At 72.1% G+C, this 46,537-nt stretch carries 44 protein-coding genes, 1 tRNA gene and 2 pseudogenes (1 of these 47 running past the window's edge); 26 read left to right on the forward strand and 21 right to left on the reverse strand.

What is annotated here, in order from left to right:
* The 4 genes in view from iolD to ADK41_RS17205 are tightly spaced (at most 28 nt apart) and all read right to left on the reverse strand, a layout consistent with a single transcriptional unit that may run on beyond the window.
* On the reverse strand, nt 1-409 hold the 5' portion of the coding sequence (iolD, locus tag ADK41_RS17190) for a 3D-(3,5/4)-trihydroxycyclohexane-1,2-dione acylhydrolase (decyclizing) (RefSeq protein ID WP_030831139.1). Its footprint begins 1,463 nt before the window's first position; the window shows 409 of its 1,872 coding nt (coding positions 1-409); it begins with the start codon at nt 407-409; its stop codon lies beyond the left edge, outside the window.
* Nucleotides 406-1,299, reverse strand: coding sequence for a 5-deoxy-glucuronate isomerase (gene iolB, locus ADK41_RS17195; RefSeq protein WP_030831142.1), 894 nt, complete (start codon nt 1,297-1,299; stop codon nt 406-408). The genes iolD and iolB overlap by 4 nt, the downstream gene beginning before the upstream one ends.
* Before the next feature lie 28 nt (nt 1,300-1,327).
* Complete coding sequence (locus tag ADK41_RS17200; RefSeq protein ID WP_030831144.1) at nt 1,328-2,206, reverse strand: Cgl0159 family (beta/alpha)8-fold protein; 879 nt, start codon at nt 2,204-2,206, stop codon at nt 1,328-1,330.
* Between the two features lie 13 nt (nt 2,207-2,219).
* Nucleotides 2,220-3,212, reverse strand: coding sequence for a PfkB family carbohydrate kinase (locus ADK41_RS17205; protein ID WP_030831146.1), 993 nt, complete (start codon nt 3,210-3,212; stop codon nt 2,220-2,222).
* A 309-nt stretch (nt 3,213-3,521) separates the two neighbouring features.
* Between ADK41_RS17205 and ADK41_RS17210 the strand changes: the two genes are divergently transcribed.
* From ADK41_RS17210 to ADK41_RS17230, 5 genes are read left to right on the forward strand one after another with little or no spacing between them, the layout of a single operon-like run.
* On the forward strand, nt 3,522-4,541 hold the full coding sequence (locus ADK41_RS17210; protein WP_030831149.1) for a sugar ABC transporter substrate-binding protein: 1,020 nt from the start codon (nt 3,522-3,524) through the stop codon (nt 4,539-4,541).
* Nucleotides 4,541-5,617 carry an ABC transporter permease gene (locus tag ADK41_RS17215; RefSeq protein ID WP_030831152.1) on the forward strand — a complete coding sequence of 359 codons (1,077 nt, stop codon included), beginning with the start codon at nt 4,541-4,543 and terminating at the stop codon, nt 5,615-5,617. The genes ADK41_RS17210 and ADK41_RS17215 overlap by 1 nt, the downstream gene beginning before the upstream one ends.
* Before the next feature lie 5 nt (nt 5,618-5,622).
* Complete coding sequence (locus ADK41_RS17220) at nt 5,623-6,534, forward strand: ATP-binding cassette domain-containing protein (protein WP_030831155.1); 912 nt, start codon at nt 5,623-5,625, stop codon at nt 6,532-6,534.
* A gap of 1 nt (nt 6,535) precedes the next feature.
* Entirely contained in the window at nt 6,536-7,438 is a 903-nt protein-coding gene (locus ADK41_RS17225) for a sugar phosphate isomerase/epimerase family protein (protein WP_030831158.1), read from the forward strand.
* Between the two features lie 22 nt (nt 7,439-7,460).
* On the forward strand, nt 7,461-8,480 hold the full coding sequence (locus ADK41_RS17230; RefSeq protein WP_030831161.1) for a Gfo/Idh/MocA family protein: 1,020 nt from the start codon (nt 7,461-7,463) through the stop codon (nt 8,478-8,480).
* A 60-nt stretch (nt 8,481-8,540) separates the two neighbouring features.
* Here ADK41_RS17230 and ADK41_RS17235 read toward each other — a convergent pair whose 3' ends face one another.
* The 4 genes from ADK41_RS17235 to ADK41_RS17250 all read right to left on the reverse strand — a co-directional run bounded on the left by ADK41_RS17235 (nt 8,541) and on the right by ADK41_RS17250 (nt 12,607).
* Complete coding sequence (locus tag ADK41_RS17235; protein ID WP_030831163.1) at nt 8,541-9,563, reverse strand: Gfo/Idh/MocA family protein; 1,023 nt, start codon at nt 9,561-9,563, stop codon at nt 8,541-8,543.
* Nucleotides 9,560-10,564, reverse strand: a complete 1,005-nt coding sequence (locus ADK41_RS17240; protein ID WP_030831165.1) for a Gfo/Idh/MocA family protein — start codon at nt 10,562-10,564, stop codon at nt 9,560-9,562. Before ADK41_RS17240 ends, ADK41_RS17235 begins: the two co-directional genes overlap by 4 nt.
* Before the next feature lie 71 nt (nt 10,565-10,635).
* Nucleotides 10,636-11,412, reverse strand: a complete 777-nt coding sequence (locus ADK41_RS17245; RefSeq protein WP_030831167.1) for an SDR family oxidoreductase — start codon at nt 11,410-11,412, stop codon at nt 10,636-10,638.
* Nucleotides 11,413-11,431: 19 nt separating this feature from the next.
* Nucleotides 11,432-12,607: a phytanoyl-CoA dioxygenase family protein gene (locus ADK41_RS17250; protein ID WP_030831169.1), complete on the reverse strand. Its 1,176-nt coding sequence runs from the start codon at nt 12,605-12,607 to the stop codon at nt 11,432-11,434.
* Nucleotides 12,608-12,714: 107 nt separating this feature from the next.
* On the opposite strand from ADK41_RS17250, the gene ADK41_RS17255 reads away from it, so the two are divergent.
* Both ADK41_RS17255 and ADK41_RS17260 read left to right on the forward strand, forming a co-directional pair.
* On the forward strand, nt 12,715-13,749 hold the full coding sequence (locus ADK41_RS17255; protein WP_030831172.1) for a LacI family DNA-binding transcriptional regulator: 1,035 nt from the start codon (nt 12,715-12,717) through the stop codon (nt 13,747-13,749).
* Nucleotides 13,750-13,802: 53 nt separating this feature from the next.
* Nucleotides 13,803-14,411, forward strand: a complete 609-nt coding sequence (locus tag ADK41_RS17260) for a TMEM175 family protein (RefSeq protein WP_234318937.1) — start codon at nt 13,803-13,805, stop codon at nt 14,409-14,411.
* Nucleotides 14,412-14,615: 204 nt separating this feature from the next.
* Here the strand turns inward: ADK41_RS17260 and ADK41_RS17265 are convergent, their stop codons facing one another.
* Nucleotides 14,616-15,767 (reverse strand): Gfo/Idh/MocA family protein, encoded by a 1,152-nt coding sequence (locus tag ADK41_RS17265; protein ID WP_030831177.1) that lies wholly within the window; start codon nt 15,765-15,767, stop codon nt 14,616-14,618.
* Between the two features lie 189 nt (nt 15,768-15,956).
* Between ADK41_RS17265 and ADK41_RS17270 the strand changes: the two are divergent.
* Both ADK41_RS17270 and ADK41_RS17275 read left to right on the forward strand, forming a co-directional pair.
* Nucleotides 15,957-16,244, forward strand: a pseudogene (locus ADK41_RS17270) (GntR family transcriptional regulator); the annotation flags it as partial.
* Between the two features lie 183 nt (nt 16,245-16,427).
* Nucleotides 16,428-16,501, forward strand: a tRNA-Pro gene (locus ADK41_RS17275).
* Nucleotides 16,502-16,628: 127 nt separating this feature from the next.
* On the opposite strand, the gene ADK41_RS17280 is transcribed toward ADK41_RS17275, so the two are convergent.
* Entirely contained in the window at nt 16,629-16,889 is a 261-nt protein-coding gene (locus ADK41_RS17280; RefSeq protein ID WP_030831183.1) for a hypothetical protein, read from the reverse strand.
* Nucleotides 16,890-17,112: 223 nt separating this feature from the next.
* The gene (locus ADK41_RS17285) at nt 17,113-17,910 is read right to left on the reverse strand and encodes an N-formylglutamate amidohydrolase (RefSeq protein WP_030831186.1); all 798 of its coding nucleotides are present in this window, start codon (nt 17,908-17,910) and stop codon (nt 17,113-17,115) included.
* A 95-nt stretch (nt 17,911-18,005) separates the two neighbouring features.
* Between ADK41_RS17285 and ADK41_RS17290 the strand changes: the two genes are divergently transcribed.
* Nucleotides 18,006-18,347 (forward strand): DUF5713 family protein, encoded by a 342-nt coding sequence (locus tag ADK41_RS17290; RefSeq protein ID WP_030831188.1) that lies wholly within the window; start codon nt 18,006-18,008, stop codon nt 18,345-18,347.
* A gap of 79 nt (nt 18,348-18,426) precedes the next feature.
* Here the strand turns inward: ADK41_RS17290 and ADK41_RS17295 are convergent, their stop codons facing one another.
* A complete protein-coding gene (locus ADK41_RS17295) occupies nt 18,427-20,646 on the reverse strand; it encodes an NADP-dependent isocitrate dehydrogenase (protein ID WP_030831189.1) in 2,220 nt (739 codons plus the stop codon).
* Between the two features lie 399 nt (nt 20,647-21,045).
* A complete protein-coding gene (locus tag ADK41_RS17300; RefSeq protein ID WP_030831192.1) occupies nt 21,046-22,143 on the reverse strand; it encodes a mechanosensitive ion channel family protein in 1,098 nt (365 codons plus the stop codon).
* Between the two features lie 379 nt (nt 22,144-22,522).
* On the opposite strand from ADK41_RS17300, the gene ADK41_RS17310 reads away from it, so the two are divergent.
* On the forward strand, nt 22,523-24,406 hold the full coding sequence (locus ADK41_RS17310; RefSeq protein ID WP_030831197.1) for an ABC transporter ATP-binding protein: 1,884 nt from the start codon (nt 22,523-22,525) through the stop codon (nt 24,404-24,406).
* A 71-nt stretch (nt 24,407-24,477) separates the two neighbouring features.
* On the opposite strand, the gene secD is transcribed toward ADK41_RS17310, so the two are convergent.
* The 4 genes from secD to ADK41_RS17330 are packed head-to-tail and all read right to left on the reverse strand — an operon-like array spanning nt 24,478 to nt 28,896.
* On the reverse strand, nt 24,478-26,793 hold the full coding sequence (secD, locus tag ADK41_RS17315; protein ID WP_051843365.1) for a protein translocase subunit SecD: 2,316 nt from the start codon (nt 26,791-26,793) through the stop codon (nt 24,478-24,480).
* A gap of 44 nt (nt 26,794-26,837) precedes the next feature.
* Nucleotides 26,838-27,236, reverse strand: coding sequence for a hypothetical protein (locus ADK41_RS17320; protein WP_030831203.1), 399 nt, complete (start codon nt 27,234-27,236; stop codon nt 26,838-26,840).
* Nucleotides 27,233-27,919: a response regulator gene (locus ADK41_RS17325; protein WP_030831206.1), complete on the reverse strand. Its 687-nt coding sequence runs from the start codon at nt 27,917-27,919 to the stop codon at nt 27,233-27,235. Before ADK41_RS17325 ends, ADK41_RS17320 begins: the two co-directional genes overlap by 4 nt.
* On the reverse strand, nt 27,916-28,896 hold the full coding sequence (locus ADK41_RS17330; protein WP_030831209.1) for a HAMP domain-containing sensor histidine kinase: 981 nt from the start codon (nt 28,894-28,896) through the stop codon (nt 27,916-27,918). Before ADK41_RS17330 ends, ADK41_RS17325 begins: the two co-directional genes overlap by 4 nt.
* Before the next feature lie 271 nt (nt 28,897-29,167).
* Between ADK41_RS17330 and ADK41_RS17335 the strand changes: the two genes are divergently transcribed.
* From ADK41_RS17335 to ADK41_RS17360, 6 genes are all read left to right on the forward strand, one after another.
* Nucleotides 29,168-29,491 carry a TraR/DksA C4-type zinc finger protein gene (locus ADK41_RS17335; RefSeq protein WP_030831212.1) on the forward strand — a complete coding sequence of 108 codons (324 nt, stop codon included), beginning with the start codon at nt 29,168-29,170 and terminating at the stop codon, nt 29,489-29,491.
* A gap of 43 nt (nt 29,492-29,534) precedes the next feature.
* Nucleotides 29,535-29,903, forward strand: a complete 369-nt coding sequence (locus tag ADK41_RS17340) for a TraR/DksA family transcriptional regulator (protein WP_199821883.1) — start codon at nt 29,535-29,537, stop codon at nt 29,901-29,903.
* Nucleotides 29,900-30,703, forward strand: coding sequence for a rod shape-determining protein (locus tag ADK41_RS17345; RefSeq protein WP_030831217.1), 804 nt, complete (start codon nt 29,900-29,902; stop codon nt 30,701-30,703). Before ADK41_RS17340 ends, ADK41_RS17345 begins: the two co-directional genes overlap by 4 nt.
* Nucleotides 30,704-30,745: 42 nt before the next feature.
* Nucleotides 30,746-31,369 (forward strand): Rv1733c family protein, encoded by a 624-nt coding sequence (locus tag ADK41_RS17350; protein WP_030831220.1) that lies wholly within the window; start codon nt 30,746-30,748, stop codon nt 31,367-31,369.
* 301 nt (nt 31,370-31,670) lie between these two features.
* Nucleotides 31,671-32,690 carry a glycoside hydrolase family 11 protein gene (locus tag ADK41_RS17355; RefSeq protein WP_030831223.1) on the forward strand — a complete coding sequence of 340 codons (1,020 nt, stop codon included), beginning with the start codon at nt 31,671-31,673 and terminating at the stop codon, nt 32,688-32,690.
* 27 nt (nt 32,691-32,717) lie between these two features.
* On the forward strand, nt 32,718-33,722 hold the full coding sequence (locus ADK41_RS17360; protein ID WP_030831226.1) for a polysaccharide deacetylase family protein: 1,005 nt from the start codon (nt 32,718-32,720) through the stop codon (nt 33,720-33,722).
* 154 nt (nt 33,723-33,876) lie between these two features.
* Here ADK41_RS17360 and ADK41_RS17365 read toward each other — a convergent pair whose 3' ends face one another.
* Nucleotides 33,877-34,269, reverse strand: a complete 393-nt coding sequence (locus ADK41_RS17365; RefSeq protein WP_030831229.1) for a DUF2267 domain-containing protein — start codon at nt 34,267-34,269, stop codon at nt 33,877-33,879.
* A 146-nt stretch (nt 34,270-34,415) separates the two neighbouring features.
* Here ADK41_RS17365 and ADK41_RS17370 point away from each other — a divergent pair, with 146 nt between their 5' ends.
* Nucleotides 34,416-34,751 (forward strand): DUF6343 family protein, encoded by a 336-nt coding sequence (locus ADK41_RS17370; protein WP_030831232.1) that lies wholly within the window; start codon nt 34,416-34,418, stop codon nt 34,749-34,751.
* A gap of 167 nt (nt 34,752-34,918) precedes the next feature.
* On the opposite strand, the gene ADK41_RS17375 is transcribed toward ADK41_RS17370, so the two are convergent.
* Both ADK41_RS17375 and ADK41_RS17380 read right to left on the reverse strand, forming a co-directional pair.
* Nucleotides 34,919-35,239 (reverse strand): DUF2795 domain-containing protein, encoded by a 321-nt coding sequence (locus ADK41_RS17375; RefSeq protein WP_030831235.1) that lies wholly within the window; start codon nt 35,237-35,239, stop codon nt 34,919-34,921.
* Between the two features lie 80 nt (nt 35,240-35,319).
* Complete coding sequence (locus ADK41_RS17380) at nt 35,320-36,333, reverse strand: LacI family DNA-binding transcriptional regulator (RefSeq protein WP_030831239.1); 1,014 nt, start codon at nt 36,331-36,333, stop codon at nt 35,320-35,322.
* Between the two features lie 302 nt (nt 36,334-36,635).
* Between ADK41_RS17380 and ADK41_RS17385 the strand changes: the two genes are divergently transcribed.
* The 4 genes from ADK41_RS17385 to ADK41_RS17400 all read left to right on the forward strand — a co-directional run bounded on the left by ADK41_RS17385 (nt 36,636) and on the right by ADK41_RS17400 (nt 41,490).
* Nucleotides 36,636-37,943: an ABC transporter substrate-binding protein gene (locus ADK41_RS17385; protein ID WP_030831242.1), complete on the forward strand. Its 1,308-nt coding sequence runs from the start codon at nt 36,636-36,638 to the stop codon at nt 37,941-37,943.
* A 93-nt stretch (nt 37,944-38,036) separates the two neighbouring features.
* Nucleotides 38,037-39,032 carry a carbohydrate ABC transporter permease gene (locus ADK41_RS17390; RefSeq protein ID WP_030831244.1) on the forward strand — a complete coding sequence of 332 codons (996 nt, stop codon included), beginning with the start codon at nt 38,037-38,039 and terminating at the stop codon, nt 39,030-39,032.
* A gap of 12 nt (nt 39,033-39,044) precedes the next feature.
* On the forward strand, nt 39,045-39,965 hold the full coding sequence (locus ADK41_RS17395; protein WP_030831246.1) for a carbohydrate ABC transporter permease: 921 nt from the start codon (nt 39,045-39,047) through the stop codon (nt 39,963-39,965).
* A gap of 88 nt (nt 39,966-40,053) precedes the next feature.
* The gene (locus tag ADK41_RS17400) at nt 40,054-41,490 is read left to right on the forward strand and encodes a GH1 family beta-glucosidase (RefSeq protein ID WP_030831248.1); all 1,437 of its coding nucleotides are present in this window, start codon (nt 40,054-40,056) and stop codon (nt 41,488-41,490) included.
* A gap of 355 nt (nt 41,491-41,845) precedes the next feature.
* Here the strand turns inward: ADK41_RS17400 and ADK41_RS17405 are convergent, their stop codons facing one another.
* On the reverse strand, nt 41,846-42,799 hold the full coding sequence (locus ADK41_RS17405; RefSeq protein ID WP_051843369.1) for a LacI family DNA-binding transcriptional regulator: 954 nt from the start codon (nt 42,797-42,799) through the stop codon (nt 41,846-41,848).
* Between the two features lie 207 nt (nt 42,800-43,006).
* Here ADK41_RS17405 and ADK41_RS17410 point away from each other — a divergent pair, with 207 nt between their 5' ends.
* The 4 genes and pseudogenes from ADK41_RS17410 to ADK41_RS17425 all read left to right on the forward strand — a co-directional run.
* Entirely contained in the window at nt 43,007-44,311 is a 1,305-nt protein-coding gene (locus ADK41_RS17410; RefSeq protein ID WP_030831252.1) for an ABC transporter substrate-binding protein, read from the forward strand.
* A 10-nt stretch (nt 44,312-44,321) separates the two neighbouring features.
* The gene (locus tag ADK41_RS17415; protein ID WP_030831261.1) at nt 44,322-45,278 is read left to right on the forward strand and encodes a carbohydrate ABC transporter permease; all 957 of its coding nucleotides are present in this window, start codon (nt 44,322-44,324) and stop codon (nt 45,276-45,278) included.
* Nucleotides 45,275-46,093 carry a carbohydrate ABC transporter permease gene (locus ADK41_RS17420; protein WP_030831263.1) on the forward strand — a complete coding sequence of 273 codons (819 nt, stop codon included), beginning with the start codon at nt 45,275-45,277 and terminating at the stop codon, nt 46,091-46,093. Before ADK41_RS17415 ends, ADK41_RS17420 begins: the two co-directional genes overlap by 4 nt.
* Nucleotides 46,090-46,537, forward strand: a pseudogene (locus ADK41_RS17425) (glycoside hydrolase family 3 N-terminal domain-containing protein); the annotation flags it as partial. The gene ADK41_RS17420 and the pseudogene ADK41_RS17425, both read left to right, overlap by 4 nt.

The following is a 46,537-nucleotide window of genomic DNA, read 5'->3' on the forward strand; positions in this document are numbered from 1 at the left end:
GGTGCTCCAGCTGCTGGAGCAGCGGGTCGGCGACGCGCGAGGCGAAGTAGTCGCCGGGCAGCAGGAGCACCGGCAGCCGGTTGACGGTGGCGAGGGCGGCGCCGGTGACGAGGTTCGTGGCGCCGGGGCCGATGGAGGTCGTCACCGCCTGCGCCGACAGCCGGTTCAGCTGACGGGCGTACCCGACGGCGGCGTGCACCATCGCCTGCTCGTTGCGGCCCTGGTGGTACGGCATGACCTCGGCGTACTCGACGAGCGCCTGCCCGATCCCGGCCACGTTGCCGTGGCCGAAGATGCCCCAGGTGCCCGCGATGAGCCGGCGGCGCACGCCGTCGCGTTCGGTGTACTGGGCGGACAGGAACCGCACCAGCGCCTGGGCGGTCGTCAGTCGGCGGGTGGCGGCGCTCATACGGACCTCTCCGGTGCGGTGTAGAGGGGGAGTCGGGGGTCGACGGCCTGGTCCGGCCAGGTGTCGCGGACCCAGGCGTGGTCGGGGTGGTCGCAGATCAGCCAGGCGCGTTCGGCCTCGGGCCCCGCCATGACGTTGAGGTAGTACATGTGGTGGCCGGGCACGGCCATGGACGGGCCGTGCCAGCCGTCCGGGATGAGGACGACGTCGCCGTCGCGCACCTCGGCCAGCACGTCCGTCCCGCGGCCCGGACCGGACGGGGAGACCCGCTGGTAGCCGAGGCCGGGGGTGCCGTCGTGGCCGGCGAACTCGAAGTAGTAGATCTCCTCCAGCACGGACTCCTCGCCGGGCCGGTGCTCGTCGTGCTTGTGCGGCGGGAAGGACGACCAGTTGCCGCCCGGGGTGAGCACCTCGACCGCGATGAGCTTGTCGCACTCGAACACGCCTGCCGCGCCGAAGTTGTTGACCTGCCGTGAGCAGTTCCCGGTGCCGCGCAGCTCCACGGGCACGTCGGAGGCCGGTCCGTAACGGGCGGGCAGTCGGCGGGTGCAGCGGGCGCCGGTGAGCGCGAACCGTCCGCCATCCGTCGAGGCGACGGTCGCGCGGGCGTCGCGCGGGACGTAGGCGAAGTCGGTGACGCCGTCGAACACACTGGCGCGGCCGGTGAGTTCGAAGGTGTCATGGCCGAAGTCGTCGTCGGCGGCGACCGTGCAGCCGCCGCTCAGCGGCAGCACGATCCACTCGCTGTCACCGGTGTCGAAGGTGTGCGAGCCACCGGGCGGCAGCTGAAGGACGCGCAGGCTGGAGTACCCCCAGCCGGCGGTCTTCGGGCTCACGTCGACGGCGTAGGGGCCGGCGGGGGCCTCGCCCGCGGGAAGGTGATGTGTCATGCCGTGCCTCCGTCTTCGAACGGGTTCCTCACAACAGGCCGACGGCCGTGTCGACCGCCGTCTCCACACTGCCCTCGGCCGGGTAGAGCAGCGAGCGGCCGACGACCATCCCCATCACGGTGGGCAGCCGCAGCGCCTTGCCCCACCGTTCGTAGGCCGCCTCCTGGTCGCCGACCTCGCCGCCGAGCAGGACGACGGGCAGCGTGGAGGCCTCCAGCACCTCCGGCATGGCGTCGACGTCGTCGGTGACCGGGAGCTTCAGCCAGGTGTAGGCGGAGGTGCCGCCCAGGCCGGAGGCGATGGCGATGGAGCGGGTGACCGCCTCGGCGGACAGGTCGTTGCGGACCCGGCCGTCCCCGTCCCGGCGCGAGATGAACGGCTCCACGAACACCGGCAGCCGGCGTTCGGCCATGGCGTCCACGGCGCGGGCGGCGGACTCCAGGGTGGCCAGCGAGCCCGGGTCGTCGTAGTCGATGCGGACCAGCAGTTTGCCCGCGTCGAAGCCCAGCCGGGCGATGTCCTGCGCGCGGTGGCCGGTGAAGCGGTCGTCCATCTCGAAGGAGGCGCCGGCCAGACCGCCCCGGTTCATCGAGCCCATGACGACCTTGTCCTCCAGCACCCCGAGGAGCAGCAGGTCCTCCAGGATGTCGGCGGTGGCCAGCACCCCGTCGACGCCCGGCCGGGACAGCGCGGTGCAGAGACGTTCCAGCAGGTCGGCGCGGTTCGCCATGGCCAGTCGGCGGTCGCCGATGCCGAGCGCGCCCCGGGCGGGATGGTCGGCGGCCACGATCATCAGCCGGCCGCTGTCGCCGATCAGCGGGCGCCGTGCCCGGCGGGCGGCGGCCTCGGCGACGGCCTCCGGGTTGCGGGCCCGGACCGTGGTGAGGTCGGGGATGCTGAGGTTCAAGGAAGGGCTCCGTTCAGGACTGGCTCGGCAGGCCCGCCGCGTCCGGCGAGGCGGCCCGCGCGAGGAGGTCCGCGACCTCCGGCTCGGTCGGCGTGGCGGACGAACAGGCGGGGCGGGAGGCGACGACGGCTCCCGCGGCGTCGGCGTGGCGCATGGCCGGCTCCAGGTCCCGGCCGGAGAGCGGACCGTGGCGGGGCGAGCCGCCGAAGGCGTCGCCCGCGCCGAGGCCGTGGACCACCTCGACCGGTGCCGGGGGCGCCTCGGCCCGGGTGCCGTCGCGGTGCACGGCGAGCACGCCCTTCGGTCCCTGCGCGGCCACGGCCGGTTCCGCCCCGGCCGCCGGCGGTGCCTCGGCGCGGGCCCCGGGCCCGCGCCCCCCGGTGGCGGCCTCGCACGCGTCGAGGTCGCCGACGGCGACCGCGGCGTGCCGCAGCGCCTCGCGGTGGTACGGGCGGGCCTGGCCCGGGTCCCGCCGGAACACCGGGCGCCGGTCCGGGGCGAGGACGGTGGTGGTGCGGCGGCCGTGGGCCTCCGGCGCGGCGAGGGCGGCCGAGCGGCCGGGTTCCTCGCTCGTGCCGGTGCCGGTGGTCCAGGAGGTCCCGGCCGCGCGTACGGCGGTCGGGTCCGGCTCGTCGGCACGGATCTCCAGGTCGGGGGCCTTGGGGCGGCGGGAGGAGTACGGCGGGAAGTCGTGCTGCGGGAAGATCCCGCAGCACGTGAGCGGGGTGGGGCGCGCGGGGACCGGTGCGACCCGGCGGTCGTCCACGCCGAAATCCTTCGGCGCCCCGTGCGGAAAGGCGTCGAAAGGGTCCTCGCCGGTGCGGGTGACGACCGCCGCGGAACGGCCCGTCCGGGCGGTGGCCCCCGCGACATTCGCGGCCGATCCGCCCGGGAATTTCCCGAACGTCTCCACGCGCGCCAACGGAACGCCGGTCTCCAGTGGATAAAGATCGACCCCGGTGCGACCCGTGGTGATCAGGTCGAAATACTGTGGTGGGACGGCCATTGAGCGACGCTCCTCGAACTGCTGGGGATGCGGGTCCAGGGGCGCCCTGCCACGGTGGGGGCGTGGATTCCAGGGACCTGCCGCCTCACAGGTGTAGGTCTCGGAGGGCGGCGATGTCAATAGTTTGTACTTACATTCGGACTAGTTAGTGAAATGATGTCTTAACAAAGTATTGACAGCGGACGGTTCTGGGGATTGGATCGCGTCCCAGCATGACCGCCGTGTTCCATGGCACACCCCGGACTTCCGAGGCACCGGATCCTCGGACTCCCGCCCTTTCCCCGCGTAGCACAGTGAGGTGCAGGACAGATGGACCGCTCTTCGCACACCCGCTCCCGCAGAATCGCGCCGTTCGTCGCGGTCGCGGCGGCAGCCGCCCTGACCCTCGCCGGCTGCTCCAGCGGTTCCGGCGGCAAGGAGTCCGAGGAGGGCGGAGCGGACGCCTCCGCGGGCAAGGCGAACACCCCCCGCATGAAGGTCGCCCTGGTCACCCATCAGGCGCCCGGCGACACCTTCTGGGACATCGTGCGCAAGGGCGCCGAGGCCGCCGCGGCCAAGGACAACATCGACCTCGTCTACTCCTCCGACCCGAACGCCGGCAACCAGGCCACCCTGGTGCAGAACGCGATCGACCAGAAGGTCGACGGCATCGCGCTCACCCTCGCCAAGCCGGACGCGCTCAAGGAGGCCATAGCCAAGGCGAACGCGGCCGGCATCCCCGTCGTCGGCCTCAACTCCGGGCTGAGCGACTGGAAGGACCTCGACCTGCTGGAGTTCTTCGGCCAGGACGAGTCCGTGGCGGGCGAGGCGTTCGGCAAGAAGCTGAACGAGGTCGGCGCGAAGAACGCCGTCTGCGTCGTCCACGAGCAGGGCAACGTCGGCCTGACCCAGCGGTGCGACGGGGTGAAGGAGACCTTCGAGGGCGAGACCCAGATCCTCAACGTCAACGGCACCGACATGCCGTCGGTGAAGTCGACGATCACCGCGAAGCTGAAGCAGGACTCCTCCATCGACTACGTCGTCACCCTCGGCGCGCCCTTCGCGCCGACCGCGGTGCAGTCGGTGGGCGACGCGGGCAGCAAGGCGAAGGTCGCCACCTTCGACCTCAACAAGGAGCTGACCAAGGCGATCGAGGCCGGCGACATCCAGTTCGCCGTGGACCAGCAGCCCTACCTGCAGGGCTACCTCGCCGTCGACGGCCTGTGGCTCTACAAGAACAACGGCAACTACAGCGGCGGCGGTGAGCAGCCGGTGCTGACCGGCCCGGCGTTCGTCGACGAGTCCAACGTCGACGCGGTCTCCGAGTACGCCGCGAAGGGCACTCGGTGATGAGCATGGCCCGACAGGCTGAGCCGGCGGTGACCCCACCGCCGGCCCCCGGCCCGAAACAGGGCGACGGCCGCACCGTGCGGCGCCCGCCGGCGCTGCGTCTGCTCGCCCGGCCCGAGGTCGGCGTGTTCCTCGGCGCCGTGGCCGTCGTGGTGTTCTTCCTGTTCGCCGCGCCGCCGGTGCGGGACGGCAGTGCCATGGCGAACATCCTGTACCAGTCGTCGGTCATCGGGATCATGGCGCTGCCCGTGGCCCTGCTGATGATCGGCGGCGAGTTCGACCTCTCGGCCGGTGTCGCCGTCGTCACCTCGGCGCTGACCGCGAGCATGCTCAGCTACCAGCTCACCCTGAACGTGTGGATGGGCGTGATCGTCGCCCTGGCGGTCTCCCTGGGGATCGGCGCGTTCAACGGCTGGATGCTGGTCAGGACCGGGCTGCCCAGCTTCCTGGTCACCCTCGGCACCTTCCTGATCCTGCAGGGCGTGAACCTGGCGGTGACCAAGCTGGTCACCGGCAACGTCGCCACCGACAGCATCAGCGACATGGACGGCTTCGACCAGGCCAAGGCGCTCTTCGCCTCCGGCTTCGACGTCGCCGGCGTCCAGGTGAAGATCACCGTGGTGTGGTGGCTCGTCTTCGCCGCCCTCGCCACCTGGGTGCTGCTGCGCACCAAGTACGGCAACTGGATCTTCGCCGTCGGCGGCAGCAAGGACAGCGCCCGCGCGGTCGGCGTCCCCGTCACCTTCACCAAGATCTCCCTGTTCATGCTGGTCGGCTTCGGCGCCTGGTTCGTCGGCATGCACAACCTGTTCTCCTTCAACACCGTGCAGTCCGGCGAGGGCGTGGGCCAGGAGCTCATCTACATCGCCGCGGCGGTCATCGGCGGCTGTCTGCTGACCGGCGGGTACGGCTCCGCGATCGGCCCGGTCTTCGGCGCCTTCATGTTCGGCATGGTGCAGCAGGGCATCGTCTACGCCGGCTGGAACCCCGACTGGTTCAAGGCCTTCCTCGGCGTGATGCTGCTCGGCGCCGTCCTCATCAATCTGTGGGTCCAGCGCACGGCGACCCGGAGGTGACCGCAATGACCGACAAGACCACCGGCGCCCACGGCTCCGTCCGCGAGGACACCGCGCCCGACGGCGACCGCCCCCTGATCGAGCTCCGCTCCGCCGGCAAGTCCTACGGCAACATCCGCGCCCTGCACGGCGTCGACCTCACCGTCCACCCCTCCAAGGTGACCTGCGTCCTCGGCGACAACGGCGCCGGCAAGTCCACCCTGATCAAGATCATCTCCGGGCTGCACCAGCACACCGAGGGCGAGTTCCTCGTCGACGGCGAGCCCGTGCGGTTCTCCACCCCGCGCGAGGCCCTCGACAAGGGCATCGCCACCGTCTACCAGGACCTCGCGGTCGTCCCCCTGATGCCGGTGTGGCGGAACTTCTTCCTCGGCTCCGAGATGACCAAGGGGCCCTGGCCCGTCCGCCGCCTCGACATCGACCGGATGAAGCGGACCGCGGACGAGGAACTGCGCAACATGGGCATCGTCCTGGACGACCTGGAACAGCCCATCGGCACGCTCTCCGGCGGCCAGCGCCAGTGCGTCGCCATCGCCCGCGCCGTCTACTTCGGCGCGCGGGTGCTGATCCTGGACGAGCCGACCGCCGCCCTCGGCGTCAAGCAGTCCGGCGTGGTCCTGAAGTACATCGCGATGGCCCGCGACCGCGGCCTGGGCGTCATCTTCATCACCCACAACCCGCACCACGCCTACATGGTCGGCGACCACTTCAGCGTGCTGCGCCTGGGCACCATGGAACTCAGCGCCGACCGCGGCGAGGTCGGCCTCGAGGAGCTGACCAACCACATGGCCGGGGGCGCCGAACTGGCCGCCCTCAAGCACGAGCTGGCGCAGGTCGGCGGCGTCGACACCGAGGAACTCCCCGAGGAGGGCGACCTCCAGGCCCCCGTGGCCGCAACTCCGGAAGGAAAGTCCTGACATGGCAGTCGCGCTCGACCGCATCCGGGTCGGTTCCGCCCCCGACTCCTGGGGCGTCTGGTTCCCCGACGACCCGCAGCAGGTGCCCTGGCAGCGCTTCCTCGACGAGGTCGCCGAGGCCGGCTACTCCTGGATCGAACTCGGCCCCTACGGCTACCTCCCCACCGACCCGGCGCGCCTTCGCGACGAGGTGAAGAAGCGCGACCTCAAGGTCTCCGCCGGCACCATCTTCTGCGGGCTGCACCGCGGCCCGTCCGCATGGGACGCCACCTGGGAGCAGGTCGGCCGGGTCGCCGCGCTCACCCGGGACATGGGCGCCAAGCACCTCGTCGTCATCCCGTCCTTCTGGCGCGACGACAAGACCGCCGAGATCCTCGAAGCCCCGGAGCTCACCACCGAGCAGTGGGGCCACCTCACCAAGGGCATGGAACGCCTCGGCCGGGAGGTGAAGGACGCGTACGGCCTGGACATCGTCGTCCACCCGCACGCCGACACCCACATCGACACCGAGGAGCACGTCGAGCGCTTCCTCGACTCGACCGACTCCGGCCTGGTCAACCTCTGCCTGGACACCGGCCACTACGCCTACTGCGGCGGCGACAGCGTCAAGCTGATCGAGACCTACGGCGAACGCATCGGCTACCTCCACCTCAAGCAGGTCGACCCGGAGATCCTCGCCGACGTCGTCGAGAACGGGGTCCCGTTCGGGCCGGCCGTGCAGCGCGGGGTGATGTGCGAACCGCCCGCCGGCGTCCCCGACCTGGGCCCGGTGCTCACGGCCGCGCAGGAACTGGGCGTGGACCTGTTCGCCATCGTCGAGCAGGACATGTACCCCTGCGAGCCGGACAAGCCGCTGCCGATCGCCGTCCGCACCCGCAGGTTCCTCCGCTCCTGCGGCGCCTGACCACCCGGAGGGGAGGCGAGAGATGAACCGGCGCGAACCGCTCGGCATCGCCGTCATCGGCGCCGGCCGCATGGGCGCGGACCACGTACGCCGTATCGACCGGGTCGTCAGCGGCGCGCGGGTCACCGCCGTCGTGGACATCGACGCCGAACGGGCCCGGGCCGTCGCCGCGGGCGTCGACGGCTGCACCGCCCACACCGACCCGGCCGCCGCGATGGCGGCGGCCGACGTCGACGCCGTACTCGTCGCCTCCCCGGGACCGGCCCACGAGGCCGCCCTGCTCGCCGCGTTCGAGCACGACCTGCCCGTCCTGTGCGAGAAGCCGCTCACCCCCGACGCGGCCTCCGCGCTGCGCGTCATGGAAGCCGAACAGGCCCTCGGCCACCGCAGGGTCCAGGTCGGCTTCATGCGCCGCTACGACGCCGAGTACGCGGAGTTGAAGGCCCTGCTGGAGACCGGCCGGCTGGGCCGCCCGCTGATGCTGCACAACCGCCACCGCAACGTGGCCGGCCCGTCCTTCTTCACCAGTGCGATGCTCATCAGCGACTCCGTCGCCCACGAGGTCGACGCCACCCGCTGGCTCCTCGGCCACGAGATCACCGCCGTGACGGTGCTGTGCCCCACCCCCTCCTCCGGCGCCCCCGACGGACTGCGGGACCCGCAGTTCGTCGTCCTGGAGACCGACGGCGGCGCGCTCTCCGACGTGGAGATCTTCGTCAACTGCGGCTTCGGCTACCAGGTGCGGGCCGAGGTGGTCTGCGAACGCGGCACCGCCCGCATCGGCGAAGGCCACGCCCTGGTCACCGACGAGGCCGGCCACTGGGGCGGCGCCATCGCCCAGGACTGGACCGACCGCTTCGCCCAGGCCTACGACGACGAGATCCGGACCTGGGTCGACGCCACCCGCCGCGGTGAGGTCACCGGCCCCAGCACCTGGGACGGCTACGCCGCGGCGGCCGTCTGCGAGGCGGGGGTACGGGCGCTGGAGGAGGGCGGCCGGGTGGAGGTCGACCTCGTGGAGAAACCGGCGCTGTACCGCTGACGCCGCGCGATACGGCCGCTCCTCGGGGGGCGGCCGTATCCGTGCGTGCCCTGGGGCGCCTCAGCCACCGAGCGCCGTACGGGGCCGCGGGCCGAGCCCGGCGGCCTCGTAGCACGCGTCGATCAGCCGCATCGTCGCCACCGCGTCGTCCGCGTCCAGCGGGAGCGCCACGCCCTCGCGCACCCGGGCGGCGAACGCCTCCAGTTGGTACGTGTACGACGACCGGGTGCCGAGGTGTTCCGTGCGTTCGCCGTCCGGAGTGCGGACGACGATGCGGTCGTCCCGCTGCGGGAGCACGAAGTTCGGGGCCGTCGCCTCGCCCCGGCTGCCGACGACCCGCATGCTCATCTCCAGCCGGTCGTACGCCATGTGGCAGCGGACGCCGCCCGTCGCGCCGGACGGGAACTCCAGGCCGGCGTCCAGCCACTCGTCCACGCCCGGCGCCCCCTCCCGCTCACCGGCCCGCGCGGACAGCAGGCGCGGGGCGCCGCCCGCCCAGGGGGCGAGCATGCGCAGCGCGTGCACGCCGTAGCAGCCGAGGTCCATCAGGGCCCCGCCGGCCAGGGACAGCGACCAGCGCGGGTCGGCCGCCTCGGGGGCGGGGGTCGCCACCATGGCCTCCACACGGCGGAGTTCGCCCAGCTCACCGGAGGCCAGCAGTTCGTGCAGCCGCCGGGTGACCGGATGGAACAGATAGTGGAAGGCCTCCATGAAGACCGTGCCGGACCTCGCCGCCGCCTCCCGCACCTCCTCCGCCTCCGTCGCGTTGCTCGCCGACGGCTTCTCGCTCAGGACGTGCTTGCCGGCCGCCGGCGCCGCCAGGTTCCACGGGCCGTGCAGACCGTTGGCGAGCGGGTTGTAGACCACGTCGACCTCGGGGTCGGCCAGCAGTTCGGCGTACGAGCCGAGGGTCCGCTCCACGCCGTGGGCCGAGGCGAACGCCTCCGCGCGGGAGCGGTCGCGGGCGGCCACCGCGACCAGGCGGTGGCCGCCCGCCCGGGCCGGGGCGACGAGGGAGCGCTCGGTGATCCGCGCGGCTCCCAGGATTCCGATGCGCAGGGGTTCCCGGCCGGACTCGCTCATGTCCGCCGTACCTCCTCGATGGTGACGGGACGGTGCTCGTGCAGCGACAGTGTGCACGCCTCGGCGATCCAGCCCGCCTCCAGGGCGTCCGCGACCGTGCACGGCGAGGGGCGGGTACCGGCCACGACCTCGGTGAACACGGCCAGCTCGGCACGGTAGGCGGCCGTGAACCGGTCCATGAAGAAGTCGTGCGGGGTGCCCGCCGGAAAGGTCGTGCCCGGCTCCACCGACCGCAGCGGCAGCCTGTCCTCCAGACCCACCGCGATGGAGTCCGCGAAGCCGTGGATCTCCATGCGGACGTCGTGCCCCCGGCCGTTGTGGCGGCTGTTGGAGACCACGGCGAGAGTGCCGTCGTCCAGGGTGAGGACCGCGCCGGTGGTGTCGGCGTCGCCCGCCTCCCTGATGTAGTCGGCGCCCCGGTTGCCGCCGGCCGCGTACACCTCGGTCACCTCGCGGCCGGTCACCCAGCGGATGATGTCGAAGTCGTGCACCGAGCAGTCCCGGAAGATGCCCCCGGACGCGGCGACGTACGCGGCCGGCGGGGGCGCCGGGTCCAGCGTGGTCGAGCGCACGGTGTGCAGCGTGCCCAGCTCCCCGCTCCGTACGGCCGCCCGCGCGGCGGCGAAGCCCGCGTCGAAACGGCGGTTGAAGCCGATCTGGATCGGCACGCCACGGCCCTCGACCGCCTTCAGCACCGCCACGCCCTCGGCCATGGTGCGGGCCACCGGCTTCTCGCAGAAGACGGGCACGCCCGCCTCCACACAGGCCAGGATCAGCGCCGGGTGCGCGTCGGTCGCGGCGGCGACGACCACACCGTCCACCCCGGCGGCGAGCAACGCCTCGGGGGAGTCCGCGACCTCGGCGCCGAACCGTTCGGCGGCGGCCTTCGCGGCGTCCGTGAACGGGTCGGAGACGACGAGGGACTCGACGGCGCCGAGCCCGGTGAGGGTCTCGGCGTGGAAGGCGCCGATACGGCCGAGGCCGAGGATTCCGATGCGCATGGGGGACGGTGCTCCTTGCTTGCGGGTTCGTACGAGTGGGGCGTGTGGGGCGTGCGGGGCGTGCGGGGAGGTCAGTCGAGGCCGCCGAGGACGTTCTGGTCCCAGTCGATCACGGAGCCGGTGACCACCCCGGAACGGTCGGAGAGCAACAGGACCACGAAGTCGGCGATCTCGTCCGGCTGGCCGAGCCTGCCCATCGGCAGCCGCGCGGCGGCCTGTTCGCGCCAGTCGTCCCCGGCGCCGTGGAAGGCGCGCTGGGTGGCGTCCTCGCCCTCGGTGGCGGTCCAGCCGATGTTCAGGCCGTTGATCCGGATCCGGTCCCAGCGGTGGGCGTGCGCCGCGTTCCTGGTGAGGCCGATGAGCCCCGCCTTCGCGGCGACGTACGGCGCCAGGAACGGCTGCCCGCCGTGCGCAGACGAGGTGATGACGTTGACGACCGTGCCGGGCGCCGCGCGCCGCACCATGTCGGCGACGGCGGCCTGCATGGCGAAGAACGGCGCCCTGAGGTTGATCGCGATGTGCTGGTCGAACAGTTCGGGTGTGGTGTCGAGCAGCGTTCCGCGCGAGGTCAGGCCCGCGGAGTTCACCAGGCAGTCGACCCGCCCGTGCGCCTCCACCACCCGTGCGACACATGCCGTGGCCTGCTCGGCGTCCGTCAGGTCGGCCCGTACGAACATCGCCTGGCCGCCCGCGGCGGCCAGTTCGGCCGCCAGCGCCTCACCCGGCTCCGGGCGCCGCCCGCTCACGGCCACGACCGCGCCCTCGCGGCCCGCGGCCCGCGCGACGGCCGCGCCGACGCCCTGGCTGCCGCCGTTGACGAGGACGACCTTGTCGTCGAGGAGTCCCATGCCGGTGACCGGGTTCCTCTCAGCTCTCGCGCCGCTTGGCGCCGGCCCGCAGTGCGTCCCGCAGGGCCCGGGCGGTCCACCCCTCGCGCAGGGCGCGGCGTACGACGTCGGCCTGCGAGGGCGGGGCCAGGCCCTCGACCGGCGGGTCGCTGTCGAGGTTGGTGGGGAAGGGGTAGCCCTCGGCGCTCGCCGCGATCACGTTCTCCAGCCACCGCTCGCCGGCGCCCTCGGCCTTGCGCCTGAGGAGCACCGGGTAGACGGCGCCCGCCACGGCCTCGCGGTCCACCGTCTCCATCGCCCGGCCGAACGCCGAGGACACCTGGAGCAGGTTGGCCGTGCGCCGGACGTCCGCCGAGTGGTTGGCGCCGGCGGCGTGGAACAGGGCCGGGTTGAAGAACACCGCGTCGCCCTTGGCCAGGGGAAGTTGCACGTGGTGCTCCTCGAAGTACGCCCGGAACTCCGGCAGTCGCCAGGCGAGGTAGCCCGGCTCGTACTTCTGCGAGTGCGGCAGGTACAGCGTGGGACCGGACTCGACGGGCATGTCGCAGTGCGCCACCGCGCCCTGGAGGGTGAGCACGGGGGAGAGGCGGTGCACGTGCGCCGGGTAGGCGGCGGCGGCCTCGTTGGAGAGGAAGCCGAGGTGGTAGTCGCGGTGCGCGGTCTGCGCCGCGCCGCCCGGGTTGACCACGTTGACCTGGGAGGTGACCTGGTAGCCGGGGCCGAGCCAGGCCGAGGAGACCAGGGCGATCGTCTCGTTGCCGTAGTAGTCGGCGAACGCCTCGGGATCGTACAGGGCCGCCTTCTCCAGGGCGTTCCACACCCGGTCGTTGGCGCCCGGCCTGGCGAAGTGGTCGCCGGCGCCGGCGCCCGAGGCGCGCTGCTCGGCGATCAGGGCGTCGAACACGGCGGTGGTCCGGTCCACCACGGCCGGGTCGGCGAAGGCACCGCGGATCACCACGATGCCGGGGCCGTCCGCGAACGCGCGCACCAGCTCGGCCTGGACGGCACGGCGGTCGGCGAGGGCGAGCCGGTCGGCGTCGTACAGCGGTACGTTCCGCTCCACGGCACTGGCGTGCGGGTGGTCGGCGAGAACGGTCGGCTGCTCCACCAGGGCGCGGAAGGCGTCCAGGTCGCAGTCCTGCTCGGACAGCCGGGCGGCCGGCGCGGGCGTCTGCGGGTAAGCGGAGGCGGACATGGGGCCGTCCCTTCGGGTCACGGAGCGACGCGGCTGATGTCATTCTTGTCAGCACAAAGCCTTCGGACAACCAGCAGCAAGCCATCAAAAACCCCTCAGGAGCGGATGTGGGCCATCCCTTCCCGATCCGGGAAATCGCACGTCAGGCCGGGTTGAGCGAGGCCACGGTGGACCGGGTCCTCAACGGCCGGGGCGGAGTGCGGGAGAGCACCGCGCGGGAGGTGCACCGGGCGATCGCCGACCTGGACCGGCAGCGCACCCAGGTCCGGCTGGTCGGCCGGACCTTCATGGTGGACATCGTGATGCAGTCGCCGGAGCGGTTCTCCACCGCCGTGAGGGCCGCCCTGGAGGCCGAACTGCCCTCCCTGCACCCGGCGGTGGTCCGCTCCCGCTTCCACTTCCGGGAGACCGGCCCGGCGGGCGAACTGGTCGCCGTCCTGGACCGGATCGGCCGGCGCGGCTCCCAGGGCGTCCTCCTCAAGGCGCCCGACGTCCCCGAGGTCACCGCGGCCGTCGGCCGGCTCGCGGCGGCCGGCGTCCCGGTGGTGACCCTGGTGACGGACCTGCCCGCGAGCGCCCGGATCGGTCACGTCGGCAGCGACAACCGCGCCGCGGGCGCGACCGCCGCCCACCTCGTGGGGCAGTGGCTGGGCGACCGCCCCGGCAATGTGCTCACCAGCCTCTCCAGCGGCTCCTTCCGCAACGAGGAGGAGCGCGAGATGGGCTTTCGCGCCACCATGCGCGTCCGGCACCCCGGGCGGAGCCTCGTCGAGATCGCCGAGGGGCAGGGCCTGGACGCCACCCAGTACGACCTGGTCCGGGCCGCCCTGGAACGCGACCCGGAGATCCGGGCGGTCTACTCGATCGGCGGCGGCAACATCGCCACCCTGCGCGCCTTCGAGGACGCCGGACGCGAGTGCGCGGTGTTCGTGGCGCACGACCTCGACCACGACAACACCCGGCTGCTGCGCGAGCACCGGCTGTCCGCCGTGCTTCACCACGATCTGCGGCACGACCTGCGCGAAGCCTGCCACCTGGTGATGCGCGCCCACGGCGCCCTGCCGCCCGCAGGCCCCACCCTGCCCTCGGCCGTCCAGGTGGTGACCCCCTACAACATGCCGCCCCCGACGGCGGCGGGGTGACGGCCGGGCGTGTAACTCCGTGCTGCGGGCCGGATCTGCCTACCGTCGTGCGCATGAGGAATCCGACCCCGGAAGGCGGGCCCGAGCGGCTGATCACGCTCGCCGACGGCGTGTTCGCCATCGCCATCACCCTGCTGGTCCTGGACATCTCCGTGCCGCAGGGGCTGGGCTCCGAGGAGTTCCATCAGGCCCTGAGCGACACGCTGCCCGACCTGGGCGCCTACGGGATCAGTCTGGCGGTGCTGGGCGGCTTCTGGCGCGACCACCGGGCGATCTTCCGCACGGTCCGGCAGGTGGACGGGCAGGTGATCTCGCTGACCTTGCTCGGTCTGGGCCTCGCGGCACTGCTGCCGTTCCCGACCGCGCTGGTCTCCGAGTACGGCGACGAACGCGCCTCGGTGATCGTCTACGCGGTGGCGGTGGCCTCGCTCGGCGCCGTCCACCTGGCGCTGGCCGTCCTCGTCGCCCGGCGCCCCTGGCTGCGCGGCGGAGCCGCACCCGCGCGGGACGAGCTGCTCTACGCCGTCGACCTGGGGGCGACGGTGGCGGTGTTCCTGGTGACCGTCCCGCTCGCCCTGGCCATCGGTCCCGCCGCCATGTGGTGGTGGCTGGTGCCGGTGAAGGTGTGGCTGGGCCGGCGCGAGAACGCCCGGGCGGAGTGACCGCTTTCTCTTCGCCCCCGCCGCCCTTTCCCTCCCCACCGTCCTTCAAGGGGCGCTGCCCCTTTGACCCCGACGTGCGGGTGGGTGGGGGCTGTTCGCGCAGTTCCCCGCGCCCCTCATAGGGGCGCGGGGAACTGCGCATGGGGGTCTGGGGGCGCAGCCCCCGGGGACGGGGAGGGAAGGGGCGGCGGGGGCGAGGAAAGGTCAGAGCGCCACCCAGGCCCCGCTCTCCGCCGACCGCGCCATCGCGTCCAGCGCCACCGCACTGTGCACCGCGTCCGCGAGCCCCGCCCCGTAGGGAACCCCCTCCGCGACGGAGCGCAGGAACCGGTACGCCTCGATCACCTTCAGATCGTCGTACCCCATGGCGTTCGCCGCCCCCGGCTGGAACGCCCCGAACTCCCCGTGCCCCGGGCCGACGTGGACCGTGCTGACGGGCTGGTCCTGGTAGCCGGTCCCCCGGCTGACGCCCAGTTCGTTCATCCGGCGGAAGTCCCAGAACACCGCCCCCTCGGTGCCGTGCACCTCGAAGCCGTAGTTGTTCTGCTCGCCGACCGACACCCGGCAGGCCTCCAGCACCCCGCGCGCACCGGAGGCGAACCGCAGCAGACAGCTGACGTAGTCCTCGTTCTCCACCGGGCCGAGTTCACCGCCGGCCGCGCGGGAGTGACCGGCCGTGGCGCCCGAGGGACGGGCCCGCTCGGGCAGGAAGACCGCCGTGTCCGCGGTCAGCGAGGCGATGTCGCCGAGCAGGAAACGGGCCAGGTCCACACCGTGCGAGGCCAGGTCGCCGAGCACCCCGCTGCCCCCGCGCTTCCGCTCGTAACGCCAGGACAACGCACCCTCGGGATGGGCCGCGTAGTCGCTGAAGAGACGGATGCGGGCATGCGTGACGGTGCCGATGTCACCGGAGGCGATCAGCTCGCGGGCCGCCTCCACGGCGGGCGCGTTGCGGTAGTTGAAGCCGACCGTCCCCTGGACCCCGGCCCCGGCGACCGCGTCCGCGACCGCGCGGGCGTCGTCCGCGCCCAGACCCACCGGCTTCTCGATCCAGATGTGCTTGCCGGCCTCCGCCATCGCGACACCGATCTCGCGGTGCAGGAAGTTCGGGGCGGTGATGCTGACGGCCCGCACCCGGGGATCGGCGGCCACCTCCCGCCAGTCGCGGGTCGTCGAGGCGAACCCGAACCGGTCGGCGGCCTCCTCGGCCCGGCCCGGCACCTCCTCGGCGACCGTGACCAGCTCCGGACGGAGGGCGAGCTGCGGATAGTGGTGCCGCACGCGTGCGTACGCCTGGGTGTGCACCCGCCCCATCCAGCCGAATCCGACGACGGCGACGCCCAGCGCATCCACCATGAAAGCCTCTTTCCCGGCCCGGTCCGTGTCCTGTCCGCTCACCCTCTGCGGGGATCCTGCGTCATGTCAACCTTTTGACAGGACAATGCGCACACCGGAAGTGGTGCCCGCGATACGGCGAACGGAATGGTCGACCATCCTGTCCGGCTGGGTGCGCGTTCGACAGGCACCCACTCGGGGAGGGCGACCATGCCGGACCGAGCCCGTCCGGGCACCGGGGAGCGGGCCGAACAGCTTGCGCCCGGGCAGCCGCGGGAGGCGATCCTGCACGGCGAGACGGCGTCGGCGCAGCGGCTGGTGGAGAACGAGCTCGCCGAGCGGTTCGGCGTGCCCCGGGCCGGCATCCGGGCCGCGCTGATCGAGCCGGGGTCCCAGGGGCTCGTGGAGCGGATCCGCGACCGTGGTTCACGGGTGCGGGCGGTGACCGTGGAGGAAGCGGTCGCCATCACCGAGTGCCGCCCGGTCCCGGGCGGTCTCCGCACAGGGCACGGTCAAGGCCGCCGGCGGCACGGCGGACTTCACCGCGGCCGTCGACACCACCCTGTCCACCCGTCGCCGACCGCGCGTACGCCGTCGGCCGCGCACCTCCGTCCCCGTGCCACCGTGTACATGAGGTACTGTTGACCTGCGTGATCACGCGGTTCACCGCGCGATCCGCATCGGGACGTGGCGCAGCTTGGTAGCGCACTTGACTGGGGGTCAAGGGGTCGCAGGTTCAAATCCTGTCGTCCCGACGTGCAAGGGGCCGTCGGCCTCGATCAGGGTCTCGCCCCACTTCGGTGGGGCGAGACCCTTCGATCGTTCGAGGGGCCGCCGATCGGGGGGAGCTCCGTATGCGGGGTACCGGTCCGGGACCGCACGTCAGCGGCGGATCGTCGCGTCGGCCGCGGAGGGCTGAGCAATCGGCAGAGCCACGCGCTGCGCGGCCTCGACGCCCGCGTGGCCGAGCCGACCTTCGACTCGCTGGCCGACGCCATCCCGGTCGGGCGCCACGGACGTGCCGCGCCTGCTCGCCTTCGCCGCCGGTGAGGTGACGCCGGACGTCGAGGTGGCCGAGGAGGTCCTCAGGGGCCGCGGGCCGGAGCGCCGACCCACGTCCACCCGCAGCGCCGTCGTCGTCACGGAGTGGCTTTGCGCCCGAGCCGGCCGGGGCGGGTCCGCGGCTTCGGAGGACTCGTCCCCGCGCCGTACACGCCGACGTGCGGGGCCGCCGCGCCCCGCACCGCGGCTGTCCCGTGCCGACCGCCGTTTCGGCGCGGGACGCGCCGGCCCGTGGCGCCGTCCGGGCCCGGACCCGGACGCGTGACACGGGTGTCCCGAGCACGCGGGGCGGAGGCCGCCGGTGTCAGCGGGAAGCCGCGTCGATCAGGGTGGCGAGTGCCGAGGCGAGGCGGGACAGGCCCTCTCCCGCGGGGCCGCCCGGCTCGGTCATGTAGGTGTCCCGGCGGATCTCCACCATCAGGGCGGACACCTCCGCCCGCTTGCCGTAGAACTCCAGCGGTACGTACGTCCCGGCGAACGGGCTGTCCAGTCCCGTCTCCCCGCACGGCGCGAACGCCTCGCGGGCGGCGTCGAGCAGCGCGGGCGGGGTGTGGAAGGAGTCGGTGCCCAGGCAGACCTCCGGCCGCGGCCCGTCGCCGTGCAGTTCGTAGGGCAGCGGCGCGCTCGGATACGAGTGCACGTCGATGATCACGGCCCGCCCGGTCGCCGCGAGCCGGCCGGCGACGGCTTCCGTCATCGCCCGCGCGTACGGCCGGAAGTACCGCTCGATCAGCGGCTCGGGGTCGAAACCGTCGGGCCGCAGCACGTCCTTGTGCGTGGTCCGGGTGTAGACCGCGCCCATCCCGACGGCCAGCATCTCCTCCCGCTCGTCCGGGAACCGCTCGGGATCGACGACCAGCCGCGACAGCCGGTTCACGAACCGCCACGGCGTGAGGCCGGCCGCCCGGGCCGCCTCCTCGGCGATCGACGCGGTGTGCGAGTCGGTGATGTGATCGAGCTCCCGCTCCAGCCCGGCACCGTCCAGCACGATCCCGGAACGCACGTCCCCCGGTATTTCCCGCGAGGAATGCGGCACGTGCAGGATCACGGGGGAGTCCGGATCACCGGAGAGGAACGCGAAGGACGACGACACATCGGTCATGCAGGTGCTCCAAAGGCATTGTCAGTGGTTCACGACATGATCAACCGTGCCATACGGCACTGACAACGCCCACCGTCGAAGGACCGAGGACCACCATGCCGATCAGCAACGAACAGGTGACCGCCCACCCGTTCCTGCGCGCCCTGTACCGGGACGCCTACTACCCCGACCACGTGGTGGACCGCGGCCGGGCCGTCCTGCTCGCCCTCTGCGAGCGCATCGAGGCGGACCGCCCCGCCGACCTCGCCGCGCTCTACGCCCTGACCCACGCCGCCACCGAGGAGTTCAATGACCTCCAGGACGTCTTCGTGGAGGCCGGCAGTGAGATCGAGACGGTGGCCCGGGAAGAGATAGCCGAGGAGTTCTGGTTCGTCGCCCGGGCCTACGGCTTCGCCGACGCCGACGTCGAGGAGCTCATCGCCCCGCGCGACTGGTGAGCCGCCACGCGGCGGAGACGGCTCCGCCCCGGCCGGGCACATGGCCGGCCGGGGCGGAGCGCCAAGGGGGACGCTCGCGTCAGCTCAGGGACGCCAGCGCCTCGTTCCACGTGGTGGACGGGCGCATGACCGCGGCGGCCTTGGCCGGGTCGGGCTGGTAGTAGCCGCCGATCTCGGCGGGCTTGCCCTGGACGGCGTTCAGCTCCTCGACGATCTTCGCCTCGTTGGCGGTGAGCGTCTCGGCGAGCGGGGCGAAGGCCTTCGCCAGGTTCGCGTCGTCGCTCTGCGCGGCTAGCTCCCGCGCCCAGTACAGGGACAGGTAGAAGTGGCTGCCGCGGTTGTCGATGCCGCCGACGCGACGGGTCGGGGACTTGTCCTCGTTGAGGAAGGTCGCCGTGGCGCGGTCGAGGGTGTCGGCGAGGACCTTGGCCCGGGTGTTGCCCGTGGCCTCGGCATACTGCTCCAGGGACGGCACCAGCGCGAAGAACTCACCGAGGGAGTCCCAGCGCAGGTAGTTCTCCTTGACCAGCTGCTGCACGTGCTTCGGCGCGGAGCCGCCGGCGCCCGTCTCGAACAGGCCGCCGCCCGCCATCAGCGGGACGACCGACAGCATCTTGGCGCTGGTGCCCAGCTCCAGGATGGGGAACAGGTCGGTGAGGTAGTCGCGGAGCACGTTGCCGGTCACCGAGATGGTGTTCTCGCCGCGGCGGATGCGCTCCACCGACAGCTTGGTCGCCTCGACCGGGTTCAGGACGCGGATGTCCAGGCCCTCGGTGTCGTGCTCCGAAAGGTACTGCTTCACCTTGGCGATCAGGTTGGCGTCGTGCGCGCGGTCCTCGTCCAGCCAGAAGACCGCCGGGTCGCCGGTGGCGCGGGCGCGGGTGACGGCCAGCTTCACCCAGTCGCGGATCGGGGCGTCCTTGGTCTGGCAGGCGCGGAAGATGTCACCGGCGGAGACGGCCTGCTCGAGGACCGCGTCGCCGTTGCCGTCGACCAGGCGGACCGTGCCCGTGGTGGGGATCTCGAAGGTCTTGTCGTGGCTGCCGTACTCCTCGGCCTTCTGCGCCATCAGACCGACGTTCGGGACCGAGCCCATGGTGGACGGGTCGTAGGCGCCGTTGGCCCGGCAGTCCTCGATCACGGCCTGGTAGACGCCGGCGTAGCTGGAGTCCGGCAGGACGGCGAGGGTGTCGGCCTCCTGGCCGTCCGGGCCCCACATGTGGCCGGAGGTGCGGATCATGGCCGGCATGGAGGCGTCGACGATGACGTCCGAGGGGACGTGCAGGTTGGTGATGCCCTTGTCGGAGTCGACCATCGCCAGCTGAGGGCCCTCGGCGAGCTCCGCGTCGAAGGACGCCTTGATCTCGGCGCCCTCGGGCAGGGCCTCCAGACCCTTGTAGATGCCGCCCAGACCGTCGTTCGGGGTGAGGCCGGCCGCGGCGAGCTTGTCGCCGTACCGCGCGAACGTCTTCGGGAAGAAGGCGCGCACCACGTGGCCGAAGACGATCGGGTCGGAGACCTTCATCATCGTGGCCTTCAGGTGCACGGAGAACAGCACGCCCTCCTGCTTGGCGCGGGCGACCTGCGCGGTCAGGAACTCGCGCAGCGCGGCGACGCGCATCACGGAGGCGTCGACGACCTCGCCCTTCAGGACGGGCACGGACTCGCGCAGCACCGTGGTGGTGCCGTCGTCGCCCTTGAGCTCGATGCGCAGCGCGCCGTCCTCGGCGATGACGACCGACTTCTCGGTGGAGCGGAAGTCGTCCGCGCCCATGGTGGCGACGTCGGTCCTGGACTCGGCGCTCCAGGCGCCCATGCGGTGCGGGTGGGTCTTGGCGTAGTTCTTCACCGAGGCGGGTGCGCGGCGGTCGGAGTTGCCCTCGCGCAGCACCGGGTTGACGGCCGAGCCCTTGACCTTGTCGTAACGGGCGCGGATCTCCCGCTCCTCGTCGGTCTTCGGGTCGTCCGGATAGGCCGGAAGCGCGTAACCCTGGCCCTGCAGTTCGGCGATCGCGGCCTTGAGCTGCGGGATCGACGCCGAGATGTTCGGCAGCTTGATGATGTTGGCCGCCGGAGTCTTGGCCAGCTCACCGAGCTCCGAGAGGGCGTCCGGGATGCGCTGGTCCTCGGCCAGGTACTCAGGGAACAGGGCGATGATGCGCCCGGCCAGCGAGATGTCACGCGTCTCCACGGCGACACCCGCCTGCGAGGCGTACGCCTGGACCACCGGCAGGAAGGAATACGTCGCCAGGGCCGGGGCCTCGTCAGTGTGCGTATAGATGATGGTCGAGTCAGTCACCGGGTGCTCCGCTCCACGTCTGCAACATTGCTCGACATCAAGATATCTCGTGATCGACCGGGGCTCGACAGGGGTCCGCGCCGACTTCCGGTCCAGGGTCTTCCTCCCGGACCGGGCCGGCTCCGGGCGACGGCACCTCGCGGTCGGGCCGGGCGGGGGCGATGAGGCCCCCCGCCCGGGCGGAGCCGGGAGCGGGGGAAGCGTGCGGCCGCGAGGCGGAGGGGGCGTCAGGGCGGAGCCCAGGCAATCGCCGACAGCGCCGCCGTGGGCGCCACCCGCGCCCTTCGGGCAGGGGGGAGCGCGTGCCGGACCCCGCGACCCCGGCGGGATCCGGAAGGCGGACCCTCGCTCCCGCCACGCTCCTTCCGGCGTGGCGGGAGGTCATCCGGGACGGTGGGGTCAGATCGGCCGGGTGGTGGTCATGTCGTCCGGGGCGGAGTCCGTGTCGCGCTGCCGGGGGAAGACCACGGAGCCCTGCTGGAGCGCCACCGTCCGCGCCGGCGACGGGATGCGGACGCCCTCCTCGCGGTAGCGGCGGTGCAGGCGCTTGATGAACTCGTGCTTGATCCGGTACTGGTCGCTGAACTCGCCGACGCCCAGGATGACGGTGAAGCCGATGCGGGAGTCCCCGAAGGTGTGGAAGCGCACCGCGGGCTCGTGCTCCGGCACGGCGCCGGTGATCTCCGTCATCACCTCGGCGACGACCTCCTTCGTCACCCGCTCCACCTGCTCCAGGTCGCTGTCGTAGGACACCCCGACCTGCACCAGGATGGTCAGCTGCTGCTCGGGACGCATGAAGTTGGTCATGTTCGTCTTGGCGAGCTGCGCGTTCGGGATGACCACCAGGTTGTTGGACAGGCTGCGGACCGTCGTCTGGCGCCAGTTGATGTCCTCGACGTAGCCCTCCTCGCCGCTGCTCAGCTGGATGTAGTCCCCGGGCTGCACGGTCTTGGAGGCGAGGATGTGGATGCCCGCGAACAGGTTGGCGAGCGTGTCCTGCAGCGCCAGCGCGACCGCCAGACCGCCGACGCCCAGGGCGGTGAGCAGCGGGGCGATCGAGATGCCCAGCGTCTGCAGCCCCACCAGGAAACCGATCGCCAGGACCAGGATCCGGGTGATGTTCATGAAGATGGTCGCCGACCCGGCGACACCGGAGCGGGACTGGGTGACCGAGCGCACCAGCCCCGCCACCACCCGGGCCGCCGAGATCGTGGCGGCGAAGATGACCATCAGCGTCAGCACCTGGTTGACGTTGTGCTGCACGGTGCGGGTCAACGGCAGCGCCGCCGCCGCGGAGGCGGCGCCGCCCGCGATCGCCGCCCACGGCGCGATCATGCGCAGCGCGTCCACGAGGACGTCGTCCCCGCGCCAACTGGTGCGCTCCGCCAGTCGGTCCAGCCGGCGCAGCAGCACCCGCAGCAGGAACGCCGCCAGCAGGCCGGCCGCGAGGGCGATGCCGGCGTACACCAGGTCGTGGCCGGTGAGCGCGCGGGTCACCGCCCACCTCCGGCGAACGCCCTGGCCGACGGCCGTATGTGAAGTCGTGTCACGTGTCGTCACCTGCTTGGTTTCTACGGGATGTACGTCGCGCCGGCCGTCCCTGACCCGCGGTCGGCGCGATCGCTCATCCTGCCGTATCCCGCGGGGCGGTTCGTACCGGCCCGGCCCCGCTCCGCCGGTCGGATCACCTTCGGCCGGACCAGCGCGCCCGGCGTCGACGCCCCCGGCGGCAGCGGCAGTCACACCGTGGTGACCCGGAAGGCCGGCGCCACCGCCGTGGCCGGCGCGGCGGCCCCGCCCACCGCCACTGACGGCCGGGCATCGGGACCGGAGCGTCCTTGACCTCAATCATGCTCGAGGTCCTACCTTCGTCCGCATGAGCATGGAGACCACAGCGTGGACACAACTGCGCAGCGTCATGACCGCCGAGGACGAGCACCGCCCCCTCAGCAGGGCGACGCTGCGCCGCATCGGAGCCTTCGCCCGCCCGCACCGCCGCCGTCTGATCCTGTTCGTGCTCCTCGGCACGGCGACCGCGGCGCTCGCCGTCGCCACCCCCGTACTCGCCGGGCGCGTCATGGACACCATCGTCTCCGCCGGCGACGAGGCCACGGTGGTCCGGCTGGCCCTGCTCATCGCGCTGATCGCGGTCGTGGAGGCGGCCCTCGGCGTACTCGGCCGCAGACTGTCGGCGGCCCTCGGCGAGGAACTCATCCTCGACCTGCGGACCGCGGTCTTCGACCACGTACAGCGGATGCCGGTCGCGTTCTTCACCCGCACCCGTACGGGAGCGCTCGTCTCCCGTCTCAACAACGACGTCATCGGCGCCCAGCGCGCCTTCAGCAACACCCTGTCCACCGTGGTCGGCAACCTGGTCACCCTGGTTCTCGCCCTCGCCGTGATGCTCACCCTGTCCTGGCAGATCACCCTGCTCGCGCTGGTCCTGCTGCCGGTGTTCGTGCTCCCGGCCCGCCGCATGGGCCGCCGCATGGCCGGCATGCAGCGCGAGGCGGCCGCCCTGAACGCGGCCATGGGCACCCGGATGACCGAGCGGTTCTCCGCACCCGGCGCCACCCTGGTCAAGCTGTTCGGACGTCCCGAGGAGGAGTCCGCCGAGTTCGCGGTCCGCGCCCGCCGGGTGCGGGACATCGGCGTGCGTACGGCCACGGCGCAGACGGTGTTCATCACCGCGCTGACCCTCGTCTCCGCCCTCGCCCTCGCCCTGGTCTACGGCCTCGGCGGCCGGCTCGCCCTCGGCGGCACCCTGGAGCCGGGCGCCGTCGTGGCGCTGGCGCTGCTGCTGACCCGGCTGTACGCGCCGCTCACCTCGCTCGCCGGGGCACGGGTGGAGGTGATGAGCGCGCTGGTCAGCTTCGAGCGGGTCTTCGAGATCCTGGACCTCGAACCGCTGATCCGGGAGCGGCCCGACGCGCGCGAGGTGCCCGAGGGACCGGTCTCCGTCGAGTTCGACGACGTCCGCTTCGGCTACCCGTCCGCCGACAAGGTCTCCCTGGCCTCCCTGGAGGAGGTCGCCACCCTCGACGCGCGCGGCGGTGAAGAAGTCCTGCACGGCGTCTCCTTCCGCGCCGAACCCGGGCAGACCGTCGCCCTCGTCGGCTCCTCCGGCGCGGGCAAGTCGACCGTCGCCCAGCTCCTGCCACGGCTGTACGACGTCGACTCCGGCGCCGTACGCGTGGGCGGCGTCGACGTCCGCGACCTGACCGCCGCCTCGCTGCGCGCCACTCTCGGCATGGTCACCCAGGACGGCCACCTCTTCCACGACACGGTGCGCGCCAACCTGCTCCTGGCCCGGCCGGAGGCCGACGAGTCCGAGCTGTGGGACGCCCTGCGCCGGGCCCGCCTCGACGCCCTCGTACGGTCCCTGCCCGACGGTCTGGACACGGTGGTCGGCGAACGCGGCTACCGGCTCTCCGGCGGGGAGCGCCAGCGGATGACCATCGCCCGGCTGCTGCTGGCGCGCCAGCGCGTGGTCATCCTCGACGAGGCCACCGCACACCTGGACAACACCTCCGAGGCGGCCGTGCAGGAGGCGCTCACGGAGGCGCTGGAGGGCAGGACGGCGGTGGTGATCGCCCACCGGCTGTCCACCGTCCGCACCGCCGACCTCATCCTGGTCGTCGAGGCCGGCCGGATCGTGGAACGCGGCACGCACGAGCGGCTGCTGGCCGCCGACGGCCGCTACGCCGAGCTGTACCGCACCCAGTTCGCACGGCGGCCGGGGGAGGCGGTGGTGGCGTAGCGGCGATGCCGCGCGAAGGGGGAGGGCCGCCCGCACGGGCGGCCCTCCCCCCTTCCGTTCTCCGTCCGCTCCTACCGTGCCCGCGCGGCGGCCTCGGTCCGGTCCGGGCGCTCCACGGCGCCGGGCCTCGCCCGCCCGGAACCGCTCCGGCCACGACCCCGGCCGCCCTTGCCGCCGCCGGTGTACGCGTCGAGCACGACGGCGAGCGGCGAGGCGGTCAGGACCGACGAGTACGTGCCCACGAGCATGCCGATCAGCAGCGCGAGCGCGAAGTCGGTGAGCGAGTCGCCGCCCAGCAGGGCCAGCGCGGCCAGGATGAAGAGCACACCGATGCCGGTGTTGACCGTACGGGGCACAGTCTGCAGGATCGCCTGGTTGGTGACCTGGGACAACGGCGCCTTGCCGTCCTTGCGCCACAGTTCGCGGATCCGGTCGAAGACCACCACGGAGTCGTTCACCGAGTAACCGATCACGGTGAGCAGCGCGGCCAGGAACACGCCGTCGATCGGCTTGCCCAGCCAGGCGAAGACGCCGGTGAGGATCACCACGTCGTGCGCCAGGGCGGCCACCGCCCCCGTACCGAACATCCAGCGGAACCGGAAGGCCAGGTACAGCAGCTGGGCGCCGAGGGCCAGGCCGAGCGCGATCAGCGCGTTGCGCCGCAGCTCGTCGCCGAGGCTCGGGCCGATCAGCTCGTCGCGGACCTTCTCCGCCCCGCCGCCGACCTCCGCGACGGCGTCGGCCACCTCGACCGCCTCCGCGTTGGTCAGCTCCTCGGTGCGCACCGTCAGCTTGTCCTCGCCGGAGGACTGCACGACCGCCTGCGGGAAGCCGGCGTCGGCCAGGGCCTCGCGGGCCCGGTCCGGGTCGACGGTGCTGCCGGTGGAGTACTCGATGAGGCGGCCGCCGGTGAATTCCACACCGAAGTTCAGCCCGCGCACCACGACGCCCGCGCCGGCGACGGCGAGCACCACGGCGGACACCGCCAGCCAGCGGCGCGGGCGCCGCATCAGCTGCGGGTCGCGGCGGGTGAGATACGCGCGGACCCGGCCGATGGAGGCCAGACCGGTGACCTTCGGCCGGCGGTGCACCCAGCGGCGGGCCACGGCGAACTCGGCCAGCACCCGGGTGATCACCAGGGCGCTGATCATGGAGGCGAGCACACCGATGCCCAGCGTGACACCGAAGCCCTTGACCGGGCCGGAGGCGAGCAGGAACAGCAGCGCCGCCGCGATCAGCGTGGTGACGTTGGAGTCCGCGATGGCGCTGAAGGCGCCCTTGAACCCGGCGGTCAGCGCCGAGCGGCCGCTGGGCCGGTTGCGCTTGCCGTACTCCTCCCGGGCCCGTTCGAAGACCAGCACGTTGGCGTCCACGGCCATGCCGATGGCCAGCACGAAACCGGCGAGGCCGGGCAGGGTCAGGGTCGCGCCGAGGGCCGCCAGACCGGCGTAGGAGATCAGGCCGTAGCAGAGCAGGGCCAGGGTGGCGAGGACCCCCATGAGCCGGTACACGACGATGACGAAGACCGCGGTCAGCGCGGTGCCGACGACGGCCGCCCAGGCGCTCGCCTCGATGGCCTCGGCGCCCAGCGTCGGGCCCACGGTCCGCTGCTCCACCGTCTCGACCGGCACCGGCAGGGCGCCGCCCTTGACCAGCAGGGCGAGCTCCTTGGCCTCGTCGCTGGTGAAGGAACCGGTGATCTGGGTGGACCCGCCGGTGATGCCCGCGCCGCAGGCGACGGACGGGTCGACCTGCGGTGAGGAGATGATCTTGTCGTCCAGCACGATCGCGACCCGGCGCTGCGGGTCGCCCGCCGGACGGCAGGCGGCCTCGCCGGTCAGCTTCGCCCAGCCCTCGCCGTCCTCGAAGTCCACGGTGACGTGCCAGCCGGCACCGCTCTGCGGGTCGAAGCGGCCCTCCGCGTCCTTCACGTCCTGGCCGGTGAGCGACGCGGCGGCCAGCCGCAGCCGCTCGCCGGACTGCTCGTCGGGCAGGACGCGTTCGCCCTCCGCCCGCGCCTCGTCGGACCCGGTGGCGGTGCCGAGCACCGGGTGCACGGACAGCTGCGCGGTACGGCCGAGGACGTCGGCGGCCTGGCGCGGATCCTGCACGCCGGGCAGCTCGACGATGATCCGGTTGTCCCCGGAGCGGACGATGCCCGGTTCGGCGACACCGAGCGCGTCGACCCGGCCGCGCAGCACCTCCAGGGCGCGGTCGGTGGCCTCCCCGTCGGCCTTCACGGTTTCGGTGGAACGGGTCTCCAGCACGATCTGGGTGCCGCCCCGCAGATCCAGGCCCAGACGGACCGGAACGGTGACGGCGATGAACACGGATGCGGCGATCACGGCGAGCGCGAACAACGCCCTGACGCGGGCGGGACGTTTCACAGATGCCTCCAGCAGGCACGCGGAAAAGAGTGAAGAGGGGAATCTCAGGTGCTGGAGGCCGTGGGCGGGGCGCGCCCCAGGTCCGACGGCATGTGCGCGGCGGCGGGCGGCGCGTGCCCGGCCGCCGGCGCGGGCCGGGCGGGCCGGGGCGGGACCGGCGGCGTGTACGCCGCGGTGAAGAGCAGGTGACCGGCGGGTACCGTCCGCTCACCGGCGTCCCGTTCCGGCCGGGTGAGCGGGGTGCGGGCGCCGACGTAGGCGTCGTCGCCGTACGGACGGGTGTCGGACTGGTACGCCGACGGGGCGGGCGACGCCGCGGCGGGGACGAGGTCCGCGGCGTGGGCGAACCCGAGGGTCAGCAGCACGGCCGCGAACGCGGCGAGGGCCGCCGCGGCGGCCCGGTACGGAAGGCGGGCGGAGCGTCCCCGCCGGTCGGCGGTCAAGGTTCGACGAGCCCGGCGCGGATGGCGTAACGGGTCAGTTCGAGGCGGTCCCGGAGCCCCAGCTTGTGCAGCAGGTTCTCGCGGTGCCGCTGGACCGTCTTGACGCTGATGAACAGCAGCTCGGCGATCTCCTTCGACGAGTGGCCCTCGGCGACGAGCTTGAGCACCTCCTCCTCGCGGGGGGTCAGCAACTGCTCCGGCGCCTCCTCGCCGTGCCGCACCCGGTCGAGGTAGTTGCGGATCAGGGCGGTCACCGCGCCCGGGTACAGGAACGGCTCGTCCCGCATCGCGGCCCGGCAGGCGGCGACCAGATCGCGGTCCGCGACGGACTTCAGCACATAACCGCCGGCCCCGGCCTTGAGCGCCTGGAACAGGTACTGCTCGTTGTCGTGCATCGTCAGCATCAGGATGCGCAGCCCCGGCTTCAGCGCGGTCAGCTCGCGGGCGGCCTGCAGACCGGTCAGCCGCGGCATGGCGATGTCCAGGACGGCCAGGTCGACGTCGTGGGTGCGGGCCATGGCGATCGCCTCCGCGCCGTCACCCGCCTCGGCGACCACTTCCAGGTCCGGCTCCCGGTCGAGGATGAGCCGCACGCCACGCCGCACCAGCGCGTGGTCGTCGGCGAGCAGGATCCGGATCGTGGTGTCCGGCCGGTGGTCGTCGTGGGTGTCCTGGTGGTTCATGACTGCTTCCTGGCGGCGGTGGGCACGGTCAGCCGGATCCGGGTGCCGGACGGTGGCGCGGAGGTCTCGTCGGGACTGGCGATGTCCAGTGTGGCCCCGATCAGCAGGGCCCGTTCCCGCATTCCGCGAAGTCCGGCGCCCTCGTGCGCGGCCCCGATGCCGCGGCCGTCGTCGGCCACCTCGAGGACGACGCACCCGTCGGCGCCGCGCAGGCTCACCTCCACGCACCGCGCCTCGGCGTGCCGCGCGGCGTTGGTCAGGCCCTCCTGCGCCACCCGGTAGATCACCAGCTCCGCCTCGTGGTCGAGAGCGGGCAGATCGGGGGCGAAGCGGCGCAGCACGCGCAGCCCGGTGTGCGTGGCGAACTCGGTGGCCAGCGAGGTGACCGCGCTGACCAGACCCAGATCGTCCAGCACGCCCGGACGCAGCCGGCGCACCAGCCGGCGGACCTCGTCGAGGCTCTCCCGGGTGATCTCCTGCGCCTGCTGGAGCTCGCCGCGCAGCGGCTGGGACGCCTCGTCGGCCGCCCGTTTCAGGGCCAGCAGCACGGCGGTCATGCTCTGCCCGACCTCGTCGTGCAGCTCCTGGGCGATACGGCGCCGCTCGCCCTCCTGGGCGAGGATGGCGCGGGCGCTGCTCGCGACGCGTTCCCCCTCCAGCCGCTCCAGCATCGAGTTGAACGTGCTGACCAGTTCGGCGACTTCCCCGCCGCCGCGCACCGGCAGCCGCTGGCCGGGACGCAGCAGGTCGACGGTGGTCATCAGCCGCGTCACCCGGTCCAGCGGGGCGAGGCCGATGCGCAGCAGGGCGGCGTTGGCGACGAGCATGACGCCGAGGCCGCCCACCAGGATCACCGCCTCGGTCAGCAGCACCGGAACGGACACGGTCACCGGAGCCCACAGCAGCAGCGCGGTGGCGCCGCCCAGCACCACCGCGTTGAGCCCGAAGATCCGCCAGTACAGGGACACGGAGGTCACGCCTTCCTCTTTCTCGTCTGCCTCTACTGTCGGTCACCGCGCCCACGAACGCGGCTGCGGCCCCCTTGTCCCGGCGGACACCGGCCAGCGTGCACCAGGGACGGGCTCCGGTCGATGGGCCCCGCGCCCCATTTCCCGCGGCCCGCCCGACCCATGCCGCCCGGGGTGGGTCCTCGGACCCCGCGCAGATGGGTACCGCGCCCGATGGGCGCCGGGACGGAAACGGGCGAGGGTGAGGACATCACCCGTACGTCATCCAGGAGGACCGTCCGTGTCGCTCGACCTGTCCCGCACCGAACCCCGTTCCGCCCACCCGGCCGCCGACGAGGTCCGGCAGCGCCTCGAACACGCCCGCACGACGCGGCTGGCGCAGCTCAAGGCCCTCGACGAAACGGGGCAGAGCCCGGGCGACCACCTGATGTCCAACCAGAAGGACGCCATCAACCGTGTCCTGAGGGAGATCGACGAGGCGTTCGCGCGCGTCGAGGACGGCACCTACGGCATCTGCCTGGGCTGCTCCAAGTCCGTACCGCCGGAGCGGCTGGAGATCCTCCCGCACACCCGGTACTGCGTCGGCTGCCAGGGCCGCGCCTGACCCCGTCCGTCCTCCTCTCCCGCTCTGCCCAAGGGGTGCAGTGGTGACCCACCAGACCATCGGCGAGCGCGACACGGTCCTCACCCCCGAGGACCTCGCCGCGCTGCGCGAGAACCTGCACGAGCAGCGGCTGTTCCGGCAGGAGCAGCTGCGGCAGTTCGCCGTCCACTCCTCGGACCGCGCCGACGACCGCCGCCGGACGGACGCCGCCCGGATCGAGGTGGGCGTCAAGCTCGCGGCGTCCGCCCGCATGGTGCTCGCCGACGTCGAGGCGGCGCTCGCCCGGATGGACTCCGGGCAGTACGGCACCTGCCACCTGTGCCGCCGCGCCGTCGAACGCCACCGCCTGCTGATCGTCCCCCAGGCCCGCTACTGCGGGCGCTGCCAGCAGGTGAGGGAGGCCGGCCGGTGACCGTGATCCGGCGTTCCCTCCCGACACCGGCACGGCACCGGCACTGGCCGCTGTGCCGGCGCTGCTCGGGTATCGCTCTCGACCTGGGCAGCGCCCGCACACGCGCGTGGATCGCCGGGCGGGGCATGGTCCTCGACGTGCCCACCGTGACCTTCCCGGGCACCGGCGCGATCCACCCCATCCAGCGCGGCACCATCGTCGACACCCCCGGCACGGCCCGGATGCTGGAGCGGCTGCTCGGGCACCGGCTGCCCCGGCTCGGCCGCCCCCTGGTCGTGGTCACGGCGCCGGTCCTGGACGGGCTCGCCTTCCGGACCGCCGCCCGCACCGCCGTCGAGGTCCTCCGTCCGCGCGCCGTGCTGACCGTCCCCGGCGCCCGCGCGGTGGCCCTGGCCGCGGGCGCCGACCACATCCGTCCGCTGCTCGTCGTGGACATCGGCGCCCACCTCACCGAAGTGGTGCTGCTCGTGGACGGCGCGGTGACCGACGCCCGCCGCGCCGCGCTGGGCACCGCAGACCTGGCCGACGGCACACCACCCGGCGACATCACCGCCGCGGTGGCCGACATGGTGGCCGCGATGCGGCGCCAGGACCGCACCGCGCTCACCCGCACCGCCCTGCGCCGGGGAGTCCTCCTGGCCGGCGGCGGCGCGCTGCGTCCCGACATCACCCGTGACCTCCCCGCCGGCCTCGGCTGCGCGGTCCAGCAGGTCCCGTCGCCGCACACCGCCGCCGTCCGGGGCGCCGCCGGCCTCCTCGCCGCGGCGCACCACCACCCCTCGGTCACCGGAACCGTCTGACCGCCCCTCTGCCCGCGCCCCGGCAACGGAAGGAGATCCGACGTGGCCGGCGAGACACCTCCGGCACAGCCACCCCCCGGCCCGCCCCCGCGCCCCCTGCTGTGGCGCTGGCGGCACAACCCCCTGCGCCGCCGCACCGACACGCTGCACGCCTGGATCGGCCTCGGGGCCCTGATCGCCGTACTGGCCGTGGCGCCCGTGGCCGCCGTCCTCGTCGGCGACGCCGCCCGCCGGCACTACGAGGACACCGCCCGCCACCAGAACCTGACCCGGTACGAGACCACCGGAACCCTCACCGAGGACGCGCCCCGTCATCCGGAGCCGGGCTCGGACGAGGAGAGGAAGACCCGTTATCCGGCCGAGGTCCGCGTCGTGACCGGCGAGGGACGCACCCGCACCATGCGGACCGAGGTCCGGCCGGGACTGACCGCCGACAACACCGTCCGCCTCTGGATCACCGCCGACGGCGAGGCGACGGACCCGCCGCTGAGCGCCGAGGAGGTCCGCAGCCGCACCATGGGCTGGTCCCTCCTCGCCGCCATCGGCGTCGCCCTCACCGGCGCCGCCGCCCACGCCCTGGCCGGCCTGGCCCTGCGCCGCCGCAACCTCGCCGACTGGGACACGGCCTGGGCGGAGACGGCCCCGCGCTGGACGACCCCCACGTGAGGCACGGTCACCGGGGCCCGGACGCCTGACAGGCGTCCGGGCCCTTTCGCGTGGAGGCCCTCTATTCGAAACTTTCGATTACTCTTCATCAAGCTTCGATCTTCATCCACCGCGCAGCGTGATGACGTTCAGGTCTGGCGGTTCAATGTTCACGTTGAGCTGCATGGACATCGATTCCTCCGCCTGTTCGATCGAGCGAAGTTTTCGAAACATTCACCGAAACTGTTGACGGTTGACGCGCACAGACCAAAACTGTCCGGCATTGAACCTCCCGCCGAGCCGTCACAGGAGGCGCACCCCCATGCACGTGTTCACCCGACCGAGAAACCGCAGGCGAGGCCGCCTGCTGCTGAGCGTCAGAAGCGCCTGGACCGTCGCGCTGGCCGCCGTCACCGCGCTGCTCCTGACCGCCACCACCGCGACCGCCGCCGTCACCACGAACCAGACCGGCACCAACAACGGCTGGTGGTACTCGTTCTGGACCGACTCCCAGGGAACCGTCTCCATGGACCTGGGCTCCGGCGGCAACTACGGCACCCAGTGGCGCAACACCGGCAACTTCGTCGCCGGCAAGGGCTGGAGCACCGGCGGCCGCAAGACGGTCAACTACTCGGGCTCCTTCAACCCGTCCGGCAACGCGTACCTGACGCTCTACGGGTGGACCACCGGCCCGCTCGTCGAGTACTACATCGTCGACAACTGGGGCACCTACCGGCCCACCGGCGAGTACAAGGGCACCGTCTACAGCGACGGCGGCACGTACGACATCTACAAGACGACCCGGTACAACGCCCCCTCCATCGAGGGCACCAGGACCTTCGACCAGTACTGGAGCGTCCGCCAGTCCAAGCGCACGGGCGGCACCATCACCAGCGGCAACCACTTCGACGCCTGGGCGAGCAAGGGCATGAACCTGGGCAACCACAACTACATGATCATGGCCACCGAGGGCTACCAGAGCAGCGGCAGCTCCAACATCACGGTGAGCGAGGGCTCCGGCGGCGGCGGTGGCGGCGGCGGTGGCGGCGGTGGCGGCGGTGGCGGCGGCAACACCGGCGGCTGCACCGCGACCCTGTCGGCCGGCGAGAAGTGGGGCGACCGCTACAACCTCAACGTCTCGGTGAGCGGCTCCAGCAACTGGACCGTGACGATGAAGGTCCCCTCCCCGGCGAAGGTCTCCTCCACCTGGAACACCAGCGCGTCCTACCCCGACAGCCAGACCCTGGTCGCCAAGTCCAACGGCAGCGGCGACAACTGGGGCACGACGATCATGGCCAACGGCAACTGGACCTGGCCGTCGGTCTCCTGCAGCGCAGGCTGACCCCCCCCACGAGGAGGAGCACCGCAGATGACCACCGGAAAACGACCGCCTGTCACCCGCTCCCTGGTGTCGGGACTGGCCGTCGCCGCGCTGACCCTGGCCGGCACCGCCACCGCGGCCCTGGACGCCGCACCGGCGCACGCCGCCGCCTGCAACGGCTACGTCGGACTCACCTTCGACGACGGCCCGTCCACCGGCACCACCATGAACCTGCTCAACGCGCTGAAGCAGAACGGGCTGCGGGCCACGATGTTCAACCAGGGCCAGTACGCCGCCGCCAACCCCTCCCTGGTCAAGGCCCAGGTCGACGCCGGGATGTGGGTCGCCAACCACAGCTACACCCACCCCCACATGACCCAGCTGAGCCAGGCGCAGATGGACTCGGAGATCGCCCGCACCCAGCAGGCGATCGCGAACGCCGGCGGCGGCACGCCGAAGCTGTTCCGTCCGCCGTACGGCGAGACCAACTCGACGCTGCGCGCGGTCGAGGCCAAGTACGGCCTGACCGAGATCATCTGGGACGTCGACTCGCAGGACTGGAACAACGCGAGCACCGACGCCATCGTGCAGGCGGCCTCCCGGCTCACAGGCGGCCAGGTCATCCTGATGCACGACTGGCCGGCCAACACCATCGCCGCGATCCCGCGCATCGCGCAGAACCTGGCGTCCCGGGGCCTGTGCGCCGGGATGATCTCCCCGCAGACCGGCCGCGCCGTCGCCCCCGACGGTTCCGGCGGCGGGGGAGGGGACGGCGGTGGTGGCGGCACCGCCTGCACCGCGACCCTGTCCGCGGGCAGCCGCTGGAGCGACCGCTACAACCTCAACGTCTCGGTCGGCGGCGGCGGCGACTGGACGGTGACCATGAAGGTGCCGTCCCCGGCGAAGGTCTCCTCCACCTGGAACGTCAGCACCTCCTATCCCGACAGCCAGACCCTGGTCGCCAAGTCCAACGGCAGCGGGAACAACTGGGGGGTGACGATCATGGCCAACGGCAACTGGACCTGGCCGACCGTCTCCTGCAGCACGGGCTGAGCCGAGGGCGAGCCGCGGCGCACGGTGCGCCGCGGCTCGCCGCGTCACGGATGCTCGCGGAACCGGTCGGCGGCGGGCTCGGCCTCGTCACCGGCCGGGGCCGTCCCGTCCGAGGGGATCGTCACGGGCTCGAAGACCACGCCCGTTCACCTCCTCAGTCGGTGTCGTCGGCACGTCCGACGGGCAGCAGGCCGCCGATGTCCCTGGGCAGCGCGGCGGCCAGCTTCTCCGTCAGCTCCGGAGTGAGGGCCGCGTCGAGCACCTCCAGGACGGCGGCGGCCTCGCGCACGGCCGCGTCCTCGTCCGTCTCCGCGCGGCCGGCGATCCGCCCGGCGAACGTCGTCAGGTCGAAGCGCTCGCCCGAGGCGGTCTGCCGCATGGGCGCGGCCAGGGTCGGTGGCAGCTGGGCGGCCACATGGCCCGCCAGCCCGGCCGGCAGCCGCTCGGCCAGCGTGCTCAGCACGGCCCGGGTCGCCCGCTCGGACGTCCCCCGGTCCGGCAGCCGGGTGAGAGCCTGCACTTTGCCGATGAACTCGTCGTGCTGCATGAGGCGGCGTCCTTCCTCATGGTCCGGTTGTCGGCGGTCGGTTCCGGGGCGAGTACCCGGAACGGGTGCGCGCCAACGGAGACCGGTTTGTCACCGGCGGTGGCGGCTACCCGGCCGACGCGTCCCTGGTGGAGGAGGTGTCCGGCGTGCGTGACCCACATACCGATCCCACCCGCGAGCCGGCCTCCCGGGCCCGTTCCGGAACGATCGGCCGCCGCTCCCCGCGGACCGGCACCGAGCCGGTCACCGCGCGGAGCCCGCTGCGGCTGCGCCTGCTGCTCGCCGCGGTCTTCCTGCCCCTCTTCGTCGCGGGCGCCGCGCTGTTCGGCGTCTGGGCCGCGGGGGCCGACGCCGGTGACAGCCCCGGCCGGGGCCCGCTGATCCTGCTCGCCGTCGTCTGCGGCGTGCTCGCGCTGACGGCCCTCCTGGACCTGGTGGTCGTCCTGCGCCGCCTGCGACGGGAACGGGGCGCCGCCCGCTGAGCGGCCCCGCGGTGCGCGGGCACCGCTCGTGGGCGCACCGGAGCGGTCTCGCGTCCCGGGGCCCGGCCGCCCACGACGGGACCGCCCCGGCCGACGGCGCGCCGGCCGGAGGGACGGTCACGCGGCCGAGCCACGGGAAGACCGCACGAACGGACCGCCCGCCGGGGTCAGCGGTCCAGTTCCTCCTCCACCGGAGGTTTCGGTACCTCGCGCAGGTGCTGGGACTGCCCCCGCCGGCCACCCGCGCGGGCCTGCTCCGCCTGTTGCGCGGGACTCGTGCCGAGGTCGGAATCGGGGTCCACGCGCACCGACCGGGCCACCTCCTCACGATTGGCGTACTGCTCGGCCGGAATGCCGCGCAGCGCCTTGACGACGTCCTGCGAGGCCCCCGACCGGCCGGCCGCCTGGACCAGGTCGTCCTTGCCGGCCGGGAAATCGACGTCCTTGATGGCGTTCACCACGTCCCGGGCGCTCGTTTTGTGGGCCATGGCTTCTTCTCCCTCGTCGCGGTGCCGGAACCACTCGGGTAACCGCCGTCGCCCGTCCCTCACCTCCACGAAGGCCCCCGCTACGACGACTCCCGCACCACCAGCTCCGTGGGCAGCGTCCGCTGCTGCCGGGGCTCGCCCCGCTGGGTGATGCCGGTGAGGATCCGGGCCATGGTGCGGCCGATCTCCTCCACCGGCTGGCGTACGGTCGTCAGTGGCGGGGCGGTGTGACGGGCGAGGACGGAGTCCTCGTAGCCGACGACGGCGACGTCGTCGGGCACCCGCCGTCGCTGCCGGCGCAATTCGGCCAGGACGCCGACCGCCATGAGGTCGGAGGCGGCGAAGACGGCGTCCAGATCCGGGGCGCGTTCAAGTAGCGAACGCATCGCCCGGTGGGCGCCCTCCTCGGTGAAGTCGCCCTCCTCGACCAGTAGTTCGTCCGCGGGCACCCCGGCCTCCCGGTGGGCGGTGCGCCAGCCGGCGAGTCGGCTGCGGCCGACGTCCATGTCCAGCGGGCCGGTGATCGTGGCGATCCGTCTCCGGCCGCGGTGCAGCAGATGCCGTACCGCCGCGGTGGCGCCCCCGGCGTTGTCGGAGTCGACGTAGCTCAGCTGTTCGCCCGCGTCGCGGCGGCCGGCCAGCACGGTGGGCAGGCCCATCTCCTCCAGCATGCCCGGCAGCCGGTCGTCGGCGTGCACGGAGACCAGCAGGACGCCGTCCACGCGGTGCGCCGCCACCGTCTCCGTGAGCTGGTCGCGCTCGGCCTGGTCGCGCACGAGCATCAGCTGGAGCTGGGTCCGGCTCTCCGTGAGGGCGCCGCTGACACCGCGGATCAGCGCGGCGAAGAACGGTTCCGAGCCGAGCCGGCTCTCCGACTCCGGGATCACCAGGGCCACCGCGTTGGTGCGGTTGGTCACCAGGCCGCGGGCGACCGAGTTGGGGACGTAGTTCAGCTCCTTGATCGCGGCCAGGACCCGCGCGCGGGCGTCGGCACTGACCAGCTCCGAGCCGTTGACGACGCGGGAGACCGTGGTACGGCCCACGCCGGCGCGGGCCGCGACCGTTTTGATGGTCGGACGGCGGTTGCCGCTCATGTGCTCCCCCCTGGGCGGCCGCGGCGGCGATGCCCGCCGCGGAGGTGACCTGCGGCAATTCTTGCAGACGCCGCCGTCGGCACAGCACCCCCCGGGGCCGCGGCGGCGGACGCGGGGCCCGGTGCGGAGCGAGAAGTTGGTTTCAAGTTATTGACATACCTGTCCGCTTGCCATGAGTCTTCGTTGCGCGATGGGAACGTGCCCACCCCGAAATGGGCACGTTCCCATCCCTATCAGAGCCGCTGTAGTCATCGCAGAAATCGTCACTCCGGTGTGTCAGCGCCGTCGCTAGGAGGAGATCCATGGGCACTTACGGTTCGTTGCGCAGGAAGGCGGTGGCGTCGGCCGCGACCGCCGGCGCGCTGGCACTCGTCGTCGGCTGCGGCGGCAGCGACGACTCGGTCACCGGCGGTGGCAAGAAGGACGGCAAGGTCACCATCACCATGGGCCTGTACGGCGTGATGGGCCTCAAGGAGACCGGCCTCCTCGAGCAGTACGAGAAGGAGAACCCCGACGTCGACATCAAGGCCGAGATCGCCGGTGACGAGCAGACGTACTACACCGCGCTGCAGACCAGACTCGCCGCCGGCAACGGCCTGAAGGACATCCAGGGCATCGAGATCGGCCGGGCCAAGGAGATCACCGAGACCCAGGCGGACAAGTTCGCGGACTTCGCGGACACGCCGGGCACCGACCACTTCCTGCCCTGGAAGGAGTCCCAGATCAGCACCGAGGACGGCAAGGTGCTGGGCCTGGGCACCGACATCGGCCCGATGGCCGTCTGCTACCGCAAGGACTACTTCGGGCAGGCCGGCCTGCCCACCGACCGCGAAGAGGTCGGCAAGCTGTGGGAGGGCGACTGGAAGAAGTACGTCGAGGTCGGCCGCACCTTCAAGAAGGACTTCAAGGGCGACAAGGTGGCGTTCACGGACTCGGCCAGCGGCCTGTTCAATGCCATGGTCTACGGCTACCCCGAGCAGTACTACGACGACAAGGGCGAGCTGATCTACGACACGAACCCGGCCGTCAAGGAGGCCTGGGGCCTCGCCTCCGACGCCGCGGAGGAGGGGCTGACCGCCAAGCTCCGCCAGTTCCAGCCGGGTTGGGACCCCGGTCTGGCCAACGGCACGTTCGCGACCGCCGTGTGCCCGGCCTGGATGCTCAGCCACATCAGCGAGAAGGCCGGTGAGGCCAACAAGGGCAAGTGGGACGTCGCCCGGGCGCCCAAGGGCGCCAACTGGGGCGGGTCCTTCCTCGGCGTGATCGAGAAGAGCCCGGTGAAGGAGGAGGCCAAGAAGCTCGTCGCCTGGCTGACCGCGCCGGAGCAGCAGGCCCACATCTTCAAGGAGATCGGCAACATCCCGTCCTCCGAGAAGGCCCTGGAGAACCCCGACGTGAAGGACGCCACGTCGGAGTACTTCGACAACGCCCCGATCGGCCAGATCTTCGGCGCCGCCGCCCAGGAGATCCCCGACAAGCAGGTCCTCGGCCGCAAGGACGGCACGATCAAGGACACCTTCTCCCAGGGCCTGGCCCTGGTCGAGCAGGGCACCAAGCGTGACGAGGCGTGGAAGACCACCACGGAGCGCATCGAGAAGGCGGTCGGCTGACCGACCCCTCCTCCGGCCGCCCGGGCCCGCTCGGCATCCCGCCGACGGGCCCGGGCCCCGGCCCACACATCCGCTCTCAGGAAGGAAAGTCCGGTGGCCACCTCCACCACCAAGGCCCCGACCGGCGAGGAGCCGCCGGCCCCGCCCGGCGCGTCGGGCGGCGGGAAGACCGCCCGGCGGCGCAGCGCGCTGCTGCACCGGCTGGACGTCAAGGGCGCGCCGTTCGCGTTCGTCGCCCCCTTCTTCGTCGTCTTCGCCGCGTTCAGCTTCTACCCCCTCGTCTACACCTCGTGGATCTCGCTGCACGACGTGGAACTGGCCACCCTCGACGTCATGGAGTGGGTGGCGTTCGACAACTACGTCGAACTCTGGGGCGACTCGCGGTTCTGGAACGCGCTGCAGAACACCGTCACCATCGGCGTCATCTCCACGGTGCCGCAGCTGATGATGGCGCTCGGCCTGGCGCACCTGCTCAACTACCGCATGCGCGCCTCGCTGTTCTTCCGCGTCGCCTCGCTGGTCCCGTACGCCACCTCGGTCGCCGCCGCCGCGCTCGTCTTCACCATGATCTTCGAACGCGACTTCGGCATGATCAACTGGGCGCTCGGCTCGGTCGGCATCGACCCGGTGGACTGGGAGGCCGACAAGTGGCCCGCCCAGGCGGCGATCTCCACCATCGTCATCTGGCGCTGGACCGGCTACAACGCGCTGCTCTACCTGGCCGCCATGCAGGCCATCCCGGCCGAGCGGTACGAGGCGGCGTCCATCGACGGGGCGTCCCGGTGGAAGCAGTTCACCCACGTCACCGTCCCCGGCATCCGCTCCACCATCGTCTTCACCATCGTGCTCTCCACCATCGGCGCCACCCAGCTCTTCGGTGAGCCGCTGATCTTCGGCCAGGGACCCAACGGCGTCACCGGCGGCGCCGACAACCAGTACCAGACGCTGGGCCTGCTGCTGTACGAGGAGGGCTGGAAGAACTATCAGATGGGCCGCTCGGCGACCGTCGCCTGGGCGATGTTCATGCTGCTCGTCCTCGCCTTCGCGGCGCAGCGCCTGATCAAGCGCCTGCGTTCCCGTACGTCCTGACCTGGAGTCATCATGACCACCAACAGCCTCCCGGTCCGGACGGAGCCCCCGGTCCGGACCCTCGTCGAGAAGCCGGCCGGCCGCGGCCGCCGGCTGCTGCGCCAGGGCGCCGGCCGCCAGCACCACGCCGGCCCGCTCGCCTACGTCCTGCTCGTCGTCATGGCGGTGCTGTCGATCTTCCCGCTGTACTGGACGATGGTGGCGGCCTCCACCGACAACACCCGGGTCAGCCAGACACCGCCGCCGTTCCTGCCCGGCCCGAACCTGTTCAGCAACCTCGCCCGGGCCTGGGACGAGGCGGCGATGGGCAAGGCCATGATCAACAGCCTGATCGTGGCCGGCGTGATCTCCCTGTCCACGGTGATGTTCGCGACGCTGGCCGGATTCGCCTTCGCCAAGCTGCGGTTCAAGGGGCGCAACGTCCTGCTCATGCTGGTGATCGGCACCATGATGGTGCCGCCGCAGCTCGGCGTCGTACCGCTGTTCATGATGATGTCCGAGCTGGGCTGGTCGCAGCAGCTGCCCGCCGTCATCTTCCCCACGCTGGTGAGCGCGGTCGGCGTGTTCTTCATGCGGCAGTACCTGTCCGAGGCGCTGCCCGACGAACTCGTCGAGGCCGGCCGCGTGGACGGGGCGCACTCGCTGCGGATCTTCTGGAGCATCGTGCTGCCCGTGGCGCGGCCCGCGATGGCCGTCCTGTTCATGATCACGTTCGTGCACGCGTGGAACGACTTCTTCTGGCCGTTCGTGGTGCTCGACATGACCAACCCGACGGTCCCCGTCGCCCTCACCCAGCTCAGCGCGGGCTACGTCCGCGACCAGTCGCTGATCATGGCGGGCGCGCTGCTCGGCACGCTGCCGCTGCTGGCGATGTTCGTCGTCTTCGGCCGCCAGATCGTCAGCGGCATCATGGCGGGCGCCGTCAAGGGCTGAGCCGGGGGCGCACCCGCCGCGCCCGGCCCCGCACCACCACCCCCACCAGGCATCCGCCTGCGAACCCCCTTACCCCGAAAGGACTTACGTGGTCACCGCACAGCAGACCGCGTCCGCCCCGGACGCCGCCCGCACCTTCCCCAAGGGCTTCCTCTGGGGATCCGCGACCGCTTCCTACCAGATCGAGGGGGCCGCCGCCGAGGACGGACGCACGCCGTCCATCTGGGACACCTACGCCCGCACCCCGGGCCGGGTCCGCAACGGCGACACCGGCGACATCGCCACCGACCACTACCACCGCTGGCGCGAGGACGTCGCCCTCATGGCCGAACTCGGCCTGGGCGCCTACCGGTTCTCCCTGGCCTGGCCCCGGATCCAGCCCACCGGCCGCGGCCCCGCGGTGCAGAAGGGCCTGGACTTCTACCGGCGTCTCGTCGACGAGCTGCTGGACAAGGGCATCCAGCCCGTCGCCACCCTCTACCACTGGGACCTGCCGCAGGAGCTGGAGGACGCCGGCGGCTGGCCCGAGCGCGCCACGGCCGAGCGGTTCGCCGAGTACGCGGCCCTCGCCGCGGACGCCCTCGGCGACCGGGTGAAGACCTGGACCACCCTGAACGAGCCCTGGTGCAGCGCCTTCCTCGGCTACGGCTCCGGCGTGCACGCCCCCGGCCGCACCGACCCGGTCGCCGCGCTGCGCGCCGCCCACCACCTCAACCTGGGCCACGGCCTCGCCGTCCAGGCGCTGCGCGACCGCCTCCCGGCCGCCGCCCAGTGCTCGGTCACCCTCAACATCCACCACGTCCGCCCGCTCACCGGCAGCGAGGCCGACGCCGACGCGGTCCGCCGGATCGACGCGCTCGCCAACCGGGTCTTCACCGGCCCGATGCTGCAGGGCGCCTACCCGGAGGACCTGCTCAAGGACACCGCGGAGCTCACCGACTGGTCCTTCGTGCGCGACGGCGACCTCGAACGGATCAACCAGCCGCTGGACTTCCTCGGCGTCAACTACTACTCGCCCACGCTCGTCTCCGAGGCCGACGGCAGCGGCACCCACACCTCGGACGGACACGGCAACAGCGCCCACAGCCCCTGGCCGGGCGCCGAGCGGGTCGCCTTCCACCAGCCGCCCGGCGACACCACCGCCATGGGCTGGGCCGTCGACCCCACCGGCCTGTACGAGCTGCTGCGTCGGCTCTCGTCCGACTTCCCGAAGCTGCCGCTGGTCATCACCGAGAACGGCGCGGCGTTCGACGACTACGCCGACCCTGCCGGGAACGTCAACGACCCCGCCCGGATCGCCTATGTGCGCGGCCACCTGGCCGCCGTCCACCGGGCCATCGTCGACGGCGCGGACGTGCGCGGCTACTTCCTCTGGTCGCTGCTGGACAACTTCGAGTGGGCCCACGGCTACGGCAAGCGCTTCGGCGCCGTCTACGTGGACTACCCGACCGGCACCCGCATCCCCAAGGCCAGCGCCCGCTGGTACTCCGAGGTGGCCCGCACCGGCGTCCTGCCCGGCGCCTGACCCCACGTGCCCGCCGGCCCCCGTGTCACCTGTCCAGGTCACCGGGGCCGGCGGTGCCACGGACGGCCCGCGCGTCGGCACGACGCGTTTCCAGGGGCCTTCGATACATGCGAACTCCCCTCGCCCCTCCCGGCGTTCGCTCCGCCGCCTCCGGCCGCGCGGGGCGGCGCCCGGTCCGTACACGCCGCGTCTCCCGCCCGGCCTCCCAGCGACGCGGCGTCTCCCGCCGGGTCTCCCGCCGACGCGGCGTCTCCCGCCGGGCCTTCCGCTGATGCGGCGCCGCACGCCCGGCCTTCCGCCGACGGGGCGTCTCCCGCCGGGCCGGCCGCCCCCGCGGCGGCCGGCCCGGCGTCGTTCAGGCCTTCCTGGGCGGAGCGGTGCTCTGCCGCACCACCAGGTGCGTCGCCAGCTCGATGCGCTGGGCGGCCGTGCCGGGGTCGTCCGGGCGGAGCAGCATCCGGGCGGCCTCCTCGGCCATGTGCCGCAGCGGCTGGTGGACCGTGGTGAGCGGCGGGCTCGACCACTGCGCCAGCGGTACGTCGTCGTAGCCGACCACCGACAGGTCCTCCGGCACGCGCAGGCCCTTGACCCGGGCCGCCTCCAGCACGCCGAGCGCCTGGAGGTCGCTGCCCGCGAAGACGGCCGTGGGCCGGTCCGGACCCTCCAGCAGGTCCATGGCGTGCTCGAAGCCGCCCTGCACGTGGAAGTCGCCGAAGCGCATCAGCCGCGGATCGGTCTCCAGACCCGCCATGGCCATGGCCGAGCGGTAGCCGTCGAGGCGCGCCAGTGAGCACAGCACGTCCTCGGGCCCGGTGATGATCGCCACCCGCCGGTGCCCCTGCTCGGTGAGGTGGCGGGTGGCGGCGAGGCCGCCGGCCCAGTTGGCCGAGCCGACCGAGGGCACGTCCGGGTCGGGGTCGCCCGCCGGGTCGATGACGACGAAGGGGATGGCCGCCGCCCTGAGCCGCCGCTTGACGTCCTCCGGGAGCGTGGAGAAGACCAGCACGACACCCAGCGGCCTGCGCTGCAGCACGCCCGGGAGCCAGTCCGGCGCGGGCGCGTGCCGGGTGCCGCTCTCGGTGAGCACCACCGTCGCGCGGTTCTCCCTGGCGACGTTCTCCACGCCCCTGATCAGCTCCATCGCCCAGACGCTCTCCAGTTCGTGGAAGACGAGCTCGATGAGCGGGGAACGGGACGCCGCCTGGGCGCGCCTGCGGTAGCCGTGGACCTCCAGGAGCCGCTCCACCTTGGCCCGGGTCGCGCGGGAGACATCCGAACGGCCGTTGAGGACCTTCGAAACTGTCGGCATCGAAACGCCGGCCTCTTTCGCGACCGCGGCCAGGGTCACTCTGCCGCTCGCCTCGTCTTCATCGTGCATACCCGCAGGATAGGGCACCGCACGTCGATAACGGTTTGGGTGAGTCCCGTTCCGACCGTTGACCGAAACACGGGTCTGACCTACTGTCCCACGGCATGGACTTTCGGTGATGATGCCGAAACTTTCGAAAGGCGAACGATGAAGACACGTGCGCGCTTGCCCAGACTGGTCGCCTGCGGTGCGACGCTCACCCTCGCACTGAGCCTCTCGGCCTGCGGCGACGGGAACGGCGGGGCGTCGGCGGACGACGGCAAGATCCATGTCCTGGTCTACGGGGACGCCAGCAACAAGGTCGAGAAGCGGATCGTCGACACGTTCAACAAGACGTCCGACGTCAAGGTCGTCCTCGACACCATCCCCGGCGCGGACTACCAGCAGAAGCTGCAGACGATCATCAACACCCCGCAGGCCCCGGACGTCTTCTTCAACTGGGGCGGCGGCAGCATCAAGCCGTTCGTCAAGGCCGGCCTGCTGATGCCGCTCGACGACTTCATCAAGAAGAACCCGGACCTGGAGAACAAGTTCCTGCCGTCCGTCTTCAACAACGCCGTCGTCGACGGCAAGCCGTACGGCGTCCCGATGCGCGGCACCCAGCCGGTCCTGCTCTTCCACAACAAGGCGGTCCTCGCCAAGGCGGGCGTCCAGCCGCCGAAGACCTGGGACGAGCTGCTCGACGCGGTGAAGAAGCTCAAGGACGAGGGCGTCACGCCGATCGCGCTCGGCGGCGGCGACGTCTGGCCGACGCAGATGTGGTTCCAGTACCTCTACGACCGCATCGCCGGCCCGGAGCTGTTCGCGAAGGCCGTCGGGGGCGACAAGAGCGCCTGGGAGAGCGCGGACAGCAAGAAGGCCCTGGACATGATCAGGGAGCTCGTCGACACCGGCGCCTTCGGCAAGAACTACGACTCCGTCAAGTACACCAACGGCGGCTCGGTCCAGCTGGTGGCCGGGAACAAGGCCGGCTTCGAGCTGATGGGCTCCTGGTACTACTCCCAGCAGCTCACGGACCACAAGGAGTTCGCCGAGAAGGACCTCGGCTACGGCACCTTCCCGACCGTCGAGGGCGGCAAGGGCGACCCGGCCAACATCGCCGGCAACACCAACAACTACTACTCGGTGATGAAGAAGACCAAGCACCCCGAGGCCGTCGCCGAGTTCCTGAAGCTCATGTACTCCGACGAGTTCGTCAAGGCGCAGCTGGAGATCGGCAACCTGCCGACCACGACCAACACCGACGAGTTCATCGAGACCGCGGGCAACGCCGACTACTCGCGCTTCCAGTACGACCTGGTCGCCGACGCCCCGTCGTTCCAGCTGTCCTGGGACCAGGCGTACCCGCAGAAGGCCAGCTCGGACATGCACAAGGCCATCCAGCAGTTCTTCAACGGACAGCTCGACACGGACGGCTTCATCAAGGCCATGCAGGCCCTCCCGACCGAGTGACGAACGGCTCATGACGACAAAGATCACGAGCGCCCGGCCCGCCGCCGGACCCCGCAAGGGGTCCCGGCGGCGGCCGCCCGCCTCGTCCGCAACAACGGTGGGCCGCCCCGGCTTCGCCTGGGCGCTGCCCGCCGCAGTGTTCTTCGCCCTCTTCGCGATCGTCCCGCTGATCATGGTGGCGGTGCTGTCCTTCATGAGCTGGGACGGGCTCAGCTCGCCCGAGTTCGTCGGCACGGACAACTGGTCGCGCCTGATGGACGACCCGGTGATGCTCACGAGTATCTGGCTGACCCTGCTGCTGACCGTGCTCGGCGTGGCCCTCCAGACCCCGCTGAGCATCCTGCTCGGCGTCTGGGCCGCCGGCCACCAGCGCAACCGGGCCGTGCTGTCCGTCATCTACTTCATCCCGCTGCTGCTGTCCGCGACGGCCGTCTCCGTGCTGTGGCGGGCGCTGCTCGACCCGAACTTCGGCATCCCCGCCGAGGCCTCCTGGCTGTTCGGCGACGGCAACCTGTTCGGAGAGCAGGCCACCGCCATCGGGGTGCTGGCGTTCGTCAGCACCTGGCAGTTCACCCCGTTCCACACGCTGATCTACCAGGGCGCCGCCCGCGCGATCCCCCAGGTGCTCTACCAGGCAGCGGAGATCGACGGGGCGGGCCGCTACCGGCAGTTCTTCCACATCACCCTGCCGCAGCTGCGCAACTCGATGATCACCTCGATGATCCTGATGATCGTCGGCGGCCTGACCACCTTCGAGACGGTCCTCATCCTGACCCAGGGCGGCCCCGGCACCGACACCACCATCAGCGCCTACTACATGTACGACAAGGCGTTCAAGAGCTTCGACTACGGCACCGGCTCCGCGATCGCCCTGGTCCTGGTCGTCGCGGCCACGATCATCTCGCTGATCGTCGTCCGGGTCTCCGGCTACGACAAGATGCGCAGCTCCATGGAGGGTGTGTCATGAGGCGCCGACCGAACTACGTGGCCGGCGTCGGTTCCCTCTTCTGGCTCTTCCTGGTCGGCCTGCCGCTGTACGTGATGCTCGCCGCGACCCTGCGCACCCGCCAGGACTACGCCGAGAACGGCCCGGTCTCGATCCCGGACAGCTTCACGCTGGACAACTACACGGGCGCCTTCGACTCGGGCTTCGGCCAGTACTTCCTCAACACGCTCGTCGTCACCGCCTGCGTGATCGGCATCGTGCTGCTGCTGGTCCCGCCGCTCGCCTACGCGATCGTTCGCAGCCGCGGCAGGACCACGTCGGCGATCTTCCGGCTCTTCCTGCTCGGCCTCGCCATCCCGGCCCAGGCCGTCATCGTGCCGATGTTCTACCTGATCAGCGAAGCCGGGCTGTACGACAACCTGCTGGGCGTCATCCTGCCCACGGCCGCGTTCTGCCTGCCGATGTCGGCGCTGATCCTCAGCGGCGCGATGCGCGACATCTCGCCGGAGCTGTACGAGGCCATGGCCATGGACGGCGCCACCCCGCGGCGCATGTTCTTCCAGCTCGTGCTGCCGCTGTCGCGCGGCGGACTGTCCACGATCGTGGTCTTCTCCGCGCTCCAGGCGTGGAACGGCTTCCTGTTCCCGCTCGTCCTGACCCAGTCCGACTCCACCAAGGTGGTCACCCTGGGTCTGTACAACTTCCAGACCGAACACGGCATCGACATCCCCGGTCTGCTGGGAGCCGTGGTGCTGTCCATGGTGCCCATCCTGCTCGTCTACCTGTTCGCCCGTCGCGCCCTGGTCCAGGGGCTGATGGGCGTGGGAGGAAAGTGACTGCCGACGTGGCCGTAGAGACCACCCCCGAAGCCCCCCTCTGGAACGATCCCGACCGCCCCCTCGCCGCCAGGGTCGACGCGCTCATCGCCGCGATGACCCTGGACGAGAAGATCGCGCAGCTGTACGGCGTGTGGGTCGGCGCGTCCGCCAACGGCGGCGAAGTCGCCCCGCACCAGCACGACATGGAGGAGGCCGTCGACCTCGACGCGCTCCTGCCCGTCGGACTGGGCCAGCTGACCCGCCCCTTCGGCACCGCCCCCGTCGACCCGGCGCTCGGCGCGCTCTCCCTGCTGCGCACCCAGTCCCGCATCACCTCGGCGAACCGCTTCGGCATCCCCGCCGTCGCGCACGAGGAGTGTCTGGCCGGTTTCGCCGCCTGGGGCGCCACCGCCTATCCCGTCCCGCTGTCCTGGGGCGCCACCTTCGACCCCGACGTGGTGC

Origin of the sequence: Streptomyces caelestis (assembly GCF_001279005.1) — a bacterium.
GTDB classification, from domain to species: Bacteria; Actinomycetota; Actinomycetes; order Streptomycetales; family Streptomycetaceae; genus Streptomyces; species Streptomyces heliomycini.

Coding starts and splice junctions, on each gene's coding strand:
- ADK41_RS17310 (WP_030831197.1), top strand. CDS start 22,523: ATGAGCATGGAGACCACAGCGTGGACACAACTGCGCAGCGTCATGACC.
- ADK41_RS17240 (WP_030831165.1), bottom strand. CDS start 10,564: ATGCGCATCGGAATCCTCGGCCTCGGCCGTATCGGCGCCTTCCACGCC.
- ADK41_RS17415 (WP_030831261.1), top strand. CDS start 44,322: ATGACGACAAAGATCACGAGCGCCCGGCCCGCCGCCGGACCCCGCAAG.
- ADK41_RS17420 (WP_030831263.1), top strand. CDS start 45,275: ATGAGGCGCCGACCGAACTACGTGGCCGGCGTCGGTTCCCTCTTCTGG.
- ADK41_RS17265 (WP_030831177.1), bottom strand. CDS start 15,767: ATGGTGGATGCGCTGGGCGTCGCCGTCGTCGGATTCGGCTGGATGGGG.
- ADK41_RS17355 (WP_030831223.1), top strand. CDS start 31,671: ATGCACGTGTTCACCCGACCGAGAAACCGCAGGCGAGGCCGCCTGCTG.
- ADK41_RS17290 (WP_030831188.1), top strand. CDS start 18,006: ATGCCGATCAGCAACGAACAGGTGACCGCCCACCCGTTCCTGCGCGCC.
- ADK41_RS17205 (WP_030831146.1), bottom strand. CDS start 3,212: ATGGCCGTCCCACCACAGTATTTCGACCTGATCACCACGGGTCGCACC.
- ADK41_RS17215 (WP_030831152.1), top strand. CDS start 4,541: ATGAGCATGGCCCGACAGGCTGAGCCGGCGGTGACCCCACCGCCGGCC.
- ADK41_RS17225 (WP_030831158.1), top strand. CDS start 6,536: ATGGCAGTCGCGCTCGACCGCATCCGGGTCGGTTCCGCCCCCGACTCC.
- ADK41_RS17285 (WP_030831186.1), bottom strand. CDS start 17,910: ATGACCGATGTGTCGTCGTCCTTCGCGTTCCTCTCCGGTGATCCGGAC.
- ADK41_RS17365 (WP_030831229.1), bottom strand. CDS start 34,269: ATGCAGCACGACGAGTTCATCGGCAAAGTGCAGGCTCTCACCCGGCTG.
- ADK41_RS17230 (WP_030831161.1), top strand. CDS start 7,461: ATGAACCGGCGCGAACCGCTCGGCATCGCCGTCATCGGCGCCGGCCGC.
- iolB (WP_030831142.1), bottom strand. CDS start 1,299: ATGACACATCACCTTCCCGCGGGCGAGGCCCCCGCCGGCCCCTACGCC.
- ADK41_RS17405 (WP_051843369.1), bottom strand. CDS start 42,799: ATGCCGACAGTTTCGAAGGTCCTCAACGGCCGTTCGGATGTCTCCCGC.
- ADK41_RS17220 (WP_030831155.1), top strand. CDS start 5,623: ATGACCGACAAGACCACCGGCGCCCACGGCTCCGTCCGCGAGGACACC.
- ADK41_RS17260 (WP_234318937.1), top strand. CDS start 13,803: ATGAGGAATCCGACCCCGGAAGGCGGGCCCGAGCGGCTGATCACGCTC.
- ADK41_RS17375 (WP_030831235.1), bottom strand. CDS start 35,239: ATGGCCCACAAAACGAGCGCCCGGGACGTGGTGAACGCCATCAAGGAC.
- ADK41_RS17325 (WP_030831206.1), bottom strand. CDS start 27,919: ATGAACCACCAGGACACCCACGACGACCACCGGCCGGACACCACGATC.
- ADK41_RS17360 (WP_030831226.1), top strand. CDS start 32,718: ATGACCACCGGAAAACGACCGCCTGTCACCCGCTCCCTGGTGTCGGGA.
- ADK41_RS17395 (WP_030831246.1), top strand. CDS start 39,045: ATGACCACCAACAGCCTCCCGGTCCGGACGGAGCCCCCGGTCCGGACC.
- ADK41_RS17410 (WP_030831252.1), top strand. CDS start 43,007: ATGAAGACACGTGCGCGCTTGCCCAGACTGGTCGCCTGCGGTGCGACG.
- ADK41_RS17210 (WP_030831149.1), top strand. CDS start 3,522: ATGGACCGCTCTTCGCACACCCGCTCCCGCAGAATCGCGCCGTTCGTC.
- ADK41_RS17385 (WP_030831242.1), top strand. CDS start 36,636: ATGGGCACTTACGGTTCGTTGCGCAGGAAGGCGGTGGCGTCGGCCGCG.
- ADK41_RS17380 (WP_030831239.1), bottom strand. CDS start 36,333: ATGAGCGGCAACCGCCGTCCGACCATCAAAACGGTCGCGGCCCGCGCC.
- ADK41_RS17250 (WP_030831169.1), bottom strand. CDS start 12,607: ATGTCCGCCTCCGCTTACCCGCAGACGCCCGCGCCGGCCGCCCGGCTG.
- ADK41_RS17235 (WP_030831163.1), bottom strand. CDS start 9,563: ATGAGCGAGTCCGGCCGGGAACCCCTGCGCATCGGAATCCTGGGAGCC.
- ADK41_RS17245 (WP_030831167.1), bottom strand. CDS start 11,412: ATGGGACTCCTCGACGACAAGGTCGTCCTCGTCAACGGCGGCAGCCAG.